At 46.0% G+C, this 57,671-nt stretch carries 49 protein-coding genes (1 of these 49 running past the window's edge); 24 read left to right on the top strand and 25 right to left on the bottom strand.

Features of this window, described 5'->3' with window-relative positions; all coding sequences use genetic code 11:
- Positions 1-445 precede the first annotated feature (445 nt).
- A complete protein-coding gene (purL, locus tag ABD031_RS12335; RefSeq protein ID WP_343851869.1) occupies positions 446-4,126 on the top strand; it encodes a phosphoribosylformylglycinamidine synthase in 3,681 nt (1,226 codons plus the stop codon).
- Positions 4,127-4,404: 278 nt separating this feature from the next.
- Here the strand turns inward: purL and ABD031_RS12340 are convergent, their stop codons facing one another.
- The 3 genes from ABD031_RS12340 to ABD031_RS12350 all read right to left on the bottom strand — a co-directional run bounded on the left by ABD031_RS12340 (position 4,405) and on the right by ABD031_RS12350 (position 7,043).
- The gene (locus tag ABD031_RS12340) at positions 4,405-5,814 is read right to left on the bottom strand and encodes a S1 family peptidase (protein ID WP_343851871.1); all 1,410 of its coding nucleotides are present in this window, start codon (positions 5,812-5,814) and stop codon (positions 4,405-4,407) included.
- A complete protein-coding gene (locus ABD031_RS12345) occupies positions 5,802-6,401 on the bottom strand; it encodes a hypothetical protein (RefSeq protein ID WP_343851873.1) in 600 nt (199 codons plus the stop codon). Before ABD031_RS12345 ends, ABD031_RS12340 begins: the two co-directional genes overlap by 13 nt.
- Before the next feature lie 162 nt (positions 6,402-6,563).
- Complete coding sequence (locus tag ABD031_RS12350) at positions 6,564-7,043, bottom strand: transposase (protein WP_343851875.1); 480 nt, start codon at positions 7,041-7,043, stop codon at positions 6,564-6,566.
- 848 nt (positions 7,044-7,891) lie between these two features.
- Between ABD031_RS12350 and ABD031_RS12355 the strand changes: the two genes are divergently transcribed.
- From ABD031_RS12355 to ABD031_RS12365, 3 genes are read left to right on the top strand one after another with little or no spacing between them, the layout of a single operon-like run.
- Positions 7,892-8,713, top strand: coding sequence for an alpha/beta fold hydrolase (locus ABD031_RS12355; RefSeq protein WP_343851877.1), 822 nt, complete (start codon positions 7,892-7,894; stop codon positions 8,711-8,713).
- Positions 8,713-9,924 carry an ATP-binding protein gene (locus ABD031_RS12360; RefSeq protein ID WP_343851880.1) on the top strand — a complete coding sequence of 404 codons (1,212 nt, stop codon included), beginning with the start codon at positions 8,713-8,715 and terminating at the stop codon, positions 9,922-9,924. Before ABD031_RS12355 ends, ABD031_RS12360 begins: the two co-directional genes overlap by 1 nt.
- Positions 9,921-10,325, top strand: coding sequence for a response regulator (locus ABD031_RS12365; RefSeq protein WP_343851882.1), 405 nt, complete (start codon positions 9,921-9,923; stop codon positions 10,323-10,325). The genes ABD031_RS12360 and ABD031_RS12365 overlap by 4 nt, the downstream gene beginning before the upstream one ends.
- 525 nt (positions 10,326-10,850) lie before the next feature.
- Here the strand turns inward: ABD031_RS12365 and ABD031_RS12370 are convergent.
- Together ABD031_RS12370 and ABD031_RS12375 are read right to left on the bottom strand one after the other, a co-directional pair.
- On the bottom strand, positions 10,851-10,988 hold the full coding sequence (locus tag ABD031_RS12370) for a hypothetical protein (protein ID WP_343851884.1): 138 nt from the start codon (positions 10,986-10,988) through the stop codon (positions 10,851-10,853).
- 240 nt (positions 10,989-11,228) lie between these two features.
- The gene (locus tag ABD031_RS12375; protein ID WP_343851886.1) at positions 11,229-11,765 is read right to left on the bottom strand and encodes a GNAT family N-acetyltransferase; all 537 of its coding nucleotides are present in this window, start codon (positions 11,763-11,765) and stop codon (positions 11,229-11,231) included.
- 138 nt (positions 11,766-11,903) lie between these two features.
- Here ABD031_RS12375 and ABD031_RS12380 point away from each other — a divergent pair, with 138 nt between their 5' ends.
- The 3 genes from ABD031_RS12380 (at position 11,904) to ABD031_RS12390 (ending at position 14,703) form a co-directional block, all read left to right on the top strand.
- Entirely contained in the window at positions 11,904-13,010 is a 1,107-nt protein-coding gene (locus ABD031_RS12380; RefSeq protein ID WP_343851888.1) for a Gfo/Idh/MocA family protein, read from the top strand.
- Positions 13,011-13,082: 72 nt separating this feature from the next.
- Positions 13,083-14,210, top strand: a complete 1,128-nt coding sequence (locus ABD031_RS12385) for a serine hydrolase domain-containing protein (RefSeq protein WP_343851890.1) — start codon at positions 13,083-13,085, stop codon at positions 14,208-14,210.
- 43 nt (positions 14,211-14,253) lie between these two features.
- Positions 14,254-14,703, top strand: coding sequence for a DUF4440 domain-containing protein (locus tag ABD031_RS12390; protein WP_343851891.1), 450 nt, complete (start codon positions 14,254-14,256; stop codon positions 14,701-14,703).
- Positions 14,704-14,736: 33 nt separating this feature from the next.
- Here the strand turns inward: ABD031_RS12390 and ABD031_RS12395 are convergent, their stop codons facing one another.
- Entirely contained in the window at positions 14,737-14,955 is a 219-nt protein-coding gene (locus ABD031_RS12395) for a DUF3820 family protein (protein ID WP_343852090.1), read from the bottom strand.
- A 226-nt stretch (positions 14,956-15,181) separates the two neighbouring features.
- Between ABD031_RS12395 and ABD031_RS12400 the strand changes: the two genes are divergently transcribed.
- From ABD031_RS12400 to ABD031_RS12440, 9 genes are all read left to right on the top strand, one after another.
- Positions 15,182-16,330: an outer membrane beta-barrel protein gene (locus ABD031_RS12400; RefSeq protein ID WP_343851893.1), complete on the top strand. Its 1,149-nt coding sequence runs from the start codon at positions 15,182-15,184 to the stop codon at positions 16,328-16,330.
- Between the two features lie 6 nt (positions 16,331-16,336).
- Positions 16,337-18,133, top strand: coding sequence for a Kelch repeat-containing protein (locus ABD031_RS12405; RefSeq protein ID WP_343851895.1), 1,797 nt, complete (start codon positions 16,337-16,339; stop codon positions 18,131-18,133).
- Positions 18,134-18,205: 72 nt separating this feature from the next.
- Positions 18,206-19,234 carry an LLM class flavin-dependent oxidoreductase gene (locus tag ABD031_RS12410; RefSeq protein WP_343851897.1) on the top strand — a complete coding sequence of 343 codons (1,029 nt, stop codon included), beginning with the start codon at positions 18,206-18,208 and terminating at the stop codon, positions 19,232-19,234.
- A 249-nt stretch (positions 19,235-19,483) separates the two neighbouring features.
- Entirely contained in the window at positions 19,484-19,912 is a 429-nt protein-coding gene (locus tag ABD031_RS12415) for a nuclear transport factor 2 family protein (protein ID WP_343851899.1), read from the top strand.
- 30 nt (positions 19,913-19,942) lie between these two features.
- The gene (locus ABD031_RS12420) at positions 19,943-20,635 is read left to right on the top strand and encodes a response regulator transcription factor (RefSeq protein WP_425542753.1); all 693 of its coding nucleotides are present in this window, start codon (positions 19,943-19,945) and stop codon (positions 20,633-20,635) included.
- On the top strand, positions 20,635-22,011 hold the full coding sequence (locus tag ABD031_RS12425; protein ID WP_343851903.1) for an ATP-binding protein: 1,377 nt from the start codon (positions 20,635-20,637) through the stop codon (positions 22,009-22,011). Before ABD031_RS12420 ends, ABD031_RS12425 begins: the two co-directional genes overlap by 1 nt.
- Positions 22,012-22,123: 112 nt before the next feature.
- Entirely contained in the window at positions 22,124-22,639 is a 516-nt protein-coding gene (locus ABD031_RS12430; RefSeq protein ID WP_343851905.1) for a hypothetical protein, read from the top strand.
- Positions 22,640-22,656: 17 nt separating this feature from the next.
- Positions 22,657-23,118: a hypothetical protein gene (locus ABD031_RS12435; RefSeq protein ID WP_343851907.1), complete on the top strand. Its 462-nt coding sequence runs from the start codon at positions 22,657-22,659 to the stop codon at positions 23,116-23,118.
- A gap of 6 nt (positions 23,119-23,124) precedes the next feature.
- Positions 23,125-23,901, top strand: a complete 777-nt coding sequence (locus tag ABD031_RS12440) for a YoaK family protein (RefSeq protein WP_343851909.1) — start codon at positions 23,125-23,127, stop codon at positions 23,899-23,901.
- 92 nt (positions 23,902-23,993) lie between these two features.
- Here the strand turns inward: ABD031_RS12440 and ABD031_RS12445 are convergent, their stop codons facing one another.
- From ABD031_RS12445 to ABD031_RS12510, 14 genes are all read right to left on the bottom strand, one after another.
- A complete protein-coding gene (locus ABD031_RS12445) occupies positions 23,994-25,058 on the bottom strand; it encodes a serine hydrolase domain-containing protein (RefSeq protein ID WP_343851911.1) in 1,065 nt (354 codons plus the stop codon).
- Between the two features lie 240 nt (positions 25,059-25,298).
- Positions 25,299-26,240 carry a tetratricopeptide repeat protein gene (locus ABD031_RS12450; RefSeq protein WP_343851912.1) on the bottom strand — a complete coding sequence of 314 codons (942 nt, stop codon included), beginning with the start codon at positions 26,238-26,240 and terminating at the stop codon, positions 25,299-25,301.
- Between the two features lie 30 nt (positions 26,241-26,270).
- On the bottom strand, positions 26,271-27,173 hold the full coding sequence (locus ABD031_RS12455; RefSeq protein WP_343851914.1) for an NAD-dependent epimerase/dehydratase family protein: 903 nt from the start codon (positions 27,171-27,173) through the stop codon (positions 26,271-26,273).
- Positions 27,174-27,273: 100 nt separating this feature from the next.
- Positions 27,274-28,218, bottom strand: coding sequence for an NAD-dependent epimerase/dehydratase family protein (locus ABD031_RS12460; protein ID WP_343851916.1), 945 nt, complete (start codon positions 28,216-28,218; stop codon positions 27,274-27,276).
- A gap of 68 nt (positions 28,219-28,286) precedes the next feature.
- Positions 28,287-28,886 (bottom strand): PIG-L deacetylase family protein, encoded by a 600-nt coding sequence (locus ABD031_RS12465; RefSeq protein ID WP_343851918.1) that lies wholly within the window; start codon positions 28,884-28,886, stop codon positions 28,287-28,289.
- 14 nt (positions 28,887-28,900) lie between these two features.
- Positions 28,901-29,998: a DUF1972 domain-containing protein gene (locus ABD031_RS12470; protein WP_343851920.1), complete on the bottom strand. Its 1,098-nt coding sequence runs from the start codon at positions 29,996-29,998 to the stop codon at positions 28,901-28,903.
- Between the two features lie 125 nt (positions 29,999-30,123).
- Entirely contained in the window at positions 30,124-31,260 is a 1,137-nt protein-coding gene (locus tag ABD031_RS12475) for a glycosyltransferase family 4 protein (RefSeq protein WP_343851922.1), read from the bottom strand.
- A 364-nt stretch (positions 31,261-31,624) separates the two neighbouring features.
- The gene (locus tag ABD031_RS12480; protein ID WP_343851924.1) at positions 31,625-32,986 is read right to left on the bottom strand and encodes a DUF6600 domain-containing protein; all 1,362 of its coding nucleotides are present in this window, start codon (positions 32,984-32,986) and stop codon (positions 31,625-31,627) included.
- Between the two features lie 782 nt (positions 32,987-33,768).
- Complete coding sequence (locus ABD031_RS12485) at positions 33,769-35,352, bottom strand: hypothetical protein (protein ID WP_343851926.1); 1,584 nt, start codon at positions 35,350-35,352, stop codon at positions 33,769-33,771.
- 429 nt (positions 35,353-35,781) lie between these two features.
- The gene (locus ABD031_RS12490; RefSeq protein WP_343851928.1) at positions 35,782-36,687 is read right to left on the bottom strand and encodes a hypothetical protein; all 906 of its coding nucleotides are present in this window, start codon (positions 36,685-36,687) and stop codon (positions 35,782-35,784) included.
- A 90-nt stretch (positions 36,688-36,777) separates the two neighbouring features.
- Positions 36,778-37,977, bottom strand: coding sequence for a cation:proton antiporter (locus tag ABD031_RS12495; protein WP_343851930.1), 1,200 nt, complete (start codon positions 37,975-37,977; stop codon positions 36,778-36,780).
- Between the two features lie 63 nt (positions 37,978-38,040).
- Positions 38,041-39,063 carry a Gfo/Idh/MocA family protein gene (locus ABD031_RS12500; RefSeq protein WP_343851932.1) on the bottom strand — a complete coding sequence of 341 codons (1,023 nt, stop codon included), beginning with the start codon at positions 39,061-39,063 and terminating at the stop codon, positions 38,041-38,043.
- 182 nt (positions 39,064-39,245) lie between these two features.
- Complete coding sequence (locus ABD031_RS12505; protein WP_343851934.1) at positions 39,246-40,262, bottom strand: S41 family peptidase; 1,017 nt, start codon at positions 40,260-40,262, stop codon at positions 39,246-39,248.
- 3 nt (positions 40,263-40,265) lie between these two features.
- Positions 40,266-41,087, bottom strand: coding sequence for a hypothetical protein (locus ABD031_RS12510; protein ID WP_343851936.1), 822 nt, complete (start codon positions 41,085-41,087; stop codon positions 40,266-40,268).
- A 318-nt stretch (positions 41,088-41,405) separates the two neighbouring features.
- Here ABD031_RS12510 and ABD031_RS12515 point away from each other — a divergent pair, with 318 nt between their 5' ends.
- Entirely contained in the window at positions 41,406-42,707 is a 1,302-nt protein-coding gene (locus ABD031_RS12515; protein WP_343851938.1) for a DUF3472 domain-containing protein, read from the top strand.
- Between the two features lie 155 nt (positions 42,708-42,862).
- Here the strand turns inward: ABD031_RS12515 and ABD031_RS12520 are convergent, their stop codons facing one another.
- Positions 42,863-44,329, bottom strand: a complete 1,467-nt coding sequence (locus tag ABD031_RS12520) for a Gfo/Idh/MocA family protein (RefSeq protein WP_343851939.1) — start codon at positions 44,327-44,329, stop codon at positions 42,863-42,865.
- A gap of 391 nt (positions 44,330-44,720) precedes the next feature.
- Here ABD031_RS12520 and ABD031_RS12525 point away from each other — a divergent pair, with 391 nt between their 5' ends.
- The 4 genes from ABD031_RS12525 (at position 44,721) to ABD031_RS12540 (ending at position 48,194) form a co-directional block, all read left to right on the top strand.
- Positions 44,721-45,845 carry a Re/Si-specific NAD(P)(+) transhydrogenase subunit alpha gene (locus ABD031_RS12525; protein ID WP_343851941.1) on the top strand — a complete coding sequence of 375 codons (1,125 nt, stop codon included), beginning with the start codon at positions 44,721-44,723 and terminating at the stop codon, positions 45,843-45,845.
- An 11-nt stretch (positions 45,846-45,856) separates the two neighbouring features.
- Entirely contained in the window at positions 45,857-46,144 is a 288-nt protein-coding gene (locus tag ABD031_RS12530; RefSeq protein ID WP_343851943.1) for an NAD(P) transhydrogenase subunit alpha part 2, read from the top strand.
- Positions 46,141-47,529 carry an NAD(P)(+) transhydrogenase (Re/Si-specific) subunit beta gene (locus ABD031_RS12535; protein WP_343851944.1) on the top strand — a complete coding sequence of 463 codons (1,389 nt, stop codon included), beginning with the start codon at positions 46,141-46,143 and terminating at the stop codon, positions 47,527-47,529. Before ABD031_RS12530 ends, ABD031_RS12535 begins: the two co-directional genes overlap by 4 nt.
- A gap of 227 nt (positions 47,530-47,756) precedes the next feature.
- A complete protein-coding gene (locus ABD031_RS12540) occupies positions 47,757-48,194 on the top strand; it encodes a hypothetical protein (RefSeq protein ID WP_343851946.1) in 438 nt (145 codons plus the stop codon).
- Between the two features lie 181 nt (positions 48,195-48,375).
- On the opposite strand, the gene ABD031_RS12545 is transcribed toward ABD031_RS12540, so the two are convergent.
- The gene (locus ABD031_RS12545) at positions 48,376-48,981 is read right to left on the bottom strand and encodes a ribonuclease HII (protein WP_343852092.1); all 606 of its coding nucleotides are present in this window, start codon (positions 48,979-48,981) and stop codon (positions 48,376-48,378) included.
- Positions 48,953-51,625, bottom strand: a complete 2,673-nt coding sequence (locus ABD031_RS12550; protein ID WP_343851948.1) for an MGH1-like glycoside hydrolase domain-containing protein — start codon at positions 51,623-51,625, stop codon at positions 48,953-48,955. Before ABD031_RS12550 ends, ABD031_RS12545 begins: the two co-directional genes overlap by 29 nt.
- 133 nt (positions 51,626-51,758) lie before the next feature.
- Here ABD031_RS12550 and ABD031_RS12555 point away from each other — a divergent pair, with 133 nt between their 5' ends.
- Positions 51,759-52,124, top strand: a complete 366-nt coding sequence (locus tag ABD031_RS12555; RefSeq protein WP_343851950.1) for a BlaI/MecI/CopY family transcriptional regulator — start codon at positions 51,759-51,761, stop codon at positions 52,122-52,124.
- Positions 52,121-54,400 carry a M56 family metallopeptidase gene (locus ABD031_RS12560; RefSeq protein ID WP_343851952.1) on the top strand — a complete coding sequence of 760 codons (2,280 nt, stop codon included), beginning with the start codon at positions 52,121-52,123 and terminating at the stop codon, positions 54,398-54,400. Before ABD031_RS12555 ends, ABD031_RS12560 begins: the two co-directional genes overlap by 4 nt.
- Here ABD031_RS12560 and ABD031_RS12565 read toward each other — a convergent pair.
- Complete coding sequence (locus ABD031_RS12565) at positions 54,397-55,533, bottom strand: glycosyltransferase family protein (RefSeq protein ID WP_343851954.1); 1,137 nt, start codon at positions 55,531-55,533, stop codon at positions 54,397-54,399. The two genes, ABD031_RS12560 and ABD031_RS12565, sit on opposite strands and share 4 nt — an antisense overlap.
- On the bottom strand, positions 55,530-56,402 hold the full coding sequence (locus ABD031_RS12570) for a UDP-2,3-diacylglucosamine diphosphatase (protein ID WP_343851956.1): 873 nt from the start codon (positions 56,400-56,402) through the stop codon (positions 55,530-55,532). The genes ABD031_RS12565 and ABD031_RS12570 overlap by 4 nt, the downstream gene beginning before the upstream one ends.
- A gap of 670 nt (positions 56,403-57,072) precedes the next feature.
- Between ABD031_RS12570 and ABD031_RS12575 the strand changes: the two genes are divergently transcribed.
- Positions 57,073-57,671, top strand: the 5' end (the start) of a protein-coding gene (locus ABD031_RS12575; protein WP_343851958.1) for a S9 family peptidase. The gene runs 1,876 nt beyond the window's last position; the window shows 599 of its 2,475 coding nt (coding positions 1-599); its start codon is at positions 57,073-57,075; the stop codon falls past the right edge of the window.

The following is a 57,671-nucleotide window of genomic DNA, read 5'->3' on the forward strand; positions in this document are numbered from 1 at the left end:
TGGGATCATTTAACAAATCCTCAATTGTCTGTCTTTTTTTCATTTGTTGTGAATTTAGCAGACACACTTAATTGAACACTCTCAAACCAAGAAGGGGTAGGTCCCCGCTTCTGTCCTCCGTCTCCCAGCAACTTCCTGTGTCTTGTTACTAGAATCTTGCGTCTCTAAACTAGTGTCTCGATTCTTGGTTCTTGCATCTTGGCTCTATGACAAATTCCCCATACCCCCTTGGGCGACGATTCGTATTTCGAGATGAAATTTGAACTTGGCCACCGCTTCTGTCCCGCGTCCTCGGCCCGATAGCAACTTCCTTGTCCCTTTGTTTCTGGGTTCTAGCGCGATGCGTCTCGATACTGGCGTCTTGATACTTTCATCTTTTCCCCTCCAAACAACCTTTCAACCTTCCCCCCAATTCCGTACCTTTGCGGCTTACCAGCCCAAGGACATGATTTTCTTCTTTGAATCCCCTCAGAAACTCATCTACGGAGTTCAAGTTCCTCACCCATTCAGCTCTGAAGACATCGAAAAACTCACCTGGCTTTTTGGCGGAGCCAAAGCGATTTCAGGCGAAAAAGTCGAAGGTAGCTACTCCGGCCCCCGCAAGGAAATGATTACCCCCTGGTCGACTAATGCCGTGGAAATTACCGTCAACATGGGAATCGCAGGCATAATCCGGATCGAGGAGTTCTTTCCATTGCAAGAAGGCGAACAGATCGACCCGATGCTTCAACATGCCTTTGATGGGCTGGATCAGGAGATTTTTGACATCCACCTGCAGCCCGAGACGATCGTCGAGATCAGCGATATCGCCGCCTACAACAAAGAACATGGATTGGCACTGAGCCAAGAAGAAGTCGACTACCTGGACAATGTGTCCAAGCAGCTGGCCCGTCCACTGACGGATTCTGAGGTTTTCGGCTTTTCACAGGTCAACTCCGAGCACTGTCGCCACAAGATCTTCAATGGTACCTTTATCATAGATGGAGTGGAAAAGCCGCAGACGCTTTTCCAACTCATCAAAGAAACTTCCAAAGCGCATCCCAACCGGATCGCTTCGGCCTACAAGGACAACGTGGCCTTTGTAGCCGGACCAAAAGCGCAGCAATTTGCGCCAAAAACAGCCCATCAGGCTGACTTCTTCGAGACACGCGAGATCGATACGGTCATCTCCCTGAAAGCTGAAACCCACAACTTCCCGACTACCGTGGAGCCATTTAACGGTGCGGCCACAGGAGCAGGTGGAGAGATCAGAGACCGTATGGCTGGCGGAACTGCCTCGATTCCTTTGGCAGGAACGGCTGTATACATGACTTCCTATCCCCGCTCGGAGAAAGGAAGATCTTGGGAAAGCAAGCTTGGTGAGCGCCCTTGGCTGTACCAAACCCCAATGGATATCCTGATCAAAGCTTCCAATGGAGCTTCAGATTTCGGAAACAAATTCGGTCAGCCGCTGATCTCCGGCTCTCTCTTGACCTTCGAGCATGAGGAAGATGGCAAGCATCACGGCTTTGACAAAGTGATCATGCTCGCTGGTGGCGTGGGCTTCACCAATGCCAAATACACCAAAAAAGACGAGCCAAAAGCTGGTGATCAGATCGTGATCATGGGCGGCGACAACTATAGAATCGGAATGGGCGGTTCGGCGGTGTCTTCCCTGAATACCGGTGAACTTTCCAACGCAATCGAGCTAAACGCAATCCAGCGTTCCAATCCTGAGATGCAAAAGCGGGTGTCCAACGTGATCCGCGCCATGGCTGAGAGCGAAAACAATCCGATCATCTCCATTCACGATCACGGGGCGGGCGGGCATCTGAACTGCCTTTCCGAACTCGTGGAAAGCACGGGCGGCACCATCCACATCGACCAATTGCCGGTGGGAGATCCTACTCTTTCCGCCAAGGAAATCATCGGAAACGAATCCCAGGAGCGTATGGGATTGGTGATCGGCAAAAAAGACGTAGACACACTGCATCAGATCTCCGACCGCGAGCGTGCGCCATTCTATGTGGTGGGCGAGACCACGGGAGACATGCATTTCAAATTCGAAAACAGCAAGACCGGTGAGAAGCCGGTGGACTGGAACCTGAGCTACATGTTCGGTTCTTCGCCCAAAACCGTCCTGGAGGACGATACGACTAACGCTTCTTTTGCGGAAGCAAGCTATGAAGCCGAGCAGATCCAAGGATATGTGCGGGAAGTGCTTCAACTCGAGGCGGTGGCTTGCAAGGATTGGTTGACAAACAAAGTCGATCGCTCCGTGACCGGTCGTGTGGCTACGCAGCAGACCGTCGGCGAGATCCAACTTCCGCTGAATGACGTGGCCGTGATGGCGCTTGACTTCACCGGAAACAAAGGAATTGCCACTTCCATCGGTCATGCACCGGTGGCAGCCTTGGCAGATCCTGAGGCAGGCAGCCGATTGGCAATTGCCGAGGCGATGACCAACCTGATCTTTGCGCATATTCAGGACGGATTGCAGGGCATCTCCCTCTCGGCCAACTGGATGTGGCCTGCCAAAAACAAAGGCGAAAACGACAGACTGTATAGAGCAGTTGAGGCAGTTTCCAAGTTTGCGATTGACTTGGGTGTGAATATCCCTACGGGAAAAGACTCCCTGTCCATGACTCAGAAATACCCCGACGGCAAGACGGTGTACTCTCCAGGAACGGTGATCATCTCCTCCGTGGGTGAATGCTCTGATGTGCAGAAAACTGTGAAAACCGCCCTGAAACCTATCAAAGGAAGTAGAATCCTTTACATAGATTTCTCCAAGGACGAATTCAAACTGGCGGGTTCCAGTTTCTATCAGGCCTTAAATAAAGTTGGAACAGAAACTCCGGACGTCAAAAACCCTAGATATTTCGCGAAAGCATTTACGGCAGTTCAGGACCTGATCGACCAGACTTGGATCCTGGCAGGACACGACATTTCTTCCGGAGGATTGGTAACAGCCCTTTTGGAAATGTGCTTCCCGGTGCAGCATATAGGCTTGAAAGTAAAACTGAATCGCCTTCATGAAGCAGACATGGTGAAAGCATTATTTGCCGAAAATCCGGGAATCCTGATTCAGGTAGCGGATGACCATGCAGTAGAGACCCTTTTGGTGGAAGCCGACATTGATTATGTGGAGCTGGCGAAAGTGACTGATACTGGAAACATAGAGTTTGCAGGAAAAGACCTGACGCTGGACATCGCTGATCTTCGCGATGTATGGTTCAGATCTTCTTACTTATTGGACAGAAAGCAAAGCGGAGAGAAACTTGCAAAAGACCGCTTTGACAATTATAAAAAGCAGCCGCTTGCATTCGAGTTTGCAGAAGGCTGGAAAGGTGACTTTGCGGCAGCGGGGCTTGACCCTTTCAGAACTGAGAAGGGTAAAACGAAAGCAGCCATCATCCGTGAGAAAGGTGTGAATGGCGATCGTGAGATGGCTTACTCCCTTTGGTTGGCTGGATTCGAGGTGAAGGACGTACACATGACCGACCTGATCTCAGGACGAGAAGACCTGAGCGACGTTCAGATGATCGTCTTCGTGGGAGGATTCTCCAACTCTGACGTTTTGGGTTCGGCCAAAGGCTGGGCCGGTGCCTTCCTTTACAATCCTAAGGCCAAGCAAGCACTAGACAACTTCTACGCTCGTCCTGACACGCTTTCTCTGGGCGTATGTAACGGCTGCCAGCTGATGGTCGAACTTGGCCTGGTAACCCCGGATCACGACGTGAAGCCGAAGATGCTGCACAACGCCAGCCATAAGTTTGAGTCCACCTTCGTCAACGTGACCATCCCGCAAAACGAATCCGTGATGCTAGGTTCCCTCAGTGGACAGCGTCTCGGCGTATGGGTGGCGCATGGTGAGGGCAACTTCTACTTCCCCAAGGATGCCGCCGACTATCAGTTTGCGATGAAGTACAGCTACGAAGCCTATCCGGGCAATCCGAACGGCTCAGGCTACTCCGCCGCCGGGATCTGCTCCGTGGATGGCCGCCACCTGGCAATCATGCCGCACATCGAGCGCAGCCTGAAGCCGTGGAACTGGGCTCACTACCCTGCTGATAGAAATGATGATTTTACACCATGGATGGAGGCTTTTGTGAATGCGAGAGTTTGGGTTGAGAGCCACTCTTGATCTTCAGTGTTCGACATTCGGCGTTCGATATTCGATCTTGATGGATTGAAAAATTGAAACATAAAAAAATTGAAAAATTAGGGAGCGTCACTTGGCATCAAATCCCAAATCTTCAATCTCAAATCAAAATCCCCTCTGGAGCAATCTGGAGGGGATTTTTTTTTTGGCGGTGCGGAGATATGCTCTGCAATTTTTCACCACTCCATCATATTAAATTAAAAATTGCTGCTTGAATAGGGTTTATCTTATAAACCTTGCTTAACTGAGGAATGTCAAAATCAATTAAAAGAAAAAGTTGTTAAATGCGCTGCTAAATGATACTTTGCATGCATTTCCGGATTTAAATATTGAATTTTTCCATTGTTTCCCAAATAAATAGATCTATTCATTATTACATAATAGCCGAGGAATACATTTCTTTTACTAGCAAAAACTCGAAATAAATAATCATTGAATAAAGGCGTAAAATATTGATCTTGAACAAAACAATGAAAACTTGCCCGATGAATACTTGTACCATCAATTCTATAAAATGGCCGACTGTATGACCAAGTATCATCATTGAGCCAACTATATTCTCCAAAATTAGGCCCTCTCTTTCCAGTGATCATATTTAGCTCATTTAAAAATAAATTTGTCGTGACATTTATATCCGAAAACTCCTCCATTGCAATATAAATTATTGCACTCCCATCCCTACCAACTAATCTTCCGTTCTCCGTAAATAAATCCAGCCCAGAAGGAACAGCAATAGTTGCCCCAGAGCTGACCTCAGTGTAAATATCATAGCTAAAATCATCATATAAAATCCCACCTTGTTTGAGGGAATTAAGCAAGTATTCAAATCCCAATTCATTTGTAGCAGAATAATTCGCAGTTCTACTCAATTCATCAAATGTTCTAGTTTTCATTTTTTGAAATTTAAAATCTTTAAAAATCAAAAAATCCTCACTCATTTCATCATTGCCAGAAAAAAGTATACTTGCATTTAAAGCTTGGTGCGATGAAGGAGGTAGTTCATTTGAATTTTCTAGTTCTAAAACATATGATGAAGGCATACACCAACTAATTGATGATGCCCCATTTTCTAGCCCACCATTTGAGACACCCACCAACCTACCTCTTTGATCAACAATCGGTGATCCTGAAAAACCATGAATTAAGCTACCCTTTAGATAAAGGATCTTGGTTGTTAAACTAGGGAAACGTAAATTTCGAATTTCATTTTTAGCCTTTTCCGGCAAGATGTCTTGAAGGTTTCCACCTTGAGACAAGCCTATCACAAAATCTTTATCCAAAAAATTTGGTATACTACCATTATAGCCTACTGTAAATACATCTGTGTCAACTGGAGGATTCTCAAGAATTTCAGTAAGAAAATATCTGGATGCACTTTCCGCCCTAAGTATTACTAAATCTGATTTCATTAACGTCCTTTCTATAGTAGCAGGAAACCATCTACCCGTTGTTCCATTAGTATGAACAAAAACAGACACATTATTCTTGTCAGCCAAACCATGCAAGGTAGTTACTATCGTATTACCATCTTTCCAGAAAAATCCTGTTGATATTTTACTTCCCGATTTAACTCTAACTATTGTATTAGCAATATCCTTTTTAACTTGCCCAAAAGCTATTCCTATTTTCAAAAAAAATAGAAAGTATAGAAATACAATTATTCGGAACATAATAATTTATTTATTAACAACAACACCTCCTTTGTTTCATCATCATTTTTTGATACAGATTCAAGATCTTCTAAAAAACCCTGATATTTTAAACCTGCATTCATGTATAATTCTTTGATTTCCATCAATGTAGAACTGTCCGTAATATTATTGCATAAAAGCAATACCTCATTACTACTAGACGCCATTAAAACGGTTTCCCCGAGGAAAGATTTTGCATCTTTATTAAATTCAAAATCCTTTGGAACTAATCCAGTTTTTTCTAAAAGGACTATTTTTTTGATTTCATCAGTTGAAAATCCAAGTTCTTGGTAAACTTTGACTTCTTCATTCAAAGATGGCGATAAGACATTCTGGGTACGCATATAGATCCCAAAAAATACTGCAATTAAGCATGAGAGACTAAAAGTCCCTATAAGTACTTGATTTCCTCTAGCACTCTGACTGTTCTCTTTAAACCCGAAAAATGCAGCCAACAAAGACGTTAATGCCCCTAATATCAATCCAGTAACATTTGACATTGATAGGCCTACCATGAAACCAATCAACAGTCCTAAAAAAACTCCAGCAAAAATGTCTTTCTTCATAATTAAATTAAACAATTAACCTTACAAATAATATGCTTTCTTTAAATTTAGCTACCTCCGCAATAACCCTTGCTTTGGAAGGCAGGAATCAACCATCGGACTAAAGATAAACAAATTGATCTAATTTCTAATTTAAAAAAATCTCCCCTCTACTCTTATGGTTTAAGCAAGGGGATGGATATATTTTTTCTCATATTCTCTACCTTGATTGATGATTGCGAAAATTCGCCCAATGAGTTTGGCTCTTATTGCATTGATTACTGACATTTTATCCTTCCCTTCGGCTACTTTTCGATCGTAATATTGCCTTAATTCTCCTTTTTGGGTTAGTGTTGATACTGCTGCCATATGGAAGATCCGTTTGAGGTTTTTGTCAGCCTTATGGGAGACTCTATGGGCTGATCTCCGGCTGGTCCCTGATTCATATCGGAATGGGGCGCATCCAGAATGACAGGCGAACTTTTTGGGGTCAGTGAATTTGGTAAAGTTTTCAGTTGCCACCAGAGTAGCTACTGCCGTTTGTCTTCCCACTCCTTCGATGGCTGTAATTCGATCCAGATTTTTCTTGAGCTCAGAATCTGAATCTAAAATTTGATCAATTTGATATTCCACCTCTTTCAGGACTTTTTCATTGGCTTTCATCAGTTTTTCGATCCTTTTCTTTTTTTCCGAAAAGTATTCTTTTTCAAAGAAACCTACCTCCTGTTTTAACTGCGACTTGAATTTTGCCAAATCCCTAACAATCAGGTCTCTTTCAGCCGAAAGGCGTTTTAACAGCTTGTTGTAAACAAGAATTGTCTGGGGAAAATCCCGAAGGGATTGCATGTCTATAGAACATAAGGTCGCAGATAACATTCGACCCCGATGGGGTCGCACCTAATTTCCATCGGTATCGGCTATAAACATCTGACCCATTCTGGGTCGTCTTTCTCTTCACCGTAAGACTCCCTTTTTTAGCTATGCTTCCGACTTCGCCTACCAGGGGCGCTAGCCCGACATCTTCGTAGAAAAAACATCACACGCATTCCAAAAAGGGGCCTAGCCCTGACATCCACCGATTCCTACAAAAGCAGATCACAGCGCTACGCGCTGTACGTAACCATACCTGGCGTCAAGACTACCAAGATCACGGGGCTACGCCCTCGTGAGTGTGGTTTTGACCAGTTCCTAGGCGTTGTCCGCGATAGCCATAGGGAGCAAAACGCCTTCCTATCCCTTCGAGTTTGCAATTTGCAAATCCATCACTAGTACTAAAGTAGCCGATTATTGATCGCTTGGGCTATTTGGGAGTTGCAAACTGCTCCCAGCTCGGGGGAGAAGGAAGCGCCAGCTTCTGTTACTTGGATGTTTCTCCCGCCGCTAAGGTACTCCACTTCATCCAGAGATCTACTTTGGAAAGATTGTGGTAACTTTGACTACGTTGGTCAGATGCATCAAATTTTTTTTTGAAATAATTTGGTATCATTAACCATATTCACACGGGATCTAGCATGCTTGTTCAAAATCAACCCAACTCTATTTCAATCAGAAACAACGTCAAAATTCTTGGTAGCGGCACTCGAACCCTACTTTTTGCAAATGGTTTCGGTTGCGACCAAAATATGTGGCGTTATGTGACGCCAGCTTTTGAATCGGATTATCGAATTATCCTCTTCGACTACGTGGGTTCGGGTAAGTCGGATATCTCCGCTTATATCGCCGAACGATATGCGACCTTGCAGGGCTACGTAAAAGATGTATTGGAAATATGCGAAGAGCTCCAGCTTCATGACGTCATCTTTGTAGGCCATTCTGTCAGCGGAATGGTAGGTCTGTTGGCGGGTATCGAGCAGCCGAAATATTTCAGCAAGATGATAATGATCGGCCCATCGCCCTGTTACGTCAATGAAGGAGCTTATGTAGGTGGTTTTGAACGTAAGGATATTGAAGGGCTGCTGGAGATGATGGATAAGAACTATATAGGTTGGGCAAACTTCCTTGGACCAAATGTAATGGCAAATGCTAATCGCCCGCATCTGGGCGAGGAGCTGACCCAAAGTTTTTGTTCTACAGATCCCGTAATTGCAAAAAATTTTGCGGAGGCTACATTCCTGAGCGACAATCGGCAGGACCTGAAATTTAATACGATAGAGACACTTGTGCTACAATGCGCTGAAGACATGATTGCACCGCTTGAGATCGGCGAATATTTGGCTAAAAGCCTTCCGCATAGCTCTCTGAAGGTGATGAAAGCCACCGGACACTGCCCCCACATGAGTCATCCCGACGAAGTGATTGAACTGATGAAAGAGTTTCTGAGATTAAAGAGTTGATGCACGATTTCTATCAGAACAATCCCTGTGTTTGCTTTTCCTCCTCTTCCGAAGGAGTAATCATCGAAGCCAACCAGACACTTTGTAAGTTTCTGGGCTATAGCCGCGAAGAATTAATAGGACAAAAAGCCGAAAGGATATTTTCACTGGCTACCCGCATTTTTCAACAAACTCACTTTTATCCTTTGCTACAGCTAAAGGGACATGCGGAAGAAATTTACATCACGCTCAAAACTAAATCCAGCGAAGATGTTGCCGTACTGATCAACGCAGTAAGAACTGATGTCGGTGAGGGATACCATTTACACTATGCTGGGATTCCCATCAAAGAGCGGAAAAAATACGAAGATGAACTAGTAGCCGCAAAGAATGCCGCAGAAAAAGCCCTGACCGAAAACACCGCACTAAAAGCAGCCAAGGATGACCTTGCGAAACAAAGCACAATGCTGGACAATCAGGTTACTTTAGCTAACATTCAGAATCAGGAGCTAAGGCAAATCAACCATCTAGTCACGCATACTTTGCAGGAGCCTGTGCGAAAACTCATGTATTTCTCCAGCGCATTCACGGAAAATGGAAGTCAAAAGGATGTTTTACGCATCAGAAAGATCGCGGAGGATATGCAAGCTAAACTGAAAGGTTTGCAGCAATACGTCTGGCTTTCCAATGAACAATTGACCCTTGAAGAGGTGAATATTCTCGAGCTGGTAAAGGCCGAGGAGACAAAAATAAGATTTGAAAATCCCGACCTGGATCTGAGCATCGAATCCAATGAAATCCCGATCATCGAAGCCTGTAAAGCGCAGGTGGGAGTGTTGATACGGGAGATTCTGGCAAATGCAGTCCAATTTAGACAGCCGGGCAATGCAGTACAGGTGACGATATATTCAAGTATCGTTTCATTGAACCAGTTTCGGCAAATGTCCGAGCAATACAAGTACACTCCTTATCTGAAGCTGACGATTCAGGATTTTGGAATTGGATTCAATGACAAGTATCAGGAGCAGGCATTTGAATTTTTCCGTAAGCTGCATTCTGGCGAAGGGCAGGGAGTCGGCCTGTCTTTTTGCAAAAAAATAATGGAAAACCATAAAGGCACTATTTCATTGGAAAGCCAACCGGATCGCGGGACCAATGTAATTCTGTATCTACCGATTAAACAGGAAAAGTCATACATTCATGCTCTAAACACGGAAAACAGTACTCAATGAAATTTAACGGAAAAGTAATTCTCCATGTAGATGACGATCCGGACGATAGGGAGCTTTTGCGGGAAGCGATGGAAACGATAGCTCCTGATGTTAATTTAACTTTTGCAGTTGACGGGCTAAAGGCCCTTGAAGCGTTGAAACTTGCACAAGAAACCGAAACTCTCCCTTGCCTTATTGTGCTTGATCTGAACATGCCCTACCTGAATGGGATACAGACATTTGAACGTATAAAAGCAGATATTTATCTCAGTGCTATTCCTGTTGTGGTGCTCTCATCGGGAGAAAATCCCGCCGATAAATTGCTGTTTAGCCAGGCTGGCGTCGACTATTTTAACAAACCGATAGAGTATTCAGGTTTCAAAGTGATTGCCAGTCATCTGGCAAATCTTTATTGCCGGTGAATTAAAGCCTGAATAAGCAGTCAAAATTCGCACTGCTTCCGTCCTTTTGAAAGAAACGAATGCGCCCAAAACTTCCTGAGGTATCGGCAGGAAATTTCCTCTCTGAGCGTTTGCCGTCATCTCGGCATAGTTTGCCATTACGCCTTCCTATTCCTTCGAATTGGCAATATCACCAGAGGCGAAGAGCAGACTGGCTGGATTATTCGGTACTTGTGCACTTTCAGCCCTTGCTTGTCAATAGCTCGTTGTAAACAAGAATTCCCTGGGGAAAATCCCGAAGGGATTGCATGTCTATGGAACATAAGGCCGCAGATAACATTCGACCCCGATGGGGTCGCACCTAATTTCCATCGGTATCGGCTATAAACATCTGACCCGTTCTGGGTCGTCTTTCTCTTCACCGTAAGACTCCCTTTTTAGCTACTCTTCTGACTTCGCCTACCAGGGACGCTGGCCCCGACATCAACGTAGAAAAATCCCACACATTCCAAAGAAAAGGGGCCTAGCCCTGACATCCACCGATTCCTACAAAAGCAGATCACAGCGCTGCGCGCCTTTCGGAAATACGCCTAGCGCCAAGACTGCCAAGATCGCCGGGCTTCGCTCTGTAAAATCACCCGCTCCGATCAGTTGTTGTCCGTCCGCAGGCGGATCTCCACCCACCGAAACTTGTCCCTCCCCGCATACATCCCAACTGTTTTAGCCCTTCAACATCTTCTCCTGTAAGCTTCCCCTAAAAAGAGATTTGAATAGGAATCGATTTTCTGGAGCATTTGCTTTCATGTTTTTGAACTTCGATTGAGATCAAAATACTCATTTGGGAATTTGTTCTGTTTTTTGGTTTATCGTCGATTCTTTCAAAATTGATTTCCGCATTCCCAGAAGATTGAATTCGTTTGTACCTCAAAGACTAATCCTATACAAACTACAGCGCTGGATCTCCGGATAGGCTAAGAGCTCAGCGTGGTCAAAATCCTTCCAGTAGCACATTCCGATTTTTTTCATTACTTCGATCGAAGGAGCATTTCCAGCTGAGGCCATCGAAAGCACCTCAGCGATTCCTTTTTGCTTTGCAAAGTCCAAGCAGGCCGATGCACCCTCTGTAGCCAAGCCCTGGTTCCACCATTTTTTGCCAATCCTCCAGCCGATATCCACGCATGGGGTAAAGTCTGCTTCAAAAGTCTTCCATCCCAGCCCGATAGTACCAATCAGCTCTTTGGTTTCCAGCAAGTCCACAGCAAAATAACAGTAGCCTTTTTCGTCAAAAAGACGAAGCATCCGGTCGATCATAGCTTGGGTTTCCTCACGGGAAAGTGGTTTCTGAAAATAGCGCATGACTTCCTTGTCAGCATTGATCACTGAGAAATCATCCAAGTCAAAGGGTTGCCAAGTGCGAAAACCTAAGCGTGGAGTGGTGAAGAGGTAAGGAGATTTGGGCATAAAAAAGGGGATTTAAAAAAAAGCAGTCCTACTGATTATTGCAAACGGGGTTTGGCTGATATTCTTTTTCGAACGCCCAGACCCTCCGCAGAGCTTCGAAGTCTTGTGAAAAGTTGGGAATCTGAGTTAAATTCCAATATGAAAAACTTTACGATGACTTTTATCCTGCTCTTGTTTTCTCTGACCTATTCTTTTGCTCAAGAAGCCCCCCTGAGAATAGGAGTCGCCGGACTGCATCACGGTCATGTCGGTTGGGTATTGAATGCGCACAAGCGCCCGGATATCGAAATTGTCGGGATCGCAGAACCCAATCGGGAATTGGCGGAAAAGTACGCGAAGCAGCACAAAATTCCGATGGAAATCGTTTTTGACAGCGTGGAGGAGATGGTCGAAAAGATGAAACCTGAGGCCGTGACGGGATTCGGGGCGACATTTCATCATTTCGAAATCGTCCAGGTTTGTGCGCCACGTGGGATCCACGTGATGGTGGAGAAGCCGCTTGCGGTGAGTTTTGCTCACGCGAAAGAAATGGCAGAGTTAGCCAAAAAGCACCAGATCTATCTTCTGACCAATTACGAGACGAGCTGGTATGCTAGCAATGAAAAAGCATTGGAGCTACTCCAATCCGGCAGAATCGGCGAGGTGCGCAAGATCGTAGTGCGCGACGGACATCGTGGGCCGAAGCAGATCGGAGTCGGACCGGAGTTTCTCGAATGGCTTACCGATCCTGTACTGAATGGAGCAGGCGCCTTGATGGATTTTGGCTGCTACGGTGCCAATCTGAGTACCTGGGTTTTGGATGGGCAGCGGCCACTTTCTGTAACAGCCATCACCCAGCAGCTGAACCCGGCTGATAATCCCAAGGTGGACGACGAAGCCACCATCATCCTCGCTTACGGTAATTCGCAGACGATCATCGAGGCCTCCTGGAACTGGCCGATTGGCCGAAAGGATATGGAGATTTACGGACAAACCGGGGCGATTTTTGCAGATGATGGAAGCCATCTTCGAATTAGAATGGCAGAGGGCTACAGCGGATTTTCCGAAGAAAAGATGGATCTTCCCGCAAGAGCCAAGCCCTTTGATGATCCTTTTTCAGTTTTGTTCGCGGTCGTTCGAGGTCACACTCCGCTCGAAGCTTTTGATCCCTATTCCCTGGAGAACAACCTGCTCACAATGGAGATCCTGCAAGCCGCTAAGGAAAGTGCAGCTTCGGGCAAGACGGTCTTTCTTCCAATAAAATAAAAGTCGTATCCCTGAAACGATCTAGGTTAGGGCCGATTTGGATTTATTTAGCAACCGATAAATTAGACGATTATGAAATGCTCCTTTTTCCTCTTTTTTCTACTGTTTTTTGGACTTCAACTCCAGGCCCAAGATCCAGTCGAAACGCAAATCAAGTCACTGATGGAATCTACCCCGGTGATGGGGCTCTCCGTGGCAGTGGTCCGGGATGGAGATCTTATTTACGAAAAAGCCTTTGGCTGGAAAGAGGAAGGGAAAGTGACCTTGAGTACCTCGGACATTTTTCGCATCGCATCGATCTCCAAGTCTTTTTCTGCCACCTCTGTGATGCAGTTGATTGAAGAAAAGGAGCTGAGTCTGGACGATGATGTCAGCGACTTGATCGGTTACCCAGTCAGAAATCCCAAATTTCCGGATACGGTCATTACTCTGAGGATGCTGCTTTCGCACACGTCAAGCCTCAACGACTCGGAAGGGTATTTTACCCTCGATGCGATCAACCCAGCTCAGAATCCCAATTGGGAAAAAGGCTACAATGACTACGCTCCCGGTACCGGCTATCAATATTGTAATCTGGCCTACAACATGACCGGAGCGATCATAGAGAAGTATTCTGGAGAGCGCTTCGACCAATATGTCAGAGGACATATTTTGGCTCCGCTGGGGCTCTATGGCGGCTACAATATCGACGAACTCGATGCTTCGAGCTTTGCGTTGATCTATGCGTACGATTCCGATTCATCGAAATTCACGCTTTCTCCAGCGGCCTACGCGTCTCGAAAAGAAGAAATCGCCAATTACCGATTCGGCTACAGCACGCCGATCTTTTCTCCGACAGGAGGAATGAAGATCTCCGCTCCCGACCTGGCGCGTTATATGATCATGCATATGAACTATGGCAAGGCTGGGGGAGAAAGAATTCTCAAAAAATCAAGCGCCGAGCTTATGCAAACGCCACTTTCAGCTGAGGAAAATTATGGATTGGCACTATGGAAAACCGATAAACTCATCGCTGGCCATGAGCTGGTCGGACATACGGGTTCGGCCTACGGGCTGTACAGTGCGATGTTCTTTGATCCGAAAGAGAAATTTGGAATCGTCGTCATCAGCAACGGTTGTGATCCGACCTATGAGGAGGGCTTCAACCGAGTGATCCGAGAATCGGTCAATATCCTGTTTGAGGAATTGATTAAGCCTTGATCGAAACTAACTATCATTGCAAAGTAATTGACCCTTTCCCACGATGAGAAAATACCTTATCCTCCTCTTTTTTAGCGTTTCATTTTTCGCGCAAGCACAGCAGAACTCTGATGAAAAAGCGATCCAGCAGTTAATCCAAGGCTCTTTTGATGAATTGTTTTCGAAGTTTGACACGGCTCAAATCGGCAATTTTTACACAGAGGACTTTATCCTGCTAGAGCAAGGAGAAGTCTGGGACATGCAGATTCTTCTCGAGTATTTCGCCAAAGCGAAGCAAAATCCAAATCCTGCTACACGGGTCAATCGCTTTGAATTCATCAAAACAACCGTCTCAGGGAATCGGGCCTGGGTGGCGTATCACAACTATGCAACGATCAGCCGAGATGGGCAAGTGATTCGAGACGTGCAATGGCTGGAAAGTGCCACGGCCATAAAAACCAGCGCCGGATGGCGATTGGATATGCTTCACTCCACAAGAATGGAAAAAAAGTGAAATCATCTAAATGCCCGCCGAGAAGTTTTTTGCCTACCGATAGTTTTTTTTGAGTTCCACCAAGATGTCTTCCAGCCCGTTGAGTCGGATCTCGTAGAGCGTGTTTAGCCACATACCGAGTTTGCCTTCGGGAAAGCCTTTTCCTTTCATCCAAACCAAGTAATGCTCAGGGACATCGCAAAGCAATCGGTCTTTGTACTTGCCAAACGGCATTCTTTTGGTTACCAGATCGATGAGGATTTGTTGTTCCATGGGATAAAAGTAGCCGGAATAATCGGGAGGTCCGTCCACCGCGCGCGCTACTTGAGCCAGCAGGCTGTAATTTTCCCATTGGGATTTTTTCAATTTTTGGATCTAGGGGAGGATCTTACTAAAAGCATCTGATTACTAATGTGTTAATATGTGTCAGTGGTTTGAGTTTGGATTGGAATTAGTTTTTTTAGTTATTTTGAATCCAGTTCACCCTAATTTCCCTATTTTGAAAATCTCTGCATTCCGATGGCAAGATCAGTTTGGTAAGTTCCTCCTGACTCTTGGCTTGGGCTTATTTCTATACCTGCCGTCCTTTGGGCAAGTGCCTCTCAAAAAAGATTACATCGTGATCGCTGATACGGCGCTCAGCCAGGGCGTTGTCAGAGATATTCCGGCGATGGACAACACTGTGATTTATTTTGCCCGATCCAAGAAACAGGCGTTTCAAAGGCTCTCTGTCGAGGAGGTTTCCGAGTTTAGGATTTCAGAGCGGCATTTTTTTAGAAAGGAAATCCCCAAGGGGGGCGGACAAAGGGTGGTGTTTTTGGAAAAACTGCGGCACGCTGTGCCGGAAGCGACGCTGTGGAAGCTCAACGGTGAAACTCCCGTGTACTATGTGGAGACCGCCAGCGGCATGGAAGTGCTCGGTACCTCGTATCGCGAGACATTGGCGGCTAGCCTGGACAATCCCCTGCTTGTTCCCCTGATCGAGCTGACGAAGCCGAATGATCTTTCGCTGGAGTATCTCTCCCGAACGGCCAATACGATCGAAAAGCCACGGACTTTTTCCCGGATTTTTGTGCTTACCCCTTTTGTGGGGTACAGCAGGCAGACCGTCGGCTTGCTGGTGCCAGATTCGAGCGAGGAGATCAAGATCACCGGGTCCTCGCCTGCATTGGGAGTGAACGGTGAGGCATTTTTGACTTTTAGCAGGAACCTGTCTTTGAACGTGGGACTGACTTGGACGCAGTTTGACGCCCAGGATTTTTTCGTGTATGAGCAGGGAGTCAATCGTCTGGAGTCGGACGTATACCTGGATTTTACTCTGTTGCAGGTTCCAGTCGCTGCGCGGTATTACTTTGATTTGGAGCCCAACAAATGGAGACTTTATGGGGAAGTCGGTTATAGCTACGCGATTCCGAGCTACGATAAGCTTGGCGTATACCAGGGGAAGTTTGAGCTGGAGGAGGTGGTGACTTCCCGCAAGAGTTTCGAGATGTCGGATAGTTTTTCCGGAGTTTCCTATGGGGTAGGGGTGGAGCGGTACCTTTCCAAGCACCGGGGGCTGGTTTTTGGACTGCGCCAGTTTAAGGTTAGCGGTGATGAAAATGAGTTTGTGCAGGGCTTGACCTTTCAGTTGGGCTATAAATTTTAATCGGAGATGAAGCGAGTAAGTTGGATTTTGGTAGTTGGGCTAGTCTGTCTTTTTGCCTGCGAGCAGGAGGAGTTTATCAGTGATCGCAATTATCCCTTTTTGGAGAGCGTGAGCGTAAGTGATGTAAATGAGACGGGAGTGACGGTGAATTTTGAAATACTGAAGCATGGTGGGATGGGGATCAGTGAGCACGGAGTGGAGTTCATCCCGGCCAATGAGAATGACTATCCAGAGAGTCATAGAAAGTTTGACCGGGTCATGAAAAGCGGTGCTCCAGAGAGTTCTTTGATTTCGTTCAGGATTTCCTACGATTTGCTCGCTGGCAGAGAATACGTCGCCAGGCCGTATGTGAAGTCTGGAAATAGGATGGTGTATGGGGAGAATTTGGTTTTCAGCAGCCAAGGGGTCCGTCCTCCGGTCATCCATGAAATCAGTCGTACGGAATTCTACCTAAACTCTCCCCTGGTGATCAAGGGCGATTATTTTAATTCCAAACTGGAAAACAACTCGCTGGAGATTGTGAATGGAGGGGATAATTATGAAGTTTCCATTGACAGCGTCAACCGCACTGAGATCAAGCTGAGAATAAGACTGATCAGGCCAATCAGCACATCTGAAAGCCAGCCGCTGATGCTTAAATTGACTTCTGGGGGGAAAAGCGTCCTTTTTCCAACTGAGATTCACTCCATCGTGCCGACTGTCATCCAGATGGGGCCAAGCAGGGTCTATGTCGGCGACAAGGTTACATTGGAGTTTAATCATCCATTACATGAAACCGAGTACAGTATTTGGCTGAACTACACGCAAGAAAATGGACATCCGCTTCAGTTTCACAGCCAAGTCAGTCCGCAAGTTGCCGAGTTTATTGTACCGCATACGCCTACGGGGATCTATGTCCCTTCTTTTGTAAGTCAATGGTTCCCCCAGAAACTCGACGATAGGACTTTGGAGGTTCTGCCCAGTTGGGAGAAGTTTCAATCCGGAGTAAATATCCCCAAGAGAAATGAGCAGATTATCACGGCAGTTGGAGACAAGCTCCTGATGCTCGGCTACGACGAGAGTGAAAAAACCGCCTTTCGCCGGCTTGATCTTGGAGCGAGCAATCCCGTGAGTGTGCCTCCTCCTCCCTCTGGCGATGTGTACAGGTCGTCGCCGGTATTGTTGGCAGGGGGAGATAGGTATTTGTACTATGGCCTGGGATTCAAGTATCTGACCGACAGGACGGCACCTTACCATGATTTTCTTCGATTGGATGTGCATACGAATCAATGGGAGCGACTGGCTGATTTCCCTTTTGACTATACCTCTGTGATCAATTCCTTCTTTTTCAAGGGGAAACTGTATGTTATTCTTTGGAATTATTTGAATTTCAGGGTTTACGATCCGATTACCAACGAGTGGAGCATGAGCCAGGTGCAGGTGCCGGATGCATTGAGGTCTTCGGCAAGTTTCATCCCATATCAAGACCACATCTACTTTCTTTCTTCACAGAGTCCGCTCCAGGTGAGCCGATATAGCATAGGCGGCCAAATCGAGCTATTCGCTACCTCAAATGAATGGATTAACCACGGCGGTAGTCTGATCCTCTGGGACGGCAACCTGCTCTTTTTGAACAATGGGTTACCCATCCTGCGAATGGACATGACATCCAAGGCGTTTAGCCCAGTACAGCGGATCGGCGATTATAGGCTTACGGGCTTTTTCCCTTGGCCCACCTCACAAGGTTTGTTGATGGCTCTTCCTATAGACAGAAACAGTTACGTTCAGGAGGACGACATTTACCGACTGATCCAGAAGTTTTGAGCCTGGTGGGGTCTCGGAATTATTTTCATCCCTTTTCAGTTTTTCCTCTAACTTAAAAAGAAAGGAAAATCGATGGAAATCGGAATTGATAGTTTTGCGGCGTTCGTCACCGATCGAGACGGAAACCCAGTAGGCACCGCAGCAAATGCGATGCGGGAGCTTTTGGATCGGATCAAACTGGCGGATGAGAAGGGGCTGGACGTGTTCTCTATCGGAGAGCATCACCGCAAGGAGTTCTTGGACTCGGCGACTTCGGTCATCTTGGCCGCCGCGGCTGGAATGACCAAAAACATCCGACTCAGCAGTGCAGTCACCGTGCTGAGCGCTGCGGATCCAGTTCGGGTGTTTCAGCAGTTTGCGACTCTAGACTTGGTTTCAAATGGCCGAGCTGAGATGGTTGTGGGTCGAGGATCTTTTACTGAAGCCTTTCCGCTTTTTGGTCTACGATTGGAAGACTATGACAAGCTTTTCATAGAAAAGCTCGGGCTTCTGATCCAAATCAATGAGCAGGAGAAAGTCACTTGGTCCGGTAAGTTCAGGCCTGCCTTGGAAAATCAGCAGATCTTCCCACGTCCGGTTCAGAAACAACTCCCGATTTGGTTGGGAGTAGGGGGCACGCCGGGTTCCTTTGCAAGAGCCGGTTCGCTGGGCCTTCCGCTGATGGTCGCCGTTATAGGCGGAGAGACGCATCGATTCCGACCCTTGGTGGATCTCTATCGGGAAGCTGGCGCAAAAGCCGGGTTTTCGCCCGATCAGCTAAAAGTTGGTCTGCATTCCTTTGGGTTTGTAGCTAAAACCCGAGAGGAAGCGGTAGAAACTTACTTTCCAGGCTACCAGCTGGCGATGACGCGGATCGGTCGGGAGCGGGGTTGGGGTCCGATTACTCGGGAAAGTTTCGATGCGCAAAACTCTACGCATGGAGCCTACCTGATCAGTGAACCCGAAGAAGTCGCTGAGAAAATACTTCGCCACAGCGAAGCCTTGGGGGGGATAGATCGCTTTACCTTCCAGATGGACAGTGCAGGCTTAAGCCATAAACAACTTTCGGAAAGCATCACGCTGATCGGGGAGGAAGTGATTCCGAGGGTGAGAAAAGGATAAAAACTGACCAGAATCAATTTTTGCGTCGAGGAGGCCCCAGCGATCAAGCTTGGGCCTTTTGTATGGGTAAATAGATTTCAGTCGACCGAAGTCTTAGAGAAAACAGCCTGAGACTAAAGCGATGTCCTTGATTTTTGCAGCTGGAAAGCGAATCAACCGAGTGCGTTAGACGTTCCTCTCGTCATTTTCTGCTAGAGTCTAGATTTCATTTTTCCTATCTTCGATTCCACAACTATAAATCCAATTTCGATGAGCTTAATTAAATCTATCCTAACATTAGGTTTGCTTCTGAGTTATACTTTTTCTTTTGCGCAAGTTGAAAAAGAGGTGGAAGCCAAAGTAAATGACCTTCGGCTGGCGCTGATCGACCCGACTGTCGCCAATCTTGAGGCGATCAGTTCGGTGGATCTGAGTTATGGACATTCGAGTGGGAAGGTCGAAAATCAAGCCCAGTTCATCGAAGCTTTGGTGAGCGGAGTTTCGGATTTTGTATCCGTCTCGTTTGAAGACCAAACGATCCAAGTGAAAAAAAATGTTGCCCTCGTCAGACACAATCTGGTGGCAGACGTATTGGATGGAGGCAAGGCCAATTCGATCAAGATCGGAGTTTTGCTGGTTTGGCAAAAAGAAAAGGGAAGCTGGAAGCTGCTCGCCCGCCAAGCCTACAAGTTGCCTTGACTTTAATTTTTGAACTCAAAGTAAATGCTGTTGAAAAAGATTCTCCTGGTAGAAGACGATTTCCGAGTCTGTAGCTTTATCAACAAAGGACTGACAGAAAATGGCTTTGAAGTGACGGTGGCTATGGATGGGCACATCGGCTTGCAGCTTGCGCTCAGTACGTCCTTTGACCTGCTGATCTTGGATATTATGTTGCCTGGACTAAACGGGCTCGAAGTCTGCCGGCAGGTGCGCGTGGAAGACAGCGAGGTGCCGATCCTCTTTCTTACTGCTATGGGAAGCACCGAAAACGTGGTCATCGGGCTCGATTCGGGGGCCGACGATTACTTGGTGAAGCCTTTCAAGTTTATAGAATTGCTAGCCCGCATCAAGACACTTATGAGGAGAAGGGGGAAAAATGAGGAAAATCTCAAAGTAGATCACGAGATCTATCGCTTTGCAGACCTTGTTCTCGACGATACGGAGAAAACCTTGCTGCGAGATGGGAACGAAATTTCGCTTACCTCGACGGAATTTCGCCTGCTGCTGATGTTTATGAAATCACCTCGCAGAGTGCTCTCAAGGATTGAGATACTCGATCAAGTCTGGGGCGTAAATTTCGATATGGGAACTAACGTGGTGGATGTATACGTCAATTATATCCGCAAAAAACTGGATAAATATGGTGATCAAAAACTCATCCATACGGTGATCGGGATGGGCTATGTCCTCAAAGACGACTAATGAAGCTGCAGAATAAAATAGTCTACATCCTACTAACCGCTTTTTTGGGGTATACGCTGTTATTTAGCGGTTTTATCTACTATTCCATCTCTCGATTTTCCTTTGCTGATTTCTACAAAAGACTGGAAATAAGAGCCATAGCTACTGCAAAGATAGAGCTAGAGCAGCAGAAAGACGGAAATGCTGTGCAGCAGCTAAGGCAGGACTATCTGGAGACCTTGCCCAATGAAAACCATGTGATTTTAGAAAATATTGATCGGGGAGATGTGCTTCAAGACGAGCGCTTGGCCGATTATTCGGCTTCTTTTCTCCAAGAGATTCTAGTAGACAGCCTCGCTACCTACAACAAACAAAACACCTTCTATTACGGCACACTCTACATGACTCCAGATCGAAGGGAGCACTTGGTCATCATTTCCGCCGAAAACTACTTTTCAACGCATCACCTAGCGTACCTCCGAAACCTGATTTTTACCTCGCTCGCGATTGCGGCTTTGCTGATCGTTTTGTTTTCGATCATGTTTTCGAGAAAGATCATCGAACCCATCCAAAACATCATCAAAAAGACCAAGAAAATCGGCTCTGAGAATCTTCACATGAGATTGGAGGTTCCCAGCAGCAATGATTCGATACGTGAGCTGACCCAGACGTTCAATGACATGCTGAATAGGCTGGAGACTTCTTTCGAAACGCAAAAAAACTTCATCAGCAATGCCTCGCACGAGTTGAACACCCCGCTGACTTCGATCATCGGCGAGGCTGATGTCACTCTATCCAAACTTCGTGAACCTCTGGAGTATATCGAATCAATCAAGGCGATGTTGGAAGAAGCCGAGAAACTACAGAAAAAGACTCAAGCTTTGCTGTTGCTTGCGCAGACGGGATTCGACGGCAAGCGTCAGAAGTTTGGCAAAGTGCGGATGGATCAGCTTGTGTTGGATGTCAAAGAGACGGTGGAGAAGATTCAAACCAACTCTAAGATTGTGCTGGATTTCAGTTTGCTTCCAGAAAATCCGCTTTTGCTCAAAGTGTTGGGAAATGAAAAGCTCCTCCATCTGGCTGTCTCAAATATTGTCCTGAATGCCTGCAAATACTCGGACGGAAAAGCCGTCAATATCGCCCTTGGAGTGGTTGACAATCTGATCTTGGTTATCATCAAAGACGGTGGAATCGGGATTCCTCCCGATGAGAAGGAGTACATTTTTGATCCGTACTTCAGAGCTAGTAATACCAAAAACTACGAGGGCTATGGTATTGGATTGCCCTTGGCCAGAAACATCGTTCGGATCCACGACGGAGAGCTTAGGATTTCCTCTGTACTCAGCGAAGGGACGACCGTCCAAATACAGCTGCCAAGAGGAAACTTTGTACTCTAATGTGATTTTAATCTCCCGAGTCTGATTCTAATCACATCCTAATCTGATCCTTAAGCCATTCTAATTAGTCGGATCTAATTTTACCCTTGTTAAATCAAAAAAAACAAGGAACATGGCTCGCACTATACTAATTCCGACCGACTTCACAGTGACTTCTCTCAATATTGCCAAGATCGCAATGCAGAAAAGTTGTGAACATCATGAAAAAATCAATTTGATCTTACTGCACGGATTGATGGCATCCACATCGATCACCGAGCTGTTGTTTTACTCCAAGCGAAAAGTGCTCGACAAATTAGAAACTCCGGAATTTCACGCGAGTTGCAAGCTCCTACTGGCCAAATTCGAGGATAAAATTGAACGGATGACGGTGGATATTTTCAGTGGGATCAATCAATCCGCTTTCGAAAATTATACCTCAGCCAACCGGGTGGACGAAGCGTTCATCCCTGTCAACAACAAACTGAAACTCAAAAACAGCGACAGCTTTGACATGATTCCGTTTTTCCGGAAAAGCAAGTTGAAAATCACCGAAGTCAAGTGGGAAGACTTTTCTTTGGACGTGCAGAAGGAATATCAGGATCAACTTTCCGCAATGTTTTTCACTCACGGGCGGATCGCTCATTGACTTTTGGTCGCATCGCCATGAAGACTAACCTAACCTATCCGACTGTTTTTGCGGTGGTGGCAGGGCTTTACCTTACCCTACTTTCCCTCCAGCCTAGCCCGGAATTCAGTATTCTGGGAGAGTGGAGGGAAGTGTCCTGGGAATACGAAAAGGGGGACAGTCTGCTCGATGGGAGTTTTGACTACCGGGTCACCGATCATATCAAGGCCCAATTGCTCTCAAATCTGATCATTCATGAAGCTGAAATCTGGAATTTTGCAAACACGGAAACTCTGGAGATGAGTGGAAGAAGTGCAACCCAATCTCTGGTATGGAAGCTCAAAGGAAGGGGGAATATTCTCCAAATCCAGCGTGGTGACCATGCCACAGAGTACTACCAGATTCAGGAGCTTAGCGAAGATCGGATGGTTTTGCATTTCAATTTTGATATGCAAGTAAGGGGAATCGTGAAGATGACCTTCGAAAGAATCAACACCTAATTACCAATGATCCGAAAATACAGAAATCGAACGAATAGGGAAAATGTGCAGCTGGGTGCTCTGACTGCTTTTTCAGCCGGAATGGTGAATGTCATTTCGGTGATTATCTTCTTCGCCTTCACTTCCAATGTAACTGGGCACTTTGCCATTCTGGCTGGAGAAATCTCGAAAGGCAACTGGTATCAGGCGTTGGTCGTGTTCGGATGGATCGGCTTGTTTTTTCTGGGAAATTTCACTTCCAATATCATTGTGATCAACTTTCACAAAGAGCGGGCCTACCTAGCGCATGCCCTGCCTATCGTGTTGGAGATTTGCTGTCTACTGGCAGTCGGGACGTACATTCAGTATTTCTATCGTGAGACGTTGCTGGAAACCGAGCTGATGGTGAGTTTAATGCTTTTTGCGATGGGAATCCAAAATGGCCTGACTGCTACCATTTCCAATGCCGCTGTGAAGACCACTCACTTGACAGGGCTTACGACAGACCTGGGAATCTTGACGTCTATGTTTACCAAAAAAGAGTTTCGGGAAAAGCCGGAACTTCGGGACAAGATGAAATTACTTTTGACAATCATGACTTCCTATCTGGCCGGAGGTATCTGCGCCGGATACATCTACCTCACGATCGCTTACAATGTGTTTTACATCGTGTGTGTCTTTTTGCTGATAGTGATTGGATATGATTTCTACCGAACGAAGGTTACAAATTTTTTATTGGAGAAAAGGCAGCCTTACTACAGAAAGGTCATCAAAGACCGAAGACCGCAGCTGTCCAATTCCTAAGAAACAACGATTGGTTTGGCGCAAGTCAAGCATGTGTTGTCGCTTCAAAGCGTTGAGGTTTTGGTATTTTCAAAAATGAAATCGGATATCGACTAGTTGATCACCGCATTGATTTTCTTCCAAAGCGCTTCATCAAACCCGGAAACCGCAAAATTCGGATTTGAGGGGTTGGAGGCAGCTCCCATTCGGATGATCACCAGCTTTTTGCTGGGAATGACGTAGAGGCGTTGATCTGCGGCACCCATGGCAGCAAACATTTCTGCGGGGGCACTTGGTATCAAGGGGCCCGGATAGACGGTTTGTGATTCGGGAAGCATGAATTGGCTTTTGCCGTTTAGCCACCACAGGTAGCCATAGGCGGGATTGATGTTTTGGGAAGTGGTGATACTTTGTTTGAAAAATTCTGCGTCCACCACTTGCTCGTCGTTCCACTTGCCTTCATTGAGCGCGAGCAGTCCAAATCTCGCCATGCTGCGGGTGCTGCTATGGTATATTTTAAAGATGAGTCCAAAGTTCCAAAACCCATCCATCCCAATCTTGTATTTCAATCGGGAATTGAAATACGGTTCAAATTCCTGTCCGCTGGCCGCAGAAACCACGTCCATGAGTTTTTGAAAGACATTGTGGTAAGACCAGCGCGTGCCTGCATCGGCAGGGTAGGTCAGGTAGGGTTTGATGATGAACTCGTTTTCATCGTTGATGCCGGAGCTCATGGTGAGCAGGTGCCTGGACGTGATCAAATTCTCTTTCTCAATCGGCTCACTGGTCCAGCCGATACCAAAGTACTCAGATACCTGAGCGTTGATGTCCAGTAGGCCTTCCTGCTGTGCGATTCCAGTGGTCGCAGCGACCAGGGTCTTTCCTGCACTGTTCCATTGCCAAGTGTCTGTAGCGGAGTGTCCGTCAAAGTATTCTTCTAGGACGATTCGGCCGTTGACTAGAATTAGGAAGGATTTGGAGTTCTTTTCCTCCAAAAAATCCAGCAAGGCCGGTACCTCTGTTTCATTCCATCCGAGATCGGAAAGAGAGGTGGTTTCCCATTCCGAACCAGTTGCCAAGGGGAAATACATCGGTTGGTCGGGATCAGCGGGCTCCTCCGAGTTGCAGGCGATCGAGGAGAGAAGTAGGAGCGCTAAAAAAAACCGAGTAGCTTTCATGGGGTGGATTTAGCAATAAGACTTGTGCATTTTGAAAAGGTTTAAGTGATATTCGCTCTGGATATTTTCATTTGACTGCAGGAACGTAAATCGGAGAGGAATTTGAAATGCCACAGATGCATCAGTGGCATAATTTTCCAAGTCCAATCAGGGATGGGGCCTTCGGTCTTCTGTCTCCAGTCTTCCAGCCAATTAAGCCGAGAGAATTCGCTGACTGGCAGAAAAACGTCAATGCATACTTTACTTTTTCCCAAAAAACCGGATCAAATCACTTTCTGCAGCAAGGTAACCAAAGGAGGTAAAGGCCTTTTCCTCCACCAATGCCTCCATCATTTGCTTAGCCCGGAGGGTATCACCATGGTACAAATGCCAATTGGCAACCCCATATCGAACAGCGTCGTTGGATGGGCTTCCGGGGCCACTTTGAATCAAAGAATCCACAGGAAGCCAACCTTTATACAGGCGACAGAGATCTGCATAGCTTTGGTTTTCGATCACGGTGGAGTCGGCATTAATCGGCGCAAACAAAGAATCTGCTTTGGCTGGATTGCCCAAGCGCTGCTGAATCATGTACAGCCAGTGGGTACTGGATACGACGTTGTCATAGTGATTGCCACTCTCGCGGCAGCGCAGGTAGGCAGCATAGGCTTTTTCGTTCTGATGGGTTAGATAGTAAGCCAAGCCCAAATGGTACCAAATGTTGCCGTGGAGGCTACTTACAGGGATGTTTTGCGCATTAGGCATACCGTCCGGCTCGATTTTATCGTCAGTCCCTTCGATTAAGTGAGCGGCTTTTTCAAAATCAGCAATTGCTTCCTGGTACTTCCGAATACTGATGTAGCGGTGTCCCCTGTGGCGGTAGAGTCGGGCTTCATCTGGAAATCTTCTGATGCCTTCCGAGTAGATGTCGATAGCTTGGCGGTATTGTCCGAGGTAAGCGGTGCGCCGCCCATACCAAATCAAGGCCTCTACATCTTCCGGATTGGCTTCAAAAGTGGCTTTGGCCTCGTTGTATTGGGCTAGCGTTTTTTCGGCAGGGGCGGGGATTTTAAAAGTCTTGCCGAGCGGTGTGGTGAAAGTGGAGTCTTTTCTCGCGAGGTTTTGCCCCGAATTCTGGGACTCCTGCTTTGATGAGCAGGCCAAGAATAGGAAGTTGAGAAGGATGAGGAGGAAGAATCTCATAGGTTTATTTCTTTTTGTCTTTAGGTAGGACTATTGAGCTTTCACATACTTTCTCCAGCTATGCTCCTCCTTGAAACCCAAGACGTCCCGGATTTTTTTGTTCGAAAACAAAGCTTCGTGTTCCTCTAATTCTCGGGTGAAAGGCACTCCAGGGAAAAAGCGTTCCGCCAGTTTTTTGCTTGGGATGATCGCACCGTTGTGATCATTTCCGGCATTGAAGATCTGAAACCCCAGGTCGTCTTTTTGCAAACATAAATCAACAATCTGTCCCAGGTCACGCGCATCGATGTAGCAGAAGGCATTCCTGCGGCGCACTTCTGGATTTTTGAAGTAATGGGGAAAGAGTGTTGCGTATTCGTGAGGCTCGATTACGTTCCCGATCCGAAGGGCATAGATATCCACCCCAGTTCGGCGCTGGAAACTGCGTGCCGTCTGCTCATTCACCACCTTTGACAAGCCATAGCTATCCATCGGGTCGACGTCGTAGTCTTCATCTAGGGGCAGGGATTTGGGGTCAGTTTGCCCGTCAGAAAAACAGATGCCGTAGGTCGTCTCCGAAGAGGCAATGATGATCTTCTTAATCCCCAGTTTGACGGCAGCTTCGATGACATTGTATGTGCCGATGGTGTTGACCCGAAACGTTTCATTGTCCGGCTTGATCAAGATCCTGGGCACAGCGGCAAAGTGGACCACGGCGTCGAATTTCGGTACGCCTGTACCGGGTTCCATCTCGTCAAAACCGGCGTACATACTCATTGCATTGAACATCTGTCCGGAGTCAGTAATATCCGCAGTCAGGTTGTCCACGCCAGGATAGTCCAAAGGAGTCAAGTCCACGTTCAACACACGATGGCCTTGGTCGAGTAGGTAGGGGATTACATGTTTGCCTGCTTTTCCCGATCCGCCGGTGAAGAGTATTCGTTTTTGGGTCATGGTTTTTCTAGTTATTGATTTGGGTCATTTGCTTGGAAGATCGCGGTGGAAATTTACCACAGAGAACGGTGTTGGCGATGAAATGTAAAGCCCTTGCATACTAACTTATTATTTTTTGTATCGCTTCTCTTAGCTCTATTTTCGGTTCGTAGCCTAGAAGAGAATTTGCTTTCTTCGTGTTGGCAATTTTTTCACCCCCTTCCATGTACAGTTTTCCATATTTAAGGGAAGGATTGACGAATGAAATAGCAGCCGTAGAGCCGGTCAATTCGATGATTAAATAGGCCAATTCCAGGATGGTTGTCTTGTTTTTGATGTTGCCCAGGTTAATTGTTTCACCTACGAGCTCGCTGTTTTGCAGGGAGACGAGTCCTTCCAAAAAGTCGTCGATGTGGCAAAAGCTTCTGACCTGCTGTCCGTCATGAAATACTTCGAGAGAAGTGTTTTGCCTACAGGACTCGATGAATCTGGGGACTACAAAACCCAACTTTGAGGACTGATCCTTGCCAATCAGATTGAAGGGTCGGCAGATGTTGTATTTGAGGCCTTGGTGCAGTCCAAAGTTTCGCACTGAAATCTCTCCGGCATACTTTCCCATGGCGTATTCTATCCTGGCGCCTTGGTGGATCGTGAGCAGAATATTGCTTTCTTCCTCTTGAACCTCTGAAGCGTAGTAGACTTCTGACGAAGAGATATACATGAGTTTCGCATTGTTTTCAAGGGCGATTTCTGATGCTTTTACCGCTAAGTCAACGATTTCTTTGCTGATTCTTCCGCTGCTTTTCAGGATGCCGATCGCACCGACTGGGCTGGCCAAGTGATAGACTTCGTCAAATGTTTCAGTGGATTTGAAATCAAGGAAATTCATGACAAAAACCCGGCATTTCTGTCTAAGAGCCTCAATTCTATTCGTATCGCAGTCACTGCCGCTCAGATTGTCCACTAGGGTTAACTCGTGGCCTTGTTCGAGTAGATAGCAGGTCAAGTGCTTGCCAACAAAACCCAGTCCACCAGATATGAGTATTTTTTTCTTGCCGTTTTTCATAGGTTCCTGTTTGGAGAAAAGTCGATTTATTCGAGTAGTATGCTATAAGTAAAAAGCATGTTTATCCTTCAACTCATTCGCCTAACTTCAAATGCTTCCGCATAGTCCATGTTCGATTGCTTCCCCCTCAAGGCAGCCAAAGTGCTGAGGAATTCCGGTGAGCGGTGGCCTCTTACCTGTGATTCATACAATTGGTAGCTGCGAATTTTGTCCTGAATATCGACAGGCTTAAACAGCTGCGCATTAAACGACGCGACGGGCCACAGTATGCTTTGAGGCTGCTCATAGATCAGTACATTTTTGACAAAAAAATTCTGATCATGGGTGCGGGTGGCGGTAATCGCCGCGTCATGGCAGGCTCTGTGGTCTTGATTGTAGGAGTTGGCCGGGATCAAAATGTAGTCTGGCTTGAGCTGATTTATCTTTTCTTCGATCGGAGAGATCAGGGCATTCGCTTGGTAGGCATTTACCGTGAAGTCCAACACCTCATATTGAAACCCTAATTTTTTCGATACTTCTACTAACTCCTGTTTTCTTTCCGATGCGGTAATGTAGGATCGGTCTTCTACTCCGAGATACAAGACAAAGGTCTTTGGACCAAGGAAGGTGTAGCAGCCAAGCACCTCGTCATCGATATGGGGTGAAATTACCAGCGTTTTTATATTCATTGTATAAGCTCCATTTATACCCTATCAACGCGTTGAGGTTCGCCTCTTATTACCTGTTCGTAGTCACTCGTTACTTTTTCCCAGCGATAATGTGTTCTAGCCAAATCCAACATGTCCATGCCGACACCTTGTAGATTTAGCCCTTCGTGTTGCGCAACTAATTGTTTCAACTCCTCCCTGTTTTTGAAGTATTTTGCTTTCTGGAAAGTGCTGTATTCATTAAATCCATTTGCAAAAGCAAGAATCGGCAGCCCTAAACTCATGGCTTCCACCAAAGTCGGGTTGGTGCCTCCCACTGAATGTCCATGGACATAAATTTTGCAATTGGATCGCAATAAGTCCAATTCATAGGTATCATAGATCGGGTTGATCAAATGAATGGATTTCACCTTTTGATAGATGGCTTTCAATTTTCTTCCATAGCTAGTCGCTTCCCAATTTCCGATGATCACAAAAGGCATCGGGGGATTGTCCGAAAAAGCTTCCAGCATCATTTCGATGTTGTTGTCTTTTTGTATTCGCGTGACTATAAAAGCATAGGGAGACCCTAAAAATGGGTACCTCTTAAGTGCTTCTGCTGTGATAGGTTGACACATTACCTGGTCGCCACCAAAGGCAATGAAATGTGCGTTCCTACGATAAGTCAAATAGACATAATCCTTGATTCCTATATTGTCAGCGACGATTTGTCCGCCATTTTTCACCAGGAGTTGCTCGGATTTCAGTATTACTTTTTGGGCAAATTTTGACCATTTGTCTCTTTTCCAATCCAGTCCACCAATATTGACTACGGTGTCTTTTCTCTTTTTTCCTAAAAGAGAAAGCATAAAACCGCCTCCCACACCCAATAGGAGTATCTTGTCGCAGGTCAACGCTGCATGCAGAAGCGCTAGACTGTCGTAGAGAATCCCAAATCCTCCATGCGAGGTGATTGGGATATAAATAAGCTTTGCACCTAAATACGTCTCAAGCCTAGAGTCCATGTCATAGGAGGAGCAATAGATCTGTACGTCATTCTTTTGGGATAAAAATTCAGCTAGGTGCTCGGCTAGCGTTTCCATTCCGCCATAATTGTTTGGAATGCCACGTACGCCGACGATCGCTATCTTCACCTGTTTTACGTTTTGATCTATGTAATCTAGTTGAGCAACAGCGTATATCCAAACACTAACTCTATTTTTGGGTATAGATTTAAGACAATCTAAAAGAGCTTGGTGGAGAAGAAGTAGAGATTTCGTTAGTTGAAAATTTGGATAAGATTTTCTCGGAAAGTCTTTTCTGAAAAATACTGATTCACCCGCTCATAGGCAGATTCTCCCATTTGTTTTCTTTTCTCTTTGTCATCCAAAAGCGGCTGAATTTTTTCCGCAGCGACTTTGGCGTCGTTGATAGGTATGAAAACACCGGATTTTCCCTCCTCAATCATTTCTTTGACACCTCCTTGATGGGTTGCGACGATCGGTAAACTGCTTTGCATCCCTTCTAGCACCACCAAAGGAAAGGAGTCGTCTGTAACAGAGGGGAACATCATTATGTCCAGAGATTGAAGGACGTTTCCGATGTCGTTTCTAAAACCCAGCAGATGGACGTTTGTCAGACCATAGTCCTTGATTTGATTTGCTAGCTCATCAACCAGGTATTCATTGCCAGGGTAGGGGTCGCCGACTATCACAAACTCAACATTTTGGCGAGTCTTGGTGATTTCTTTCGCGATGTCAATGAAGTAAGGCTGCCCTTTGATGAAATTAATCCTTCCTATCAGCCCGATCAAAAGGGTGTCTTTCGCTAGTGCAAGTTCTTTTCTGAGAATTTGGGTGTCGGTAAATTCTGGTTTGGGTACGCCGTTGAAAAGTAGGCGACAGGTGCATTTTGGATTGAAATACTGTTGCCAGCAATCGATCACTGCCTGTGATACACAGATGAATGTGTCGTTGTTTTTTGCCAGAAAAAAGCCAAAGATTCGCTTGGGAATGCCCCTCCCCAACATCTCGTGTAGATGCCAAAAATGCCGCAACCTCAAGCTTCGGGCAACCACCATTCCAACCCAGATTAAGATAGTATTGGTGTAAATTGTATCAGCACGCCAATTTATGGCTTCGTTCTTTAGAACTCGATATGCTTTAATGAATCTGCGAGAGCGATTGAGGAGGCCGGAGAGATTGAAATATTTCCTTCGGACTACCGCCAAATTTACAGATCGGTAAGCAAAGCCATGAATCTTAAAAAGCTCAACTAACGGCCCGTCTCCCGGCAGAAAGATCAGGATGTCATGCCCCTCTTCCTTTAGCGCTTTGGCAACTTGAAAAAAAACTTTGTTGGCTCCATATAGATCCGAATCTAAGTTGAGCATGATAATGCGTCGCTTGGCGTTCATCCTATTCATTTTGGCTCGGTCGATCAACTTTTTCCAGTGATCCGGTTGAATTTTGGGCTTTGTTGATTCAACATCTTAAAAAAGGTGTGTCGGTAGTCAGATCGGTGTCTAAAGCTTTTTTTTTTGAAACCTAAAATAGAACAGCGTCCACAAAGTAACAGTCAGCAGTTTTGATCGACTATTTCTCGAGAGGAATTGGCTGTTTCTTTTTCCATTTCAATAAGGTAAGCAAAGAATTCTTTCATACGCCACTGTTATTCAATGGGATTTGGAGGGGGCAGAGGTGGTCATGCTGTCTCCAAGGATATCTGCGAAAAAAAAGCCCGATCAATCGCGATCGGGCTGTGCATTCATAATTTACGGATCAATTGTTTCGTCCGCTGCTAGAAGTTCTGCCGGAAGTGGAGCTTGAAGTTCTTCCTTTCGTTTCTGTGGTACTTTTCTTCTCCGGAGTTGAAGTTCTCGCTGGCGCGGAAGATCTAGTCGGTTCAGAAACTCGGGTTTTTGCCGGTTCGCTTCTCATTACTTCAGAGGATTGCACTCTGGCAGGAGCCTGTGCAGGGCTCGACTGTCGAATGGTTCCCCTGGAGGGTGCGCTTTGCTGAGTTCTTGACGGTTCTTTTCTCACCTCAGTTGATCTGGATGGGGTTGCTTCCCGACTTCCGAAACTTTGAGTAGCTGATGGAGTTGTCGTTGTACCTCTTTTTTGAGATTGAGAAGGCGCAGGTGTTACTGTCGGGTTTTTGCTTCCCTCTTTTCCCGAAGGGATCACTGATCTGCTCGGAGTTTGTCTTGTGGCAGGCTTCGTTGAAGATTGGCTTGATCTGGACGGAGTGTCGATAGTCCTTCCACTTGAGCTTTGGACAGGAGTGCTTACTCTTGACGGCGCAGTTGGGGTCAATTCCCGGCTGGATCTCTCGGTTTTGGTAGTCTGTGCATCCAAGACTCTTGAGGGTTTGAGCTCGGTAGTTCTTCCACGACTTTGCTGCACTTCAGGACGGTAAAGGTTGACCGAGTTTTTCGATATGGCAGCCCGGCCCGGGGCTTTACTGGCCTGAATGCTGTAAACCGGTACAAGGTTGCGCGTTACCCGTTCGACGTCCGATCGTTTTGGCCCCCCCACGTAATTGTGATTATTGTACACCACGGTATTGTTGATGATCGTGGTGTTGTTATACACTTTCACCTTGGTCTTGTATGGAGCGTAGTAGCGATAGGCGTGTTGATGATAGATTCGGTGATTTGGGATAAATACCCAGTGAAAGCTTGGGAGATTCACACTCACGTTAATAGACACGCCAGGGCCTAAAGGGGCCCAACCATAGTAGCCTCCGCCTGTTCTCCAGTTGACCCAAGCTGGGCCCCAGTCATAGCCGGGAATCCATGCCCAGCTTTGGAAATAGTCGTCGAAATACCAGCGACCATAGTGGAATGGTGCCCATCCCCAATCGTAGTTGGAAACCCACGTATTGCCGTATTCGGTCATGACCCAGTGTCCATCCGAGCCGTAGGGATGAAAATCCTGCCGAACTGCTGGCAACCAGATATATCCATACCGGGCATCTTTCACCCAGTCACCATAGGGCGAGAGCTCGTCGTAAAAGACCTGAAAACTCACTCCCATGTAATTTTTTGCATCCGCATGCTGCGGTGCGACGATGCCAGCGAGGAGAACTACTCCAAGGGCCAAGGTTCCTAACCATCGTGTGATAATCTGCGTGTTCATGGTGTTTTGTGGTTTAGTGTGAAAGATGAAGCTGTCTTGGTCAGAGGCTTTTGGATGACGGTGTTTTTGGATTTATTCTTTTGTAAAATCTTTGATTTAATAGATGAAAGTTTGAGATAGAAGGTTGCATGGTCTATTTCCAAAATCACGCCAGTTTTATAAAAATATCTATCAATGTTGGATTTTGTCTTTTCTTATTTTAAATAAATCCTGTAAATTGTCTTTACTTAATCTAAAAAATTTGAAAAATGAATGATTTTATAAATAAATTTTAGAAAACATACTTTTGCTAGCTTAAAATTAGATTACGAAAAGGAGTCGCCTAATCTTAATTTTTGGGAAAGTCCTTCAGAAATATTTTTTCCGCGAAGAGTGATTTTTTTCTGCTAAAATGAAAAAACCGGGACTTGAGATCCCGGTTGAATTGAATTATGATTTACTTCTTGCTTCATTTTTTAATCTTCCGTTTCAACTCCCCTCCCCGCCAAGTTCAGAAAACTTCTCTAAACCATGAGTGTTGTTTCATTTATCCTGAAACTGAAACCCACAATAGCCAAGAAAAAAGATAAAATGAAATCCTTGATATTAAAACGATACTAGACAGAATTGTGATAATCAAAACCAGGCAAGGTCAAAACTCTAGCTTCTTGGTTCTCAACTCATACTCTACCGACTGATACTGTAAGCTCACCCAATTGTCGGTCATTTTGTAAAAAAGGATAAACTTGAATAAATATTAAAAGGCAACAATACTATTGATTTTGGAGAGATAAAACAAAATACTATTTGTTGAATTTTCTAAAAGCGGCTATAAACTGATACAACAAAAAAGCGTAAATAATCTTGTATGCAAAATCTAATCCTTTCAACCAAGGACTAAATTCAATAGTCAGATTTTCACTGCTAAATATTTTATAATTTGATTCTACTTCTGATAGGAATGTTATTGGTTTTATAAAATAGGAATAATTCTGTGAAAGGAAATCAAAACCAGCTTCATAGGGTATATTAGTTTTTAACGCTAAGTCGAGATTGATGAAACCAAACATCAATACTATCATTAAAAGTATCCAGCACAGAGCTTTTTGAGGCATTGTACCATGAGCACTAGACCAGAAATTTAGATTTATAATTAATTTATCAATAAAAGTAAATAAACTATCGTTTTGTTGTTTTCTAAGTTCAAGCTCATAGGATTTGTAAACTTTAGAGTAATAAGTATTATCTTGCTTTTTTAAAACCAAAGCTAGTTCTGATACAAAGTTTAGTTTATCGTCAATTAGAGTAGGGGATTTATCAAGTATGTCAGTGCCTAAGAATTTAAAATTAAATAGTTCAAGACTGTTTATAGTACTATCCTTGCATTCAAAGTGTTTTATTTGATGTAGGAATGACGGACGCATTTTTATGTTATTTAATGACGATTTCCTAATAATGAATTTACATTCATCTATTAGCTCGAACAAATCAAAATTGATATTCTCTAAGCATGTAAAATTTTCAAATGTAATTTCCCTAGCCATACACCCTATGATATTAATTTCCCTGTTAACACCAATTCCTATTTTAAATGAATTTATATTGCAATTTTGAATAATAATATTTTTAGAATTAACTAAAGATAGAATTTTTAATTTGAATTTACTTTTATTAGAATTGCTTCGAATGACTAATTGATTAAACAAATTATTATTTAAAAACAAAAAACTCAGATTTAAATCCTTAGAATTATTTACATCAATAAGATATAAATCATTCCCCAAGCATGATGAAATTCTGAGGTCAGTTATTTTAGAATTTGAATAGGTTATTTTTTCTAATTTTGCATCATGTATATCTAGCACATCCAGTTTGGAGGAGTCAATTACTATACTAGCACTGTTTTTTTCAGATTCGTTTGAGTATATTTCTATTTTACATTTCAATATATTTGTAAAGTTAATAAAAGAGTTATTACTGTCACTATAATTTATATCAATAGTAGAGTTTTTAATCTCCTTGAAATCTAAATTTCTTCCACCTCCTTCGAATTTTAAGTGTGAGTTAGTTATTTTGTAGAATTCTGGATATTTATATCCACATTTTGAAAACACAATATCAGCATCTTTAAAATTTCCAAATTTTCCACAAATATAACAACTATCAAACTTAACATATTTCGGTTTAAAAATTGTTTCTGGAAATGGATAATTTATCGTCATTTTTTCAAAGATAAACACTAAGCCATTTTGTGTCTCCATGTCGAAGTATATATCTTCGTTATTTATTATATCTTGCTCGGTTCCTATATATGTGTATCCAGTAAGTCTAAAATCTTCTTCGCCGAAACATTCATAATGCTCACTAAAATATGTATAAGTATTCATAGAGTTTTTCCGTAAGTTTAGAGTGTATACATTTAACCGTGATTTCCTCCGTTTTTTTACGAAATGCCTCTTCTCCTTTCAGGCTTTCCCGGCCAAAACGACCAATCGATAAATGATCCATAATCTGAAGTCGAAAGTCTATGCTATAAATCTGCCGCTCATTCAAGGCTTTTTACTTTTGTCTCGTTTGACCTCGTTTGGTATCTTGACGCTATTTCCATGATGCTTATAAAAGTTCCCAGCGCCCTTTAAATCAGATTCGCATTACAAAATGAAACCCTTAATTTTGAACCTACACTAGACCATAACGTGACAACCAAAACCAGGCAAGGTTACTGTGTCTAGTGTCTTGATCCTTGATACTTGCATCTAAATCTTGATTCTTGCCTCTAAAATCTTGTTTCTTGATTCAAATGTCTAGCCTCTTTTTCAATCGCACTTCTCACTTTGACTGGCATAGTGACGCTCGCCGTTCACGTAGAGTTCTTCATTCACAAATTTGAGTTGCGCGACAAAAGGTGCCTTTTTATCCTTGTCAAAAGTCAGTGTCAAAGTTGCTTCAGCCGCTTTGCCTTCAACAGCCCAGGTTCCTTTCATCCCTCCTTTGTAGTCTGGATTGGAATCCTTCATCATGCCTTTTTTGGAGATCTGAGCTTGGAAAGTGCCGCCTTCGCAGAGATTTACTTTGGTCTGCTGCGCGCCGCCGATGAATCCTTCATAGGAGATCAGAAGCTTTCCCGATAGGAAGCCTTGCCAATCAAATCCTTCGTAAGGATCGACCTCCTTTGGAGTGGACAAGATGGCCGTTTTCAACATTTCCAACGCTGCCTGAGAAGTAAGTTCAGCATTTCCCTCTTCAGATATTGCAAGCACGGTAATGCAAGCTTCACCACATCTTGTCGCGGCAAAGGCTCGGTAGTTTTTCGGTGGCAGATAGTTGCCCACTGCCTCTGCATGGGAATAGAGCAAATCGCCCTCAATGGTAGGATCGGTCGCTCTTAACCTCACGGTCTCTGAGACATCTACCCCGGCTTTCCAGGATTCTGCAAGTTGGGTCAGATCGACCTTTTCCCTTCCGAAAACGAAGATCTCGCCAAATGTTCCGCTGGATGAATTGAGTAAGAAAACCTCGGTTTCTCTGGGAAGTACTCCAACCCAACCCTGGGGGATTTTAGCACTCAAACCATAGCGAGGTGCATAGATAGAATCTCCTGCATTGTACATTTTGCCAGGTTTGACGCGGTTTTTGAGGTTTTGGGCGAGGAGCACCTGGGAAAATGTCATCGCTCCAAGAAATATAGCCAAGGCGAAAGATCGGATCATAAGTAGCTGCATTTGACAGGTTTCATGTGGAAGTAGGAAGGCCGGAATAACGCCGGGTTGTTTGTGGGACGTAAATAGGGCAGGGTTTGTTAGTGAGACACGTCAATATTTTCGTTTGAAAATGCCTGACAGCGGCACAGCAGACACTCCGTGGAGGAAGATGCTCAGGATCACTGTCAAGGTAATGATGCTGATGATTTTTTCGTATCCCTCTATTCCGAGCGCGATGATCGCCATCAACATATAGAGGACCGACGCGATCCCTCTGGGTCCAAACCAGCCGATAAACCAGATGGTTTTCATATCGAGTCCGGATCTGAACAGGCTGATCGCCACCGGAATCATGCGGATCACAGTCAGGCTAAGAATGGCATAGACAAAAGACCTCCAATCCCAAAACTGATAGGAGATCGGTACGAGAATCATACCGACCAACAGGAAGATAAACAAGATCATGATTTGGCTGCCAGCCTCCCCAAATTCTTTCATTCGCTCGCGCAGGTGTTCATTTTGTGCGCCTAGTAACATGCCCGCCACGTAGGCGGCGATGAATCCATTTCCTCCCAGGAATTCTGCGCACCAGAAGGAAAGTACGGCGATAGAGACAGAAGCGAGCATCTGATAGACGTTGGCCATCATGCCTTTTTTGAAGGCGAGTTCTACCAATTTGCCGCAGCCCCAGCCGACTATTCCACCTATCACGGGGCCGTAGATGAATTGTTTGGCCACAAAAGTCAGCCAATATTGACCGTCAAACCCCTCGCCGGCGGAACCCGACAGCAAGGCAATGCATACCAGGATGGGAGGAAGGCCGATGCCGTCGTTTAATCCGCTTTCCACATTGATGGTTTGCCGTATTCTGCGGGGCACTTGCTCCCCGGTCACCACGGCCTGACCTAGAGCGGCGTCTGTCGGGGCGAGGATGAAGGCCATCATGATCAAGATTAGTGGCCTAACCTCCGGAAACATGGGGATGGCGATCACCGCCCCTGCTATCATCGTCAGGGGCAGTCCAAAGGTCAAAAGTCGGAAAGGCAAAGCCCGGTCTTTCCTAAGGCTCTTTAAGTCAATGGTAGACCCGTCGATGAATAATACCAGGAGCAATGTGAACTCCATCAGTGGCTTCACAAAGTCTGCTTTGGGACCTTCGCTGAGCAGCTCCAGATCAAAAAAGCTCACCAAAAGACCGATCACCACAAAAATCATCGGTGCAGTGATAATTGAGTTTTCCGCTTTTTTGGAGAAAAGTCCATATCCAAGGATCAGTAGGGCCATGAATACAACTATCGGATGATCATGCATAGTAGCGGTGTTTGTGTCGTTTAAGTTTAAAGGAGGAAAACCGGCAAGTTAGTTTTTGCTGGGTCAGACTTCCGCTGTCGGCGAGGAAACTCTCACTTTAATCAACTCCCCCATCACCCAATTGGCTCTCGCGCCTGAGATTCCTGTGCTTGGGCAGAGTCCGTCTCCCAATAATTCATCCACGATGCTTTGTATCAGCGGCTGCTGGATGTGCTTGGGCAGTTCGAATTGACATAGTTGAGGTTCTTTGCCGTCTTGAATTAAGGTAAATTCTCCTTTTCCGAAAGTCGCAAAGCGGATCTGCCCTTTGTCTCCGTCGATGACGACTTCATCAATTTCAGCCGATTGAGAAGAAGAAAAACACCAGTTGCCTGTGCCGAATACGCCGTCTTCGAAGACAAAACTTCCGACGACGATGTCTTCCACTTCGTAGGCTTTGGCTTGATTGCCGCAGAAGCCGGACGTGTGGGTGATTTTCCCAAAAAAGAAGTCCAGGAGATCGAGCTGATGGGAGGCCAAGTCGTAGAAGTATCCTCCTCCGGCAATCTCGGGAATGACGCGCCAGTTGTTTTCGAGTTTGGTGATGATTTCAGGTTCCACGATTTGCCGCATGTTGATGTGAACAGTTCTCACGGCTCCAATCGCGCCCTGACCCATGAGCTCTTTGATTTTGACAAAATGTGGCAAAGCTCTTCGATAATAAGCGACAAAAAGCGGTACGTTGGCCTTTTCGCAGATGTCGATCATCTCCAAGCACTCGGCATGGTTGCGGGCCATTGGCTTCTCGACATAGACGGGTTTTCCGGCGGCAGCGGCCATTCGGGTCAGCTCCAAGTGAGCATCGGGAGGAGTGGCGATGTAGATGGCGTTGACCTCGGGATCATCGATCAACGCTTGCGCGTCGGAGTACCACTTGCCCACGCCGTGGCGTGAGGCATAGTCTTGGGCTTTGGCGGCATTGCGGCGCATCACGGCGACGAGTTTGCAGTTTGGGATGTGATTCATCGCCGGAGCGGACTTGACCTCACAGACATTGCCCACACCTAATATACCCCAACGGACTTCAGAGTCAGAAAAATTTTTCATTTCGGAAAATAGGCAAAGTATTTAGGTTGTGAAAATAACTTGCACTATGGGCATTGGGACAGCGGGGATTTTCAATTTTTTGCAAAAGAAAAGAGGTCACAGTCCGGAGTTTTTTCCGATAAGTCTCATCCATTTCCCTCAACACTCACTGCCGAGGATTTTTCAGCTCTGTGAAGGTTGATTTACTTCAACGCTTCTATTGCCTTTTCCAAAGTTTGATCGATCCCTGCATCGATACCGGTCATAGTGTTCTTGCTGTAAATTTCCGGTGCCAAGCCGATGCCCTCGTAGGATTTTCCATCAGATAATAATACTTTTTGGGGTACCAAAGAGTAAAACCAGCCATTTGCCAGTTCGCGGCCAATCATCGTTCCATGGGCGCCGTTGGTGGTGTCTCCCGTTGTGGTGACATTCGGCAAAGTCGCGAATGCCATCACCGAACGTTCGCCTGCACTGATGGTGTAGCGATCGGTGAGCACGATTATCGGTTTGTTCACATAACTGCCCTTCGGATGAATACTCCAGTCATACCAATCGTCAAAGTCGTCTGGGCCTTTTCCATTTTTGGTTTTGCTTTTAAAAACGAATCGGGTTTGGTCGGTCAGGCGGCCGATTTCGGAGAAGCAGTACGTGAAATCCCCGCCTTGATTATGCCGGAGATCGATTATATAGCCGTAGACATCTGGAAATTCATTCAGAAAATCATTGAGTTTGAAAAAGTTGTCGCCCACATAGTCAAAATAGATATAGGCTAGATTGTCGTTTTTAATTTTCCCATAAATATAGCTGTCCTCATCACCGACTTTGTAGCCGCTTTCGAGGTAGGTTTTAATGACAGGAATACTGAAAAGCTCATCATCGATCAGCTCGCGCCGTATTTTATTTGAATAATAGATCTCCCTGCCTGGAGCAGTAAGACTGACATGTCCATCGTCAAACGTTCCCAGCATTTCGGATAAAACATCAAATAGCTCTGCGTCGGTCGTGGAAGAATTTACCATCGGACGATAGGTTGTATAAACTGCTTGCCAATCGATCTGCCTCTCTTCAAAAGGCGCATACTCTTCGTTGTAGGTAGTCCAGAGGTTTTCAAAGATGGCTTCCGGGTTAGTGGCAGGTGGTTCGATGAAAGCTTTTTCGCAACCAAACAAGAATACTGACAGTACCGCAAGTGCTATTGTTTTTCCAGTCGGTCTCATGGGTTAAAATTTAAGAGTGGCAGACAGATTCAGCGCATTGCGAAAGGAAAGTAGATTTCTCGGTTGGCTGGCATGGATAAATTCAAATGCATAAGCAGCGCTCAGATCCCATCTTTCACTTAGTGTATAGGAGTATTTTGCTTCTAAGTCAAAGGTTTGCAGCTTATTCCAAGTAGCTAACTGACCATCTCCTAAATAAGCCATAAAGGTCTTGAAGCCGGAGTGAGAAAAGATGTTTTCAATAAACTCATCATCATTGACCAGGTAGGGGGAGCGAGATAACCAAGACACAAAAGGCAGCTGAAGTGTTGCAGTCAAATGACTTTTCTCATTGATCGTAAACTTGTCCTGAACAAAGGCACCCAAACCTAAAGTCGCGAAATAACCAAAATTGCTAAACCTGCCATAGACATAATTCATCGCCTGGATATTGGTGGAAAACATACCTCCGATGGTCAGCGCTGATTTTTCCGTTACCAACACCTTCTTGCCGAGCGAGTAATCGAGGTCAACCAGGTTGAAGCTATGTGGATAGGCCGTTTCGAATTCTCCATATTCCGTGAATTCATAAGGATCTATGACCATCGGGTTGAATCCTGCATAGTTTAGCCGAACCGTCTGATATAGCTTGGCTTCTCGGGTATAGCCCAATCCGAAGTTCAGGAAAGAAAAGTCGTTGTGAATGTTTGGAGAAAATATCAGGTCCTGCCGCGCGAGGATGCTGGGGCCAAAACTCAAGGTCAATTTATTTTCTATGCCTAGATCCTGGGCTTGACTATGTATCGCAAGGAACCAAGTCATCACAAGTAAAAGTCTTTTTTTCATGATACCGAGTGGGGCTAAAAACTATTAAAAAACCAATCGATCTTGATCCGCATGGCCCATCTTATCGCTTCACTATCAGCTGATTGATAAGAGTCTGTCTTTAGGAAAAATCAAGCCGTTAATTTGATCGAAATATACTAGTTGGACAGAATTATTTCGTAAAAGTGAGATGTTTTCAAAGTTTTTTTTGCGGGTAAATCCAATGAGCATTTTGTTTTATTGATTCAAATTTACTCGGGAGAAATCAGTTTGTTTGAACTCGTGTGTTTCTAATAGATTCCCACACTATCTTTAAGTTTTGACCTCGTCCGTTCAGACATGAAAACCCTATTTGCCCATCATTGGTTTCTGGCACTTGCTATCGCTGCTGGATTCTATCCTCTCCAATCCGTTCAGACAGAGAAGTCTGATCTTGCCATTGAAATCCCACTTGGGGGAAACACCTACCAATCCCGCGGCGAGCACAAGGAGAAGATCAATGCCTCAGGCATCCAAACTTGGGAAAGTGAGGAGAGCGAGTTTAGCGTTTACTTTAAGTCAGATCTTGCTGCGGAGGTTTCTGTCGATCTGGAGATCTTGGCCCAAGCAGGCGAAAGCAAGATTTCCGTGAATCTGAATGGCCGCAGCTTGGAGCTCCAATTGTCCGCAGGTGATTCGGGTACCTACGAAGTAGGTCAATTGCCTTTACTTGCCGGATACAATGAGCTCAAACTTGCAGGCGTTGAGAAAGCGGGCGACGATTTTGCCCAGATCAAAAGTGTTTGGATTCGCCATGAAGGACTACTGAAGCTTGATTTTGTCCGCGACAATATCGACAACCGCTTCTATTGGGGCAGGAGAGGGCCGTCAGTCCATCTCAGCTACACGCTGCCGGAGGACAAAAACTTCCAATGGTTTTACAATGAGATGACGGTTCTGCCGGGAGAAGATCCGATCGGTTCCTACTTTATGGCCAATGGATTTGGCGAGGGCTACTTCGGGATTCAGGTAAATTCTGCGTCGGAGCGCCGGATATTGTTTTCGGTATGGAGCCCTTTTTCTACAGACAATCCCAAGGATATCCCTGAAGAGCAGCGCATCAAACTGCTGAAAAAAGGAGAAGATGTATATACCGGTGAATTTGGCAACGAAGGCTCCGGCGGACAGAGCTACCTTCGCTACAACTGGGTGGCCGGAAACACCTACAAATTTCTAAATTCCGTGGAGCCTGACGGCAATGGGAACACAATCTATACCGCTTATTTCTTCGCGCCGGAGCGGGGAGAATGGATGCTGATAGCAAGTTTTCTCCGACCGCAAACAGACACCTGGTACAAGCGGCCGCACTCTTTCCTTGAAAATTTTGTCCCGGAGTCGGGCAATCTTGAGCGACGCGTGTTTTTTGACAACCAATGGGTTGCGGATGCAGAGGGCAATTGGTCCGAACTGACCGAAGCCAAGTTTACCGGCGATGATATTGCCAAAAGAGGTTATCGAAGGGACATTGCGGGTGGGAGCGATTCAGGGAGATTTTACCTGAAAAACGGCGGCTTCTTCAATGATCCGACTGAGCTCCTGAGTATGCACCAAAGAAATGCAAAGGGAGTTCCGCCATCGATTGATTTTGGTAAATTGAAATAAACGAAGCAAGTAGTCAGACTTTAGTATCAAGATTTTGGTTTTGATGTATGCACCCAGTCAAAAAAAACCGTGAGTGTTTCCACTCACGGCTTCAAAACTTATTTTTCTGTAAGTCACTGTAAACTGTCAACTGAGACTGCTTGCTGAAAACGGATCTAAACTTCGAACCCTTTTCTGTACTCTCTGCCTACAAATTGGTTAGCTTCTTCGAAATTGGTGATTTTCATGTTTTCACCATCCCAAAGCAGCTTACGTCGACCGAAGAATTCGTCTCTCCCTTGTGCATTTTGGCGCTTGAGCATGTAGCTGCGGATCGCCAGGTTACCCATCAGAACAGTTTCAGTCATTGGGCCAGCATAGTCGAAAGACGAAGTCAGGCCTTTGTGCTCAGCGGAGCCAAATCCTGTCTTACAAGCTTCCACCCAAAGTCTCTGATGACCATATTCTCTCTCAAATCCTTCCTCTGTCTGCGGGCCCATTTCTGAGGTGCCGTCGTTCAGATAGAGTTTTGGCATCAGCGGTGAGGAGTCGTTGATATTGGTTGTGATGATTCCTTTTGAACCGATAATAAATACGCCGTTGTTGGAGCCTGAACCGCCGATTTCATGATCAGCGGGGATGATGTCCGGGTGAGCAGGTTTGATGCCGCCATCCATCCAGGTCATCTCGATCGGAGCGCGACTTTTAGCAGTCTCGGCAAAATGTAGCGTAATAAATGATGACGCGGGGCAGCCTTCAGGGTTGTAATTGGCATTCCACATCTGAGAATAAACCGCAGCCACGGAGCACTCTGCATCGGTTGGGTACATCAGGCCGAGCGTACGGAACGGAATATCGATCAAGTGGCATCCCACGTCGCCCAGAGCGCCAGTACCGTAATTCCACCAGCCTCTCCAGCCAAATGGGTGCAAGTCTGGCGTATATGGGATCTCCGGAGATGGGCCGAGCCAAAGATTCCAGTCCAAAGCCTCTGGCTTCTGACTAGGTGCTGGTGCCGGGAATGCGTTGCCCTGAGGCCATACCGGTCGGTTTGTCCAGATCTGAACTTTGGAAACAGGCCCGATGCGGTCTTCATCGACCCATTTCTGCACAAGTTTGAGCAGTGGGTTGGAGCCGCCTTGGTTACCCATTTGGGTTACTACTTTTTTCTCACGAGCCAGTTGCGTGAGCATTCTGGCTTCGCGGATGTTTTGAGTCATCGGCTTTTGGACATAGACGTGCTTGCCCCTTTCCATCGCATATTTTGCGGCCGGGCCGTGAACGTGATCCGGTGTGGAGATGGTCAATGCATCGATGTCCTTTTCTTTGTCGAGCATTTCCCGGTAGTCCGCATATAATTTTGCCTGAGGAAATTTTTCGACTGATTTTTTGGCAGATCCAGAGAAATCCACGTCGCAAAGTGCTACTACCCGCTCTCTGCCGCCGACAGATGCCAGCTCGATATCACTCGCTCCCTTGCCGCCACCGCCGATAGCTGCCAGATTGAGTTGGTCAGAGGGGGAGGTGAAACCTACACCGCCTAACACATGCCTGGGAACGATGAAAAATGAAGATGCAATTGCTGCATTTTTGATAAAGTCTCTCCTGGTTTGCCCCGAAGAGGGTTGCTCGGGTTTGTTCATGGGCTATGGATTTTATTGAGAATTAATAGTATGACAAAATAGGGATTAATGTATCCTTTATACAGGGATTTTATAAGAGGACTTCATTTTGGGGATAAAAGACTATTTTCATCCACAAGTTTTTCGCCCGATAGACAAGGATAGCTAAGCCAATGGAGTTTGGATTTTTGTGAAATCAAAAAAAAAATTGGAAATCCCAGGCAAATTAAGAAATCGATTGCGCGATTTAGCCAAAAGGTTTTTAGTCATTTTGGGTTGAAAAGTGCCTATTTTCAGCTTTGGAAATGGAAATTTGCCGTCATTGAAATTTCATCCAAGCCAAAGCTTTCCTTTACTTTGAATAATAATAGTCGAAAATAAATTTTGTCCTAGCCCAGAACTGCCCTATAAAATGATAGTTGGAGTCATCAAAGAGACCAAGGAATTTGAGAAAAGAGTAGCGCTCAGTCCGGATGTAGTTAAGCTTCTCAAAAAGAAAGAATTTGAAGTCATCATCGAATCAGGAGCCGGAGAGGGATCCTATTTTTCTGATCAGGACTACACCGATGCAGGTGCCAAAGTAGGTTCCGCCTCGGAGGTTTACACTGCCGATGTGCTCCTCAAGGTAAATATTTTGACGCTGGAGGAAGTCGCGCAAATGAAGAATGGCGGCGCATGTATTTCCTACATGTACGCCTATCAGTTTCCCGATGTCTTGGACGCAATGAACAAGAAATCCATCTCATCCTTTTCCATGGATGCAGTGCCAAGAATCTCCCGAGCGCAAAAGATGGATGCCCTTTCCTCCCAGGCCAACCTCGCAGGCTACAAATCAGTGATCCTCGGAGCAAACTATTTGGGGAAGATTTTTCCGCTGATGATGACAGCATCGGGTACGATCACACCTGCCAAAGTTTTGATCTTCGGAGCTGGCGTGGCAGGTCTGCAAGCGGTGGCTACTGCCAAGCGGCTTGGTGCTATCGTGGAAGTCAGTGATGTCCGTATCGAGACCAAAGAGCAAGTCGAGTCTCTCGGCGGAAGGTTTCTAACTGTCGAAGGAGCAGAAGCGGTCAAAGTGGAGGGTGGATATGCCAAGGAAGTCTCCGCGGAGTTTCTTGAAAAACAGCAGCAACTGATCCGCGATAAAATCAAGGACGCCGATCTGGTGATCACCACGGCATTGGTCATGGGGAGAAAGTCTCCGATCCTAGTCACCGAAGACATGGTCATCAGTATGAAGACCGGCTCGGTGATCGTCGATATGGCGGTGGAGTCGGGCGGAAACTGTGCGATTTCGGAGAAAAACAAAACCGTGGTCAAGCATGGCGTTACTCTGGTCGGCGAGTCAAACCTGCCTTCCCTTTTGCCTGTCAACGCAAGCCAGCTCTACGCAACCAACATTTCCACCCTTCTTCTTCATCTGGCCAGCAAAGACGGATTTGCGCTGGATATGGAGGAGGAAATCACCAAAGGCGTATTGATCACCCATCAGGGACAAACCGTCCATGAATTCACCAATAGTATACTTAATAAATAGACCCCTGAACTATGACTGTATCAGCATTACTTATACTGATCTATGTTCTTGTCCTGGCGAGTTACCTGGGATTTGAACTGATATCCAAAGTACCCCCTACACTTCATACACCCCTCATGTCCGGCTCTAATGCGATCTCGGGAATCACCATCGTCGGTGCCCTGATTGCCTGCAACGAAATGGGCTATACCTCCATGGCCAAATGGCTGGGAATGTTTGCGCTGATCTTAGCCTCTATCAATGTGGTGGGTGGCTATGCCGTGACTGATCGTATGCTTAAAATGTTCAAAAAGAAATGAGTACTGCGATTCAAATAGCTTATCTGGTAGCCTCGATCTTGTTTATCACAGGCATCAAACTTCTCGGCAAAACCAAGGATGCCCGAAGAGGAAATATGTTGTCAGCCATAGGAATGCTGATCGCCATTATCGCCACCCTGTTGACGATCAATCTGCTCTCATATGTAGAGATTTTTGTTTGTATCCTCATCGGTGGAGCCATAGGGTTGTTCTATGCTACCAAGGTGGCGATGACCAAAATCCCGGAGATGGTTGCCTTGTTCAACGGTTTCGGAGGTTTGGCCTCTTTTGCCGTAGCGCTTTCTGATTACTTCCAAAAGAGCAGCGCTACAGGCGTGTCTCTCGATGCAGTCAATCTCACCAGTATCATCATCTCGGTCCTGATCGGCGGGGTAACATTCACCGGTTCAATGATCGCGTTCTTAAAACTGGACGGGAAAATCTCCGGACAGCCGATCACATTCAAGGGACAACATCCGCTTAACTTGCTACTGCTGATTGCCTTTGTGGTGACCTCAGTTTTGGTGTTCCTCAATCCTGGCAATTTGGTATTCATCGGCGTTTTGATTGGGATTTCTTTGCTCTTGGGTATCCTGACCGTGATTCCGATCGGTGGTGCGGATATGCCGGTGGTGATTTCCTTGCTGAATTCCTACTCTGGTATGGCGGCCTGCGCCACAGGTTTTATCCTAAACAATAATGTATTGATCGTGGCGGGTTCGCTGGTAGGTGCCTCGGGGATCATCCTCACTCAAATCATGTGTAAGGCCATGAACCGCTCCCTGACGAATGTGTTGTTGGGAGGTTTTGGACAAACTGTAGCGACAGGTGGGCAAGATGGTCCTGCTATCGTGGTCAAAGAGATCGGAGTCGAAGAGACTGCGATGTTATTTGACGGAGCTTCGTCGGTGTTGGTCGTTCCTGGATATGGTATGGCAGTCGCACAGGCGCAGCACGTGATCCGCGAGCTGATGGAGCAGTGCGAAAAGCGAAAGATTGACTTCCGCTTTGCAATTCACCCCGTGGCGGGACGTATGCCTGGACACATGAACGTGCTTTTGGCAGAAGCCAATATCAGCTACGACAAGCTGATCGAGATGGAGTCCATCAACGACGACTTCCCGAACACCGACTTAGTCTTCATCGTTGGAGCCAATGACGTGGTTAATCCAGCCGCCCGCACCAATCCCCAAAGCCCGATCTACGGCATGCCAATCCTCAACGCGGACAAAGCACGTACCGTGATTGTCTCCAAACGAAGCATGGGGAAAGGCTACGCGGGTATTGAGAATGAACTCTTCGGCTATCCAAACTGCCTCATGCTTTTTGGAGATGCGAAGCAGACCATCACCAAAGTGGTGAGCGAAATGAAGGATATGAGTTGATAATATTGAATCTAAAACAAGACGGGCTTTCCTATTTTGGGAAAGCCCGTTTTGTTTTAGATGTAGATGATTTACAAAGTTAGACGCTTGACATTTTGAGCTGTTGTAGATCAGAACCCACGGTTAGATTTGACAAAGTTCTGAGGTTAAACCCTGCGATTTAATGGATTCGATCGCAGAATCGGTTTGAACCTTGTTCTGGCAAAATTATTGTTTAAAATACCGATATGCACTTATCCCTCGTTACCTCCGTACTGCTGACTTTTGCAGTTTTTTGGAATCAGATCGAATACCAACAACTGATTGGAAGTTGGCAGCTGACGCATTTTGAAGGAATGGAAAAAATCGTCAACTCCTCACAATACCAGAATGCTTCTGCTGCAGAGAAAGCCGGTATGGATGCCCGGATCAATTACCGTTTGGAGAATACGGTCTACCAGTTTGAAGAAGGAGATCTGCTGAAATTCACTGATTTGGAAAATCAAACGGTAGTTCAGAAAGAAGCCAAGATCGAAATAAAAGAGGGTAATATGCTGCTGATCCATGAGGAGAGGGGAGACAGACTTGCGAAGATCGTCGAGTTCTCAGACGACAAAATGGTTCTTCAACCTATCAGCAAAAACTCGGTTTCGGGGAAGCTAATCTTTGAACGGATAAAGAAATAGCCCTTCGATAGGCTCGGGGATCATACGAAATGGTCAGCCCCGGTGATCTGCCTGACAATAATAGAAATGAAACACCCTTAATATAGACTGAAAGCCATCTGAGATTCTCGGATGGCTTTTTCATTTTAGCAGAATTTTGCCAATTCAAGAGGGGGGCGTTAGCCTCTTGTCTTTGACCTATCTACTTTAAAACCAACTCCAACTGCCTCGGTAATAGCTGGAAGCTCTTCCTGTGCCAGATTGTGCTTCCGAATTTTTCAATACCTACCCGATGGGCGGTGGTTGGATACCCGGCGTTTCGCTCCCATGCAAAATGTGGGTATTCCTCCGCCAGCTTTTCCATCAACTCATCCCGGTATACTTTGGCCAGGATAGATGCTGCTGCGATACTGGCCATTTTTCCATCTCCTTTGACGATGCAGGTGAAGGGAATCGTCAGGTCAGATCGCCAGCGATTACCGTCTATCAGCAAGTGTTCGGGCTTTTTTTTCAGATTCAAGACTGCTCGTTTCATTGCCAGAAAGGATGCATTCAGGATGTTGACCCGATCGATCTCTTCCACGCTCGCTTCGGCTACTGCCCAAGCCAGCGCGTTACTTTTGATCTCTTCGATCAGATCTTCTCGGTTGGGTTTGCTCAGTTTTTTAGAATCATTGATCCAGGGATTGGAGTAGTCGGAGGGTAGGATGACTGCCGCAGCCACCACCGGCCCGGCAAGGCATCCCCTACCGACCTCGTCACAGCCAGCCTCAATCCGGTTAGCTTCTAAATAGGGGAGTAACGACATCATGGTTGACTTCTGAGGTTTTGTAATACTTGTGGATCATCTCGGCCACAAGTCCTGTCCAGCCTGTCTGATGGGAAGCGCCGAGCCCTTTGCCCGTATCCCCATGAAAATACTCATAGAAGAGGATGTGATCCTTGAAATGGGGATCCTCTTGGAATTTCTGGTTCTTGCCAAACATCGGGCGGTGACCATTTTCATCTCTCATGAAAATCTTCATACACCTCAGGCTAAGCTCCTTGGCGATGATGTCCATAGTCATGAAATTGCCGGAGCGGACGGGGTATTCTATGGAAAAATCTCCTCCGTAATAAAAGTCAAATTTCTTAAGAGATTCGATGATGAGGAAATTGATCGGAAACCAGATTGGTCCTCTCCAATTGGAATTGCCACCAAACATCCGGGTTTCAGCCTCACCTGGCGTATACTTGATTGATAAGGTTTCACCACTGATTTTGAGTGTATAGGGATTGTCCTTGTGGTATTTGGAAAGCGATCTGATTCCATACTCACTCAGAAATTCGTCGGAATCCAACATCTTTTGGAGGACGCTTTTCATTCGGTGACCTCGTAGAAGGGAAAACAAACGTCGTTTGTCGTATCCGGGTTGAATCCAGCTGGATACCAGCGCTGCCAATTTGGGTTTTTCGCTCAGGAAAAAATCCAGTCGCTTTTTGAATTCAGGTAGCTTTTCAAATAGGTCTTCGCGAATGGGTTCGACTGCGAAAAGCGGGATCAGACCAACGATAGATCTTACTTTTAGCTTTTTTGGGTCTTTCCCTTTAAGGTGAAAGATGTCATAAAAGAAATTATCTTCATCGTCCCAAAGGGAGATGTGCTCCGAGGAGATGTTATTCATCGCTCCGGCGATGTAGAGGAAGTGTTCCAGGAATTTGGTAGCACTATATTGGTACACTTTATTGAATTCGCAGAGATCCAATGCAATTCTTAGCATGTTGAGCGAAAACATCGCCATCCATGACGTTCCGTCGGCTTGTTCTAGTTTTCCCTGGTAGTGCTGGGCATGATTTCTGTCGAAAAGAGAGATGTTGTCCAGCCCGAGGAACCCACCTTCGAAGATATTTTTGCCTTCTGAATCCTTGCGGTTGACCCACCAAGTGAAGTTGAGCATGAGTTTGTGCATCGCACGCTCGAGAAACTCCTGATCGCCTTTGCCTCCGTTTACTTTCTTATCAATCTGATACACCCGCTGCACGGCGTAGGCATGGACAGGCGGATTCACATCGGAGAAATTCCATTCATAGGCAGGGATTTGACCATTGGGATGCATGTACCACTCGTTGAGCAGGAGCAAAAGTTGGTTTTTGGCAAATTCCGAATCGATCCTGGCGATAGGAATGCAGTGAAATGCCAAATCCCAAGCGGCGTACCATGGATATTCCCACTTGTCAGGCATGGAGATGATGTCGTAGTTTTGGAGGTGTCGCCAGTTGTGATTTCGACCACTCTTTCGTTGTGCAGGTGGAGAATAGCGCCCGGCATCGCCCTCCAGCCAGCGCTCGACATCGTAATAGTAAAACTGCTTGGACCACATCATACCCGCATATGCCTGCCTTTGGATGGACCTCAGGTCGGGATCAGTTACCCGTTTTTGGATCGCGTCATAATACTCGTCCGCCTCCTTTTTTCGCAAGTCCATATTTTCCCGGCAGGCATCCAAGGCATTTTCTTCCTGTCGATGCTGCATGCGCATCTTAATCGATTTTTTACCCCCAGCTGGGATCTCCAGTTCATAGACGGCCGCTACTTTGGTTCCGGTATTTGCTGGATTTAGCCTGGATCTATCCCCAGAGACGATGAAATCGTTGATCCCATCCTTTGTATATTTTCTTTCGTTCGGAATGCCATAGAGTTTTTCCCGATTGGTTTCATTGTCACAGAAGAGCAGGTCTTTATTAGAGCAAAACGTGAAAATATAGTTTCCTGTCTTAGGGCTGAAAGCCTTGGCAGTATGCTCATCGATCTTGGTGATTCGGGGCATAAAGGGCTCATGTCCGGTAAACCAGGTTTTTCTAAACCATGCCGTTGGCATCAGGGTAAGCTTGGCTGCTTCGGGGCCGCGATTGTGCACTGTGACAATGGAGATGATGTCTTCCGAGTCGATTTTGGCATATTCGATAAAGATGTCAAAATAGCGGTCTTCGTCAAAAATTCCGGTATCGATCAGTTCGTATTCGTCCTGAAGCTTGCTTGCTCTTCCGTTTTCGTCGATGAGCTTTTGATAGGGAAATTCCTCCTGAGGATACTTGTAGAGCATCTTCATGTAGCTGTGCGTGGGCGTGGAGTCGAGGTAGTAATAGATTTCCTTGACATCTTCGCCGTGATTTCCCTGATTACCGGTGAGACCAAAGAGGCGCTCTTTGATCAGGGGGTCTTTACCGTTCCAAAATGCCCAAGAGAGACAGAGTCGCTGCTGGTGATCTGAGATCCCGGCGATTCCTTCCTCTCCCCATCGATAGGCTTTGCTTTTGGCATCTTCGTGGGTCACGTTTTCCCAGGCAGCTCCGTCGGGACTGTAGTCCTCTCTGACTGTTCCCCACTGGCGTTCTGTTAAGTAAGGTCCCCATTTTTTCCAATGTTTATGGCGCTCCTTATCCTCCTTTAATCTTGTATTTTCAGCTGACATCTAGGTCTTATAGGTTGGGCGAGCATCGAAATTAGAATTTTCTGGTTAGTAAGTCTAAAGAAAATTTGAAGGTTTTTTGTTCTACACTTGTAGAATTCAATTTTGATTCTACATTTGTAGAAAAGAAAAAAGGATGAAACTCTCCCCCGGCGAAGAAGAATTGATGAATTATCTCTGGTCTTTGAAAAAAGCCTTTATGAAGGACTTGCTCGATGCCTATCCAGAACCCAAGCCGGCGGCGACGACGGTGTCGACGCTGCTAAAGCGCATGCAGGAAAAACAATTCGTTGGCTACCTGACGAAAGGAAACTCGCGAGAGTATTTTACTCTGGTGACCAAGGAGAATTACTTCTCCAAGCACATCAAAGGCTTGATCAAAAATTTTTTTGACGATTCTCCTGCACAGTTTGCCTCGTTTTTTGCCTCCAAGACAGAATTCAGCAAGGAGGAACTGGAGTCCCTGAAATCAATCATTGAAGATAAACTCGAAAAAAAATGATCGTCTATCTCCTCAAATCCATGCTTTGCCTGTTGGCATTGCTCCTGATCCATCGGCTGCTTCTGCAGCGGGAAGTGCTCCACCGCTTCAATCGGTTTTTTCTCTTGGCGGCAGTGATCGGATCGTTTTTGATCCCGCTGTATACCATCGAAGTCTCAGAGGAGGAAGCCCCGGAGATGATGCTGGAATCACAGGAGGCGGTTCAGCATTCCTCTGAAGAGTTGGGAGCTTTTCCTGTAGTAGGAAGGGGTGAGGAGTTTGATTCCATTGAATCCGGCAAGCAGGAAATTGCCGTTTCTGCGGAAATTCCGAAAGATCCTTTCCCTTTGCAAAGTGTCCTTTTGGGAGTTTACTTGATGATTTCGGCGATTTTTCTGTTTCGATTTTTGAAAAATCTGACGCAACTGAATACCAAGATCCGAAGAAATCCTCATGTCGGATATCGCAACGAAACGCTGGTTTTGCTTCCGGAAGTATCGTCACCTTTTTCGTTCTTGAAATACATCTTTGTGTCGCGACCTACCTTTGAAAAAGAGGGGATATCCGATGCGGTTTTTGCCCATGAGCAATGTCATGTCAGAGAGCGGCACAGTTGGGATGTGCTGTTTATCGAGGCGCTGAGGATACCGTTTTGGTTTCATCCGGGCTTGTATTTTGCCAGCCAGGCGATCCGGCTCAATCATGAATTCATTGCAGACCAAGTGGCGCTGAAAGCCACTTCGGTCAAAGAATATCAACAGCAGCTTTTGCATTATCTCAACGCAAGACCGATGCAGACGATGGCCAGCAGTTTGAATTTTTCGCTCACCAAAAAAAGATTGGCCATGATGAAAAAGAAACCCGGCAGCCCGCTTGGCTGGCTGAAGATTCTCGCGTTGGTTCCGCTGATAGGAGCCCTGGTATATTTCTTCGGAGAGAAGGTTGAAGTCCAACCCGAAGAGGTGGCGTCCGAGATCCAGGTTCCAAATGAGGACAGTCCTGTGGTCAACGTAGAGACGAATATCCGGATCATCTCGGATCGTGTGGTCGAAGTCGATGGCGAATCCGTGCCTATCGAAGAGCTTGCCAAAAGGCTCGATGGGATCAAGGGTAGCCAGCCTGTCGTGCGGTTTTCCGCTGCTCCCGGTGTGAAAATGGGCACCTTGGGGGACGTGCAGGAGATCCTGAGAGGAGTGGAGTTCAGGCGGGTGGTATATGACAGTCAAAACTTTGGTGATGAGGTGTCTGACCCGGAGAAAGAAGCGCACTATCGCGATGTCTATTTTATCATAGAGGATGTAAACATGGATTACATCTCCAAAACCTACAGACAACTATCCGACTCAGAAAGAAAGAAACTGTATTTTAGTTCTAATGTTCCGGCCAAGATGGCCTTGAGCCAAGAACAATTGGATGAATTGGTCAATGAAGAAAAATATGCCTTGTGGATTGACCAAGTTGTGGTTTCAAATGAGAAGCTAAAATCATACAAGCCCTCGGACTTTGCTTTTTTGATTCAATCCTCAGTACGTGAGGTCGCAAGAACGGGCAAATTTCCACAGCCCTATCAAGTTCATCTCTACACGCAGCAAGGCTATGATCAACACTTGGGAAAGGATGCGGCTTTTAGAAAGCCGCTTACTAGTCAAGATACGATCACTCTGACCCAAAGAAGAGTGACTTGGCACAAGGATATCCAGAAATACCCTGACGCAAATACCGCCTACCTCCAGAAAAATGCCCGCTACGAAAAGTTGAGAACTTCCGGGACGATCTACATCCACAAAATTCCAGAGGAGAAGGCTCTGCTGGATAAGCTCTATCAGGAGTTGGAGAGTGAATACTCCCAGTCATCAGATAAGAGGAAAAGGAGTCTGAAGGAACCCATCGTTCCAAGCTCTGACATCCCGAGGAAGGGAGATCCAAGGGAAAACTCCTCCGAACAACCAGCTATTCAATCTGTTCGGAGAGCAGAAGGAAGTGATGTGGCATACACGTTTGTTTATTCTCCTCAGCTTCACAGCAAATCGCTTCAGGAGTACCTTTCGGTCTATGGGCAATATCAGACCCGAGCCTATGAAAACAGGCCTTTTTCCCAGCCCGACAATCAAGAGATCCTGGAACAGCAAAAACTGTTTAAAACCTTGGAGGCAAAGTACAACCGCCTTTCTTTTGAAGATAGAAGAAGGGTGAAGCGAGCGACATTTCCCTATGTCAAACTGAAAAATGACGGAAAGGAAGTCTTTGTGAAGATAGAAGACCTGAGTCCCGAACAGAGAAAAGAGTTGGGCTGCTAACCCATAGCTGGGAGACCATCGTGGGAGGGGGACTCGCTGATCTTGGGCGTACGTCTTTCACTTTCCAAAACGAGGCTCCGAAACAGCTCAGGCCAACTGCCCACCCAGTCACGATAGACCAAGGATGCTTCGGCATCCTTTTTTTGTATCTCGGCCAGCTTGGCAAAATCAAATTTTTCGGAAGCGATTCCAGCTCCTGACGCTTCTCCGTCGAGTGCGTTACAGGCTTGCTCGTATTGCCCTGAAACGGGAATCATCATCACTGGTTTCCCCAAGTACATGGCCTCGCACACCGATTCAAATCCGGCCGTACAGACCAGACCCTTGCAAGCTGCCATGTCCTGGAGAAATGTTTGATCATTGACTCGATGAAAACTAAGATTGGCAAGTGGTTGCTCCGTCTCCGCTGCATCTTTTTTATCCCAATAGGCTTTAATCTGAAGTTTTGGATTGGCTTTGGCGAAGAGGATCACTTCGTCTGCGTAGCCGGGATTAACCATGTAGGCAAGGAAGAAGTCTCCATTCTGCGGAGTCAAATTTTTGACTCGGTGCCGCAAAAGCGGTGGAACCACCCGGATGGATTCCGGTGAGTTTTCCTTTGGCAAAAACGAAAGCGCCAGTCGCTCATCCGCTCCCAAACTGGTCAGATGGGTATTGACCTGAAAAAGCACTTTGTCAATCGGTCTACCCGGAGCAAAATGAAAGTCCGGATGCCTGATCAGGTATTGATGTCCGATTACCCAGAAATGAGCTTTCGGACGAAAGAGGAAATTGTAAATCCCACCCAACAGATCATAAAAATTGAGGATCACGTCCGGTTGCACTTCCTGCATCAGTTGGTCAATTTGTCGGAGACTTTGCCAATAAGACTTTGCCTTTAGACTGTTCTTCCAAATCGTTTTGCCAATCAGGATTTTTTTGTCCGAGCCATCACATTCGAAGTTTGGACTCACCACCTCCTTGATCGGAGCTTTGATTTCTCTTTTGAAAAACTCGGGGATTTCCCGCCTGTTGCTTTTTCCTACGATCACTCCGCCGAGCTCGTGGCCTTGGCTTGCGAGCAGCGTGGCAAAAGCAATCGCCTGAGTGATGTGACCCCTGCCTTCACCTTGTACTATGAAAAAAAACTTCATTGTCGCCGAATGCTTGGGGGTGTGATTTCGTCGTCGTCACGGGTTTCAAAAGAAACCTGCCGCATCGGAACGATGTTAGCTTCAGCCTGTGGAGAAAGGGGGTACTGAGCGTCGATTTGGATTCCTTTGAAGTCAATCTCCCGGTAGTAGATCAGCTGCCAGTTGCCCTCATGATCTTCGGCCAACGCACTCATTGTCTCCACCCAGTCGCCAGAGTTGAGATAGTGAACGCCGTCGATCATGCGGTTTTCAGCCTGGTGAATGTGCCCGCAAATGATTCCGTCGCAACCCTTGGACTTCGCCATCTTGGCGAGTTCGGTCTCGTAGTCATCGATGTAAGAGACTGCCGATTTTACCTTTCCTTTGATGTATTGCGAAAGCGAATAATAGGGCAAACCAGCCTTGAACCGATAATGGTTGACCACCCGATTGAGCCAGAGCAGGAAGGTGTAGCCCAGATCGCCCAAGTAGGCGATCCAGCGGAGATTAGTCGTGACGCTGTCAAAGACGTCGCCATGGGTGATGAAGTACTTTTTGCCAAAAGACTCATAGTACATATCGGTGAGGATGTGCAGCCTGCCGATCTGGAGGGGAAGGATTTGCTCCAAAAAGTCGTCGTGGTTGCCGCGCAGGTAATAGACGTTGGTGCTGTGATTCTCGATCATTTTCAGGATTCGGTTGAAAAATCGGGTGTGCTTTCGCTTCCAGCTTCCGGATTTTTTAAGCTGCCATCCGTCGATGATGTCTCCATTGAGGATGAGGTTTTCGCAGCGATACTGCTTGAGAAAGTGGGCGATCTCTTTGGCTTTGGAGCCCTTCGTCCCAAGATGAACGTCGGAAATGACAATCGTTTTGAAGAATGTTTTCATTCGACTTCTTTTGATTGTTTGAAATTTATACCCTCAGAATAAATCCATCATGTTTAGGTTGTTATGAATTTGTTTTGAAATCAGAATTTTCTTCCGCGAAGATGAATAGAAGGTTAAGGGAAGGTGAAAAAGGTGTATGATTCTCCAAATTTAGAAACTGCTATTTCTGATGAGATTGCTTCGGGGCTGGAGACTCTCATCCGGTTTTAGCCTGGATTAATCGCCCCTCGCAAGGACGGCTCCGGCATTGATATCCCGTGCTTCAATCGGAGCCGTCCCTGCGAGTGAGGCACGAGCGAAGCAGTCTCCAAATTAAATACCTGCTATCTCTGAAGAGATTGCTTCGGGGCTGGAAACTCCCATGCAGTTTTAGCCTGGATTAAATGCCCCTCGCAAGGACGGCTCCGGCATTGATGTCCCGTGCTGGGCCAGTTGCCGTAGGCATGAACGATTAACTAGCCAGCCATTTCAATGGCTGGATTCCGTAGGCCGAAGAGAGAGAAAAAAAAATGCCGTAGGAATGGCCGATATAATATCCAGGATTTCAGAGGAAAGAGAAGTTGCCCTTGTTCACAAAGGATTGTAACCCCCAGCGATTGGGCTTTTATTTGAGCGGTACTAGTCATTCCTAGCCTGCTTTTTAGCTTCGTCTCTACGAAAAACCAACCAAATGAGGAAAACTATACTTGCATTTGGGATGATCTTGGCCTCGCTGTCGGGATTTGCCCAGGAAAAAGTCTATCCGGGAAACTACGAGCTGGCTGCTCGCTTTTCTCCGGAAAAAATGAAAAAGATGGTCTTCTCTACCAGCGTGGATGCGCACTGGATGAAAAAATCCGACCGCTTCTGGTACGAATACGAAACCTCTGATGGCAAAAACTGGTATGCAGTCGATCCTGCAAGGAAGACTAAAACCCAACTTTTTGACAAGGACAAACTTGCCGCAGAGATCACTAAAGCGGTCAAGGATCCCTTCGATGGGCAGCATCTCAAGTTGGACGATCTCAAGCTGATGGGAGATGAAAACACCATCCGATTCAAGGTGAAGAGCACCGCCGACGTGCTAAAGTCCGACTGGGCGGAGCTCAAAGAGAAAAACAAGAATGCCAAAGACTCTATGGAAAAGAAGGTGCATACCTTCCTCTATAACATCAGCACCCAGCAGCTTACCGAGATCGCAACCGAAAAAGATCCCAAAAGGCTTATGTGGGCGAACATCGCCCCAGACTCTTCACGAGTGGTGTACATGAAGGACTACAACCTCTACTG

The organism is Algoriphagus jejuensis, from assembly GCF_039523455.1.
GTDB lineage: Bacteria > Bacteroidota > Bacteroidia > Cytophagales > Cyclobacteriaceae > Algoriphagus > Algoriphagus jejuensis.

Bases quoted from the DNA above. Each gene is read 5' to 3' on its own strand.
- purL (WP_343851869.1), top strand. From the start codon at position 446: ATGATTTTCTTCTTTGAATCCCCTCAGAAACTCATCTACGGAGTTCAA.
- ABD031_RS12340 (WP_343851871.1), bottom strand. From the start codon at position 5,814: ATGTTCCGAATAATTGTATTTCTATACTTTCTATTTTTTTTGAAAATA.
- ABD031_RS12345 (WP_343851873.1), bottom strand. From the start codon at position 6,401: ATGAAGAAAGACATTTTTGCTGGAGTTTTTTTAGGACTGTTGATTGGT.
- ABD031_RS12350 (WP_343851875.1), bottom strand. From the start codon at position 7,043: ATGAAAGCCAATGAAAAAGTCCTGAAAGAGGTGGAATATCAAATTGAT.
- ABD031_RS12355 (WP_343851877.1), top strand. From the start codon at position 7,892: ATGCTTGTTCAAAATCAACCCAACTCTATTTCAATCAGAAACAACGTC.
- ABD031_RS12360 (WP_343851880.1), top strand. From the start codon at position 8,713: ATGCACGATTTCTATCAGAACAATCCCTGTGTTTGCTTTTCCTCCTCT.
- ABD031_RS12365 (WP_343851882.1), top strand. From the start codon at position 9,921: ATGAAATTTAACGGAAAAGTAATTCTCCATGTAGATGACGATCCGGAC.
- ABD031_RS12375 (WP_343851886.1), bottom strand. From the start codon at position 11,765: ATGCCCAAATCTCCTTACCTCTTCACCACTCCACGCTTAGGTTTTCGC.
- ABD031_RS12380 (WP_343851888.1), top strand. From the start codon at position 11,904: ATGAAAAACTTTACGATGACTTTTATCCTGCTCTTGTTTTCTCTGACC.
- ABD031_RS12385 (WP_343851890.1), top strand. From the start codon at position 13,083: ATGAAATGCTCCTTTTTCCTCTTTTTTCTACTGTTTTTTGGACTTCAA.
- ABD031_RS12390 (WP_343851891.1), top strand. From the start codon at position 14,254: ATGAGAAAATACCTTATCCTCCTCTTTTTTAGCGTTTCATTTTTCGCG.
- ABD031_RS12395 (WP_343852090.1), bottom strand. From the start codon at position 14,955: ATGGAACAACAAATCCTCATCGATCTGGTAACCAAAAGAATGCCGTTT.
- ABD031_RS12405 (WP_343851895.1), top strand. From the start codon at position 16,337: ATGAAGCGAGTAAGTTGGATTTTGGTAGTTGGGCTAGTCTGTCTTTTT.
- ABD031_RS12410 (WP_343851897.1), top strand. From the start codon at position 18,206: ATGGAAATCGGAATTGATAGTTTTGCGGCGTTCGTCACCGATCGAGAC.
- ABD031_RS12415 (WP_343851899.1), top strand. From the start codon at position 19,484: ATGAGCTTAATTAAATCTATCCTAACATTAGGTTTGCTTCTGAGTTAT.
- ABD031_RS12425 (WP_343851903.1), top strand. From the start codon at position 20,635: ATGAAGCTGCAGAATAAAATAGTCTACATCCTACTAACCGCTTTTTTG.
- ABD031_RS12430 (WP_343851905.1), top strand. From the start codon at position 22,124: ATGGCTCGCACTATACTAATTCCGACCGACTTCACAGTGACTTCTCTC.
- ABD031_RS12435 (WP_343851907.1), top strand. From the start codon at position 22,657: ATGAAGACTAACCTAACCTATCCGACTGTTTTTGCGGTGGTGGCAGGG.
- ABD031_RS12440 (WP_343851909.1), top strand. From the start codon at position 23,125: ATGATCCGAAAATACAGAAATCGAACGAATAGGGAAAATGTGCAGCTG.
- ABD031_RS12445 (WP_343851911.1), bottom strand. From the start codon at position 25,058: ATGAAAGCTACTCGGTTTTTTTTAGCGCTCCTACTTCTCTCCTCGATC.
- ABD031_RS12450 (WP_343851912.1), bottom strand. From the start codon at position 26,240: ATGAGATTCTTCCTCCTCATCCTTCTCAACTTCCTATTCTTGGCCTGC.
- ABD031_RS12455 (WP_343851914.1), bottom strand. From the start codon at position 27,173: ATGACCCAAAAACGAATACTCTTCACCGGCGGATCGGGAAAAGCAGGC.
- ABD031_RS12460 (WP_343851916.1), bottom strand. From the start codon at position 28,218: ATGAAAAACGGCAAGAAAAAAATACTCATATCTGGTGGACTGGGTTTT.
- ABD031_RS12465 (WP_343851918.1), bottom strand. From the start codon at position 28,886: ATGAATATAAAAACGCTGGTAATTTCACCCCATATCGATGACGAGGTG.
- ABD031_RS12475 (WP_343851922.1), bottom strand. From the start codon at position 31,260: ATGAACGCCAAGCGACGCATTATCATGCTCAACTTAGATTCGGATCTA.
- ABD031_RS12480 (WP_343851924.1), bottom strand. From the start codon at position 32,986: ATGAACACGCAGATTATCACACGATGGTTAGGAACCTTGGCCCTTGGA.
- ABD031_RS12485 (WP_343851926.1), bottom strand. From the start codon at position 35,352: ATGAATACTTATACATATTTTAGTGAGCATTATGAATGTTTCGGCGAA.
- ABD031_RS12490 (WP_343851928.1), bottom strand. From the start codon at position 36,687: ATGCAGCTACTTATGATCCGATCTTTCGCCTTGGCTATATTTCTTGGA.
- ABD031_RS12495 (WP_343851930.1), bottom strand. From the start codon at position 37,977: ATGCATGATCATCCGATAGTTGTATTCATGGCCCTACTGATCCTTGGA.
- ABD031_RS12500 (WP_343851932.1), bottom strand. From the start codon at position 39,063: ATGAAAAATTTTTCTGACTCTGAAGTCCGTTGGGGTATATTAGGTGTG.
- ABD031_RS12505 (WP_343851934.1), bottom strand. From the start codon at position 40,262: ATGAGACCGACTGGAAAAACAATAGCACTTGCGGTACTGTCAGTATTC.
- ABD031_RS12510 (WP_343851936.1), bottom strand. From the start codon at position 41,087: ATGAAAAAAAGACTTTTACTTGTGATGACTTGGTTCCTTGCGATACAT.
- ABD031_RS12515 (WP_343851938.1), top strand. From the start codon at position 41,406: ATGAAAACCCTATTTGCCCATCATTGGTTTCTGGCACTTGCTATCGCT.
- ABD031_RS12520 (WP_343851939.1), bottom strand. From the start codon at position 44,329: ATGAACAAACCCGAGCAACCCTCTTCGGGGCAAACCAGGAGAGACTTT.
- ABD031_RS12525 (WP_343851941.1), top strand. From the start codon at position 44,721: ATGATAGTTGGAGTCATCAAAGAGACCAAGGAATTTGAGAAAAGAGTA.
- ABD031_RS12530 (WP_343851943.1), top strand. From the start codon at position 45,857: ATGACTGTATCAGCATTACTTATACTGATCTATGTTCTTGTCCTGGCG.
- ABD031_RS12535 (WP_343851944.1), top strand. From the start codon at position 46,141: ATGAGTACTGCGATTCAAATAGCTTATCTGGTAGCCTCGATCTTGTTT.
- ABD031_RS12540 (WP_343851946.1), top strand. From the start codon at position 47,757: ATGCACTTATCCCTCGTTACCTCCGTACTGCTGACTTTTGCAGTTTTT.
- ABD031_RS12545 (WP_343852092.1), bottom strand. From the start codon at position 48,981: ATGTCGTTACTCCCCTATTTAGAAGCTAACCGGATTGAGGCTGGCTGT.
- ABD031_RS12550 (WP_343851948.1), bottom strand. From the start codon at position 51,625: ATGTCAGCTGAAAATACAAGATTAAAGGAGGATAAGGAGCGCCATAAA.
- ABD031_RS12555 (WP_343851950.1), top strand. From the start codon at position 51,759: ATGAAACTCTCCCCCGGCGAAGAAGAATTGATGAATTATCTCTGGTCT.
- ABD031_RS12560 (WP_343851952.1), top strand. From the start codon at position 52,121: ATGATCGTCTATCTCCTCAAATCCATGCTTTGCCTGTTGGCATTGCTC.
- ABD031_RS12565 (WP_343851954.1), bottom strand. From the start codon at position 55,533: ATGAAGTTTTTTTTCATAGTACAAGGTGAAGGCAGGGGTCACATCACT.
- ABD031_RS12570 (WP_343851956.1), bottom strand. From the start codon at position 56,402: ATGAAAACATTCTTCAAAACGATTGTCATTTCCGACGTTCATCTTGGG.